The organism is Plectonema cf. radiosum LEGE 06105 (assembly GCF_015207665.1).
GTDB classification, from domain to species: domain Bacteria; phylum Cyanobacteriota; class Cyanobacteriia; order Cyanobacteriales; family Nostocaceae; genus Rivularia; species Rivularia radiosa_A.
Window position 1 is genome coordinate 1 of record NZ_JADEWL010000047.1, and the last position, 47,608, is coordinate 47,608.

Below are 47,608 nucleotides of genomic sequence, written 5' to 3' on the forward strand. Positions count from 1 at the left end.
CTCTTCCCCTCTCCCCCTCCTCTTTAATCTGTGCCGCTGCTTGCTTTCCGTTACGTACTAATTCCTTTACCAAATCATTGCTAACTTTGGTTAGTTGACGTAGCGCTGATACGCTCCATTTCTGAACATTAGCGCGTACTAGACGCTGTAAACGCTTCGGTAGTTTTGAAAACCAATTGTAAATTTCTATTGCGCTATACGCTATGTAGCGGGATGCTCCGAAATCATCGGATGCTAGCCAATTATCGAATACTTTTTTACCTTTTGGGCAATGGGCAAGGCAGTCTTGATAAATTGAGTTTAATGCTTCTCCGTTTTCTAATAACCCATCGAAGGTTCGGCGGACGAAGCCAATGAATTGGTTGAGCGTGGTTTTAGCTTTGCTTTGTAGCTGGGGATTCTCAAACCGAGAATAATCAAAGTTTGTGGCGAATACAAATGGGGGGTAGACGTTTTGGGTATTGTCGCCTGAAGCTATCTTGTGCATAATAGAAGTATCCCTTTGATTTGATTGGGAAACCATACCCTCCGAGCTTGATTGCTAGTCTTCGCGGGGGGTTTTGGCTTTTAAGTTATTTTTGTCCTATCAAGCGCCGCAAGATTATAAAATTGTGGCGCTTGTTTTTAGTATTATAATCTAACAGTAGTAAAATAAGCTAATTATTTGTAACGAATTGATAACTAATCACTACTTAATAGTAGTAAATGGCTCAATCAGCGAAGCTTAATTGTACTATGGAAGGGAAAACGAGACTTGATGTAAAACACCGTGAGTAAAAGGGTTTTTGTGACTTTACCTGATTCAGTATTTGAAGACCTAGAGCAGTGGGCTGATTCCCAAGGAAGACCAACTGCAAATCTTGCTGCTTTCTTGATAGAGACTTCTATAAGACAAGCCAAGGAAAATGGAGAAATATCGCCGCAAAAAAATAAGGAAAAGTAAAAGCAGGTGAACCCATCTACAATTAATATTTCTGAATTACCTTCAGTAGAATTGGAAATGCGAGCGCAACTCCCTAAAACGCCTTGTATTTATTTTGCTATAGACTCTACTGGAGAAATTCAGTATATCGGGCAATCAATTAACCCTCTTATAACGATGGCTTCGACACCATCGTTATAAGAAGTTATCTAGGATAGAAGGTATCAGAATTGCTTGGCTGAAAGTTTCTTGTCGTGATTTACTCCCAGAAGTGGAGAAGGCTTTAATTGATTGGTTCAAGCCACCATTGAATAGACTTGTTGCTTCTACAAGTAGAAGCAAATCCGATGTCAGCGCTTATCGCTTAGAGTTGCCAGATGCACTAAGAACGCAGTTCAAGGGAATGACTGCGATGAATGGCACGAACATGAAAGATGCCTTGATTCACTTTATTGAGTGGTATGTAGGAAAACAACAGCTTCCGCCAGAAAACAAGCTGTTAAACGTTGGGATTGGTCAAAAAGAAATAATGCAATCGGGAATACACAAGGATTCGCCAACCATACCCGAACTCATGAATGCTTATATTCTGCTGAATTACAAAGGCATGGGAGAAAAGCAACTAGTTGAAATGGCAAATGATTGTCAGGTTACTCCGGCACAAGTACAGGCTGTTTTAGGAGGGCAACCTGTAAATGACCAAGCTGCGCGTATATTTTCTGTTAAATTAAAGATGCCTGTTGAAGATTTTGTTGCTCAGTATCCCGTAGTCAAGCCGTAGCAGCAATCAACCAATAAAAAGCTTCATTGTTATTTTGAAAATATTTAGCCAAACTATTTCCTAACTTCTACATTACCGAACGGAAACTGTTTCCTTTCGGTAAATTATCCTAGTACAAGATAGCGTAAATTTAGCACCCATATCAAAAGCTTTAAATCCGTATCTTATAATACTTTTGACTTTTAACTTTTGACTTTTGACTTCCGCGCAGCGGTACTAGGCTTTGAATACAAATAAACCAGAATAGCGGTAGTGACGCACAGCCGCACTATGTGAACCCGTATCGCACTTTTTTGAGATGGGCGAACATTATAAATAAATACCAAATAATGGTAAATAATAACAATAATGTAAAAATATTAGCTGACAACTGACGCAGTTATGCCGCAGGACTTCTCCGGTCAAAATCTCCAAGGACGCTCTTTCAAAGGTTTAGACCTTACAGGTGCTGACTTTAGCTACGCAGATATCCGCAGTACAAATTTTACTGGTGCAATTCTTCGGGAGACAAAGTTTATTTATGCAAAAGCTGGACTGCAAAGACGTTGGGCTATTGTGATTGTCATAGCTTCGTGTTTACTGGCGGGATTATCGGGGTTTTTCTCTGGTTTTACTGGTGCTATGGTATCGTCGTTGATACTTAATAATGACCATTTCTTATATAAAATCGCTGGCTGGGCAAGTTTATTTGTACTAATTGTCTATCTTAGAGTTATTATTCGTTTTGGAATAGAAGTAAATACCGCAACAGTTGCTGGAGCATTCGCTGTGGCTATTGGTGGAATCGCAGCTTTCGCTATTGCCTATTTTATCGATGAAGCATTAACTATTGCTATTGCTGGAGTATTTTCCATTGCTGCAACGTTAACTATTGCTGCAACCTTTGCTGTGACTATAGCTGTAGCCTACTTGTGTAAACATCGCACTCCTTGGTACTCTCAAGAAAATCGCTTAATTTTCAGTTATCAATGCTATCACAAGAACCCTTTTTTTCATCTTTGAAACTAGCATTGGACCTATTTTTTTTCTGTGATGACATCATCCCGCACACAACCCTCTTTATTGTCGTGTATTACGCGATACCAGCTATATCCATCATTTTGCTTTAGGGGTTTACTTGTTATCTTAACTTCAGTGCCTGAAGGTGGTGAGACGATTACTTTACTTTTTCGCGTGCATTGTTCACGAATATTAACGTTTTCGCCATCTGAATTGGTCCGTAATATGCCGATCTTAGGCAATTGTTCAGGATATGTACAAATATTAAACTCGTAATTATTGTTATTCTTCCTAACAACACACACAAGTTGTACTGGAGAATTCTTACGATCGCCTGACGGTTCAAACTCAATCTTACCAAAAGCCCCAGAAGCATAAAATGCTCCTAAGTTGAGTTCCTCTTTTACTCCACTTCGAGTTTGTTGTCTATCGATTGCAGCAATCAAAGCCTGTGTTGCGTCATAAGCAAGGGCAGTTCGCCAGTTTACGTCAGCACCACCCCATAGTTCTTTAGATTTATTGACGAATTTTGATGACTCATTATTAGTATTAGAGCGATCGATATGCCAAAAAGCTGCGACTACCATGCCAATTGCCTCGTCTCCAATATTTAAAATATCTGGGGTATAAACATCATCTCCTGCTATAATTTTGAGTTCATGTTGTGCAGATGCTTTAACTACCTTTTTTGTTTGTTCAAGAGTATTGGTACTGGATGCCAACATCAGTACTTCTGCACCATCTTCAACCGCTTCTTCTACGCTCTGAGCAGGATTAAAATTCTGCTCATACAAGTTAAACTCTTCTGTTATGCTTCCTCCTGCTTCTTCAAAAGCTTTCTTGAACTCAAACTTAAGGGATTTACTGTAGTCACTATTAGAATCGAAAAAAACTGCTACTTTCTTTTCATTCCAATTTTGCTTTATATAATTTTCTAATTTATTTGCAGTTTGAGTATCACTAGGAACTGTCCGGAAAACATAAGTCTTTGAGCCGTTTGAACGATCGTAATTTTGGTTCTTACAAATAGGAGACTTGATAGAAAGCGGTGTTTTTGTAAGACAAATAGAAGTACTGATGGGAGTAATGGCTACAAGTTCTCTGGATTCATAAATACTTTTTGCTGCTATGGTGACATCGCTCGCATAATGACCGACTACACCTAATACTTCAGAATCCTTAGCTAAGGCTGTAGCAATCTGTTTAGCGTCTTCAGGATTGTTTTTGTCAGAAGCGATTTTTACTTTCAATAAAAATCTATTACTTGACTCATTGGAATTATTTTCATCTTGAGCTTGAGCAACACCACGTAAAATTTCTAATGCATTATTTTGATCGTTGTTATTTTTGGTAATCGGTACAGATACGGCAATAGTATATTTGGGTAATGCTTTATTTAATTGAACTTTAGCATTGTTAAGAAAAATTCGTGTCTCTGGATCATTTGGAGCTTTTTTAAGCGATTCTTTAAAAGAGTTAGCTGCCTGTTGCCATTTTTTCTCTTTTACATACTTCATTCCTTCTTCTTTTGTTGAAAGTGGTTCTCCAGGAATTAAAGTTTTTTCACCGAAAGTAATAGGAAAATTATCTTTGTAATTAAGCGAAGCAATAATACCTACTAATGTCAATGGTAGTAACGTAATGGACAAGAATAACAATATCGAGATTGCTAAACTGAATTGATTGTTTCCATTAGAACTCATATATAATAGTATATTTTTTATTTGTATTTTAATATATAAAATACAACAACTTCCAATTTATTTGTATGTATTATGATTAATTATTTTTTATAAAAATTAGACCTCTTACAAAAGTCCCAGATATATCTGACTTTTGACGCTATGTGCAAAATTAGACTGGTAAGTCAGCAACAATTATAGCTTGTTTTTTGTCTAATCTCACAAAATCGCGCTGCTCCCCGACTTACTTATGTAGCTTAAGCGATCTACCTCGCCAAGTCCAACCCCAGCCTGTTTCAGTTTTAACCACTGATGCAATGGCAATAACTGCAACTAACAAACCTGCCAAGCTATTGAGCCACCAATATTTTGTAGAAGAATGAAGTGCTTTTGCTACTATTTTTCGCAAATTGTATTGGAAGAAAATAGCACTTAAAGCCAAACAAATCGTAAAAAAATCAATAATTTTCCATCCAATCAATATATTTTTACCAAATACAATCGCTAATACTAGCCAAGGAACTGAGTAAATATTCAGCATTAACACAGCTAACAATATCATTAACCACAAGTTCCGTTGAGAACCGGAGTATAAAACTTTAGTCCAACCCTCCCATAGTGTTGCCCAAGAGCGATACATTCTTAATTCGGCTAAATATCCTCCTAGCATATGTTGTAATTTTAGACCACTTTGTTTAATACATCGAGCTAAAGCTACATCTTCAGCAACATAATTGGCTACTGCTTGGTGTCCACCTACTCGATCGTAAGCAGAGCGCCGAAATAGCATAAAAGATCCTATTGCAAAAGCTGCGTTTTTTTTGGGGTCTTTTAGTGCCTTGGAATTCAAAGAAACAAGCAGGTTAATAAACATTAGTGGCTGAACTAGCCATTCTGCTAAAGACTTACAAACTAATGCTGATACACAATTCAACAAGTCTATTTGACTCGATCTTGCTACTTGAACAACTGTTTCAATTGCTTTTGGCTTTAGCATGACATCAGCATCAATAAAAAGCAAAAACTCTCCCTTCGCTCGTAGGGCAGCTTGAGCACAAGCCCAATTTTTACCTGTCCATATTTCTTCAGCTGGTCGATCTAGCCCTGGCAAAATCTTCAAACGTGAATCATTAAGACTTTGCTCAAGCAGATTGAGAATAGTTAAAGTATTATCAGTAGATCGATCGTCTACAACCCAGACTTCAAGCTTATCAACCGATAAATCCGTACTATTTAAAATAGATAAAATGCAATTTTTTATATTATCCGCTTCATTATATGCCGGAACAATCACTGAAACTTTGGGAAATTCATAATTAAGAAGATAATCTGTTTCATTTTTTGATGGATCTAGTTGAGGTATGTCCCTTATTGCTTGTCGCAAAGAAATTAAATAATTAATCAAATTGAGCAAAGAAATCAAAATAAATAAGAGCAGGATCAAGTTTTAATTACCCCATATCTACTAATAATCTATCAAACAATTAGTTTTTACTCAATAATTAGTTTAGATTTATTTTTCTAAACTATTCATCATCGCATCTTTATTACTAAATTCATAACTACCGCCAATGTACTCTAATAAACCTTTCTTAGCACAATAGTCCAGAAAACCAACATAATCACAGGGAATACAGCCGTATAATACAAGAATAAGACGTAAAACAAAATGTTTTATGCAAACCAAACCTGAATTTTCTCCATTAAGCAATCCACTGAGAATGCCAACCATTAAACCAACTATTATGCCAAACCAAACTCCACCATAAACATCTTCTGGTCTATAATAAATCCACCAAATAAAATCAGATATATGATAATAGATATACCAAACAAATATATTTATTATAAAAGAAGTTAAAGCAGTATAAACTGATATATTAATAGCATTTCTAGCTGCTTTTTTTATATCATGATTAGGTTCTATTTTTTGATACTTGTTATTATCTGTTTGAACTCCTAATGCTATCGCAATTTGCACCCCAACAAATATCTCTAAAGTTAGTAATCCCCATATTGTAGTGTTAAGAATGCCAAAATGGTTAATAAGTAAAGGCAATAACTCTTTTGTATTATTTAATGGCTCTTTAATAAACATATTAATAGTAATAGCAAATAAAAAACTACTCAAAACAGTAATTATTAAGCCTAAGTATTTTCGATTTATTAAGAAAAAACTAGATAGATTTTGAACTCTATTATTTATTCTCGAAATGTAATCTCTAAGTATTAACAATTGTAAAACAGAATAGAGCAATAATCCTAATATGCTTGAAAATATAGTAATATCTGTACCCAAAGATTGTTGATTGTCAGAATAAAAAACTTTTTCTAAAAAATTATTTAACCAATAACTTTGAAAATTTTCTGGATTCAAACCTATTACTTTAGATATTATTGCAATTATTATCATAGATATTGCAGATAACGCTCCACATATCATTCCAACACGTAATTTTTCTCCCGCTTTTGTCCATGACCATTCAACACTTTCTACAGCTTTTATGTGTTTAGGATCTAGCCTATAAAATACAATTGCAATTATTATTCCAAAGATTATTAAATCTAAAGGTTGAACTTGATCTATTTCTATTAATTTACTACTTAGCCAACGTATCAGTCCAGATATCAATCCGATCGTTGCAACTATAAATGTAGATTTTGAATTGATAGTAGACACATATTCTATTTTAGATGCTAATACTCCAGCTATCATTCCAGATATCATTCCAGATATTGAACCAAAAAAGATATAATTAATTAGATTTACATTAGCTCTAGGAGCATAATTGAGTATATCGGATAGTAACCCAGTAGAGAAACCACATATAAGTCCTACTATCAATCCAAGTCCTACAAAATAAATATTTTTTTTAAACAATTCTGTTTCAAACCATTTAAAATCATCTACTTGAGGATTTGCTGCAAACAACCATTTAGGCTGTATATCCTCAATATAAAAAATATAAAAAGCTGATGTTTTTTCACGAGTTAATTGTTTTAATAGCCAATGTAACCATTTTTCAGCTTTTTTTTGTGGATACTTATCTTTGTTCCAATTCTCATCTTTAAATGTAGTTTTAATTTTAGAAACTACTAGAGTCTTTTGTCTCTCTGGATTGGATAAATATTGTCTTATAAATTGATCTTTATCTGGTGCATCTTTATATTCTTCAGTGAAAAAAATTAGATCGGGAGGTAATTTTAGGTATTCTGTTAATGAAAGTTCACCTTGTATATACCTTTGCAATTCATTAAGAGACTGGTCATTTTTCTGAAAATGTTCCTGCCAATATGTTATAATTTGCTCTTGATCAAGAGGTTTCAACTCAAGCGCAAATGTATCAGTAAAAGAGACTAATTCTGGATCGAGTAATTTTTCTTTTTCTCGACTGGTAATAACAAACTTAATATCATATTTACCATCTCCAGTAATTTTTTTTAACTCTTTCACAAAATAACCCTGTTCTTTTTCATTTACTTTTTCAAAGCCAGAAAATAAAAATATTACTTTTTTATAGCCATCAGAATCTAGTGTGTCAAAAGTATATTTGTTGAGATTGTAACGTTTAGGTAAGTAATATTTCATCCACTCAACAAATGTCCCTTTGTCTGAGTTAAAACTGGAAATATCTAAGTGTACAGGAATTCTTGTTTCGTTCGGTTTATATTTACTAATTAACTCTTCGTTTAGTTTTCGCAAAAACTTTTTTTTATTTATGCCTTGTTCACCTAATAAAATTACGTTTTTTTGTTCCTTAATAATCTGATTAATAATGATGTTTATTGTGTAAACACTTTGATAACTTTTGATATCTCTACGTTGTATGTCATTTTGGGCTTCATTCCCTGGTACTATTACCTCCTTAGAACTCAGTTCAATGAATTCGTTAACGGAAGAATCCTCCCAAATTTTCTTAACCATTGTAAATAAAAATTTACTAGCCGCAGAAAAATTTTGTTCATTGGAAATAGCAACTTTGCCTCTGATAACTTCCAAAACTTGCATATGTTCTGTTCCACTGAACGTAGATTTCAGCTTACTGCAAAGTTCATAAATAGAATCTATTTTAGCTATCTCATTTAAATAATTAATCAGTGCTGAGGCGAATAGATCGTCCTCCCTCACGTTAATAAATCGAAGTTTACCTGGCTGCTCAATGCCAATATCTTGACAAAATGCGTGTCGATCATCATACGCAATATTCCTTAATCTTAAGAGTTCTATAAGTTTGTCTTTATCTGATTTGTTTAATTTAAAAGCCATATCAATCTAGAAAGTATTTTACTTAACTAATTAGCCTAATTATAGTTTGGCTATAACATCTTCCAAAACTTGCATATGTTCTGTTCCACTGAACGTAGATTTCAGCTTACTGCAAAGTTCACAAATAGAATCTATTTTAGCTATCTCATTTAAATGATTAATCAGTGCTGAGGCGAATAGATTGTCCTCCCTCCCGTTAATAAATGGAAGTTGACCTGGCTGCTCAATGCCAATACTTCGACAAAATGCTTTTCGATCATCATACGCAATATCCCTTAATATTAAGAGTTTTATAAGTTCGTCTTTGTCTGATTTGTTAAGCATCTTAGAATCTTTCTGCTTTTTCAAGATTACGGGATTTAAATGTTCGAGAATAATTGCTGATTTTGGTGTAGAAGAATTTGTGCGATTAATTTCTATTTGAATGCGATTTTTACCAAATTCGTAGGCAGATTCAATCGTTCTTCCAGAAGCCAGTGATTCATAAAAGCCCACTGCAAAAGCAATTGCAGTATCATCTCGAATTGGTTGCTGCATACCAATAACATAATCAACATACGGGCTAATTGCTTCAGCTTGTTCGTTGGAATTACAAGCATTAAGCAGTACGCATTTTACTTTATCCTTTGTATTCTCTTTATTAATAAGTCTAAATAAATCTTTAAGAGCTTTGGTACTCACCAACTGTTGCTCTGCTACATCATTCAGCAAAACTAGTCCCTGGCTTCCGCTACCATGTCCGCAGAAGTGAACCATTTCGGGCTTTACTTCAGATAGTAGGCGTTGCAAGTCGCTAAGACGCACTGCTTCTCTTACTTCCAATTCATATTGCTCGCGGTTTTGAGGATGTTGTAATGCTTCTCGAATCTTTTCTATTTCTTGGGATAGGTCTAAATCGCGATGGGGATTGGCTGCCAAAATTAAGATTTTTCTAAGCATCATATTTGAGGAGTGATTGATTGGTGTATCTTCTGTTTGGTTATTTTGATAATTATCACCTTTGACTTTCACTCCGAATTGTACCGTTGTCCACTCACGACTAGGAAAAGCCACTGGGTTTGCTTTACGAATTGGTGGCTGTTCGGCAGCAAACGCCATCAAAAGTTCATCTAAAGCGCTGCCACTTCTTGCTGCTCCTAGTTGTGGAAGTGGTTCATCTAGGGATGGTAATTGCAAACAACGAAAATTAGCCGTACCAATGGTGGCAAAAACTTTTAAAATATCCTCAACTCGATCTTCCCCTTCTAAATTCATTTGTAGTGAAATCAACTCCTCTTGTTGGGGATCGAGGCAAATATAATCTTCTTTTGAGGGATATACTTGGTCGATCGCCCAATCATGCTGCAAATCCAAGACAACAACATTAACTACCCTCGAATAGTTATTGCGAATTTTAAAGAACAAGTATTCACCCGTCTGTAATTCTGGATCGCTAGGGTTAGTAAATGGTTCCGGTTGCGGTTTATCTGATGACTCGTAATCTTTTTGCTTACCTAGCAATTCTACTAATACTTTCCCTCTTAAAGGAGAACTAGTATCATGATTATCCATTTCCTGTATTGCCTGGTACTTAGACAGGTGTACCAATCGCTGCACTACCTTCTGAGCAGAAGTACTGCCATTTACTTTTAAAGCAGGTCGAAGAATAATGGGGGCACCAGCGCGATCGCATATCTCATAAATCACTTCATCTACTTTATTTTTTTTGATATCTACTTGATAATCGGCAGCTTCTTCTTCCCCAACCAACTCCACCCAACCGTTAGAACTTAATTCCATTTCCACGGCTTGCAAGGCTTGATTATTTTCTTGGGATAAATCATTCTCTTTGAGCAACCGCACTTTCCGCACTAGCTTCACGGGTGCAGAGGTTAATACTGCTTGCGCTCCTTGTTCGATAGCTGGTGAAGGGCGAAGTATAGTTTTTACTTCTGCCCAAGAATCCGTCGCTCCCAGTTCTGTAATTTCTGCTACTGCTATTCTTTCTTCTACTTGACCGAAATTAACTACACCGCGAGGATAAATTGCAAACTCTGCCCCTTTACGTAAGCCCTGTGCTTGACCAGCTTCAAGTTGTAATCTAGTGGTGTTTCCCCTCACCACCTGTAAAACATTAACTGCATACTCGGTGAGAACGTATTCGCTACCTAACACCAGCCGCGTACCTTCACCCATCAACATCGGTGTTTGTTCGAGAAACTGAGTTTTGATTTTGCCCTTGATGCGATCGTGTACCATTTTATAGGTCATTCCCGGCATCGGTTGATTCAAAGTATCTAGCAACCAATAAGTCAGCGCACCATTACGTTTACTAACATTAAAAGCATATTCTTTAGCCAATTCCGAAGGATGGCAAGCAGCTAATAATACATAACCTTTGACTTCTGGTAAGATATTAGCAACGGCAGTTGCTTTACGAGTTACTCCTGATTCTCCTGCTTGTTCTCGTGTTAAAGATAACCAATTTTCAGTTAATTCTGACACAGAAGCCACCAGATTTGATAGTGGTCTGGAAGTCATATCAATCGTATCTAAACCGCGAATATCTGTATCTCCTCCTCGCACTGCACCACCGGAGTGACAGCAATCCAGCACAATTGTGACGACTAACCCCTTATCCACCATTTTTTTTAGGAGTATAGCTAGTTCCAAATCGCGGAGATATTGCCCTTCTTTAGTACCAATGTCAGTGGGAACAAGTCCTTCATCAAGCCCCTTTTTTCCCTTGATTTGGGGATAGTTGGTTGTTGCTCGTCCCCCATGACCTGAATATTGGATATATACCAAATCTCCTGGTGCTGCTGTTTCTGTAAGTTCCTGGAACTGTGCGACAATGTTTTTGTAGGTGGGTGGCTTGGAACTTTGACGAATTTCAGAAATATTCGATTCTGGATTAGAAGCAGTTAATTTAAAAATCTTTGTCGGTGTTTGGGGTTGACGCAGAAGAAATTGTTCTACATCGTTAATATCGTTGACACACCCTTTCAAGCTTGTGTAAGATATCCCACTTGATAAGAGATTGGGTAAATAGTAGTCAATTCCAATTAGTAAAGCGTATAAATTGGGATTTAATTTTTTTTGTTCGCTCATTTTCTGTTCTTTCAACTCGTAATTACTTTACATACAATTCCTAACTATTCACACCAGTAACTTCAAACAAATCATGAACGGGAGTAGGAAATTGTTCCCCGGATTTTTCCGTTTCTACTTTCAATAGGTAAAGTCCTGGTTTTAAAGCATCAATAGCTAATGTCCATTCTTTTTCTTGCTCTTTAAAATCGAGATTAAGTGCAGTTTCTGAATGAGAAACAGATGTGATTATTGCTTTCAATTTCTCATTAGCTGGAGAGGAACTAATTACTCTTCCACGTATTTCGATGGGTTCGGAGGGTAAATAAAGGTCATCAAGGGAAAGACTAATCGCTGGTTGTTGCGCTCTTACCCCTGCTAAATCAAATTGACTAAATTTAAGACAATTAAATAAATTTTCTAAAATTTGACTTTGATTTTGTAGCGAACCGTGGGTTTCGGCAATAAAATTGTTGTTTAAACTATTAGATAATTCAATGGGTATGGCAGATACTTGTGGTACTGTCCCATCACCATCACTTAAATCTGGTCTACTTTGCAATTTTATTGGTAATTTTTCACTTACACTAAGCTTTCCATTTGCTAGCAATGCTGATTGGAAAGTAGGTTGTTTTATGCCGACTATAGGAATAGTTGTAAAATCCTTTTTGTAGTTTTCATCTTTTATATTTATCTTAACAGCAGCTTCAATTTTTCGATGAAATTTCAAAGCATCTGCAGCTCTTGTTTTATCTATATTAGGAAGATTATCAGTTTCTCCAATTCTATAATACTCATTACCTATTTGTAGCGTTTCATAAATAGGTAATAATTGATAAATAGAAGTCAAAGAACGCATAACTTCTGTTAATTCAAGAAATAGTTGTTTGTATCCATTCGCGAGGAAATTAACTGCTTTAACTGACCCTCTGTGGGGAGTACCAAAGGTAAACAAAGCTTTACAATCTCGCCATCCTTCTAATACTTCTACGTAATAACGGCAGACTAACCCACCCATACTGTGTGCCAAAAGAATTACCTTGGCATCTTTAATACCTGTGTATTCCCGCCATTGCTTTAACCGTTCATCCAGCAAGCGTTTGAGTAATCGAGCAGTTACACGATTATCGCGTCGCCAATCATAGTAAAACTTAAAAAAATTGGCTGGCTTGTCGTTGTTATAAATATCACCTTTTATTACATTAAACTTATTAGTTATTAGACCTGAGAGTTCGGAGTAACCAATACTCTTAGCTAATCCTGGAATTAAATGAGGTATCTCTATTATTCGAGAAGCCTTTATACCATCTCCTAAATCGTTTGCTTTTGGATCATCATTACCATTGAGCTTGAGTTGTTCAATCCAATCATTACGATTAAATAATGCCGATCCTACAACCCTTCCCGAAACACCCCAGATATCTTTGCCATCCTTCCGGAGAACACTACCTGTGATTCCAGGAATAACAACTACAATATCTCTCATCGGCGTTTTTGGCATACTCTTTCTCCTAATCTTTAAAAAAGATAATGGTAGTAATGCAAGTCGTTTGCGCTGTGTTGATTAGTAATAGATGTAAATGATTTATACATATGCAGTAAGACTCATAAGTGCTTATCTGCCAGCTTTGTAATTCTAAAACCAAAAACTATAACCTTCAGATGAATTAAATAACAGAGTTTTAGTGATAATGTTTTATCTTTGTGTATTTTACGTAACCAAGCTAATTATCACATAGTTTTGTCAAGAAATGTACTACAAGTAAAGTTTTTCTCTAAAAAATATCTCTTTAGATAGATTCCCTAAATCTTTATTTAAAGTAAGCAAATAATATATATAGGTGCAATCAAAAGTAACTTATGCAGTTTTGAGTCAATTTTGTAATCAAAGTTCATAAGAGAGTTGCTTGAAGTAGATGAAAATACCTTTCCCGTGGGTAAATAAGTACTAAGTCTATCTGCAAAAAACTTTTCTTCTAAGCATCAGTCCGATGATTTAGGAACCCATCCAAGTCCGCAGCCACTCTACAATCATCTGAGCTTGTTTTGAGAGAATCTCCTTCCTTAATGACAGACACGTTACCGTCAATAACGCCTGAAACATTCATTACCCTCCTTTCAATCGCTTTGTTAAATATCATTCGTCCAAGTTCAAGGTTTCCAAGACGAAGATAATTTTTTATGGTGAGTGCGATCGCACAAGTTCCTTTACCAAATCATGGCTAACTAAGATGAGTTGTCGTAACGCTGATACGCCGATGCCTGCCGCTCCGCTAACCGCCACTTCGGCATACCTAATCTTTATCTCAGCAGTATCGGGCTACGGGTTACGTGCAGTATCGCGCCATAACTTACTTCCCCAAGGTTAATTCAAACCTTAACATCCGGAATCAATGAACTAGGTTCCCCATAATAACTAACCGTAACGCATCGTTTAGCACGAGTCGCTGACACATGAATTAAGGAACGCTCCGCATTAACTATGGCGTTATATGCTGCTTTGTCGGAAGCATTTTTTAAAGCGGATTGTAAAGGTAAATAATTATCATTAATTCCAGCTAAAACAACATATTCAAACTGCAATCCCTTAACTCGATGCATTGTGGCAACTCTTACTCCCGGTTGAGATAAGTTGTCTGGTTGGCTGCGTTTGATTTGTTGGGTTTTTATTCCTAATTCGTTCAGAACTGATATATATTGATTAACTAATTTATTTGTACGGACAACTATACAGCTATTAGAAAGGGGATTACCTTCTTCTTCTAGTTTTTGGAGGTATGTTTTAATAAATGCAATTTCTTCACTAAAGCTAGAAAATCCGCGTATAATTGGCTCATCTCCGTGGAGTAATGAACGGTATCCTTTCAAATCATCTTGATTCCCATCTAAATCGTCAACTGTGACCCCTTCAAGTACATTAGTTGCCCATTTTCTGGTTTCATCAGTAGTACGATAGTTAATTCTGAGCTTGTGCGATCGCCCTCGAATATCTATACCGCATCGACTAAGAACCAGTTTGCGACCGTAAATACGCTGATGGGGGTCGCCAACAATAAAGATATCATTACCAGTATCTTTAGGTGGAACTATTTCTCGAATCAGTGAAAAAGTTGCTTGGCTCATATCTTGGGCTTCGTCTACGATTACGGCTTTGAAGGGTAAAGTTTCACCGGGTTTATTTTTTAGTAGACTGCAAACGTCGCTCATTGCGTCTTCGCTTTCTTTCCAGCCTTTTTGTTGCAGTAAGGAGCGATATTCTTCAAATACTTGCCAAATAGCTGCTCTTTCGGCGCGATTTAATCTGGTACCTCGTCCGGTTCTGGTAATCTTGAGATATTGCTTGAGGGAGTTTATTTTATTAGCTTGAATTACTTCGCGCCATTCATCTTTGTAAAATTCTAAACTAAGTGACGGAGCTTCTGGTTGACAGGTGTAAGCTTTTTCCCACAGTTCTGCAACTTGCTCGTCATAGACTATTTTGGCAGTAATTCCTTCACTTTTTAGAAAAGATGCTACCCAAGCGTCGATATTTTCAACTTTAATACGTCGCATGGTTTCAGTGGAGCAGATTTTACGTAAGTTCGCTTCAATATCCACCGCTAGGTTACGGGTGAAAGTTGTGAACAAAATGCGATCGCGCTAATTATTTACGCACTTAAATGAATCATGCGATCGCACTTTCAATCCAACTACTTAAATCAATTATGCGATCGCACTTCTAATCCAACCACTGAGAACTATATGATCGCTCTCCCAATCTAACTACTAAAAACTATGCGATCGCACTGCAATGCCTTTAGAAAAATAACCTATTTAAAAAAGCTAGGTTGAGCCTCAAATTTGGGACAATACTAATAGCTGTAATTACGATTAAAATTAAATGCATGTTATTAGCCGCAGGATTTTGCGGGAGTTTTGTGAAGCACATGCAGATTCCTGTGATGCGCTTTATGATTGGTATAGGGTTGCAACTAAAGCAGAATGGAAAAACTTGATTGATGTTCAGGCTATTTATGCTAAAGCAGAAGCTGTTGGAAACTTTACTGTGTTTAACATCAAAGGTAATAACTACCGCTTGATTGTTGATATTGTTTACGAAGCCCAAAGAATCTATATAAAATACATCCTAACTCACGCAGAATATGATAAGGAAAAATGACCCGTACTTTTAATCCTGAATCTTACGGTAAATTACTAGCTAAATATCAACCAAAAATAATTACTACTGAAGAAGAAAACGAACAAGCTCTTAAATTAGCCCAAAACTTAGAGCATCGTCCCCATCGTACACCAGAAGAGGATGTACTTTTGGAATTATTAGTAACATTAATTGAAAAATTTGAAGAAACTCATTACCCAATTCCCCAGGGAACACCTCATTCAATGCTAATATACCTGATGGATGCACGCGATATAACAGCCGAAGCATTAATAGATGTAATTGGCTCCTTGGAAATTGTACAGGAAATTATCGATGGTATTCGCACTATGAACAAAACAGAAGCAGAAGCACTTGCAAACTATTTTCACGTAGATGTTAGCTTGTTTATATAACTGACTTTAGAAATTAGCCAAGGTGAGTAAATTCACTGTTTTATTGTCTAAAATAAAACAAAAAGCTCCTAGACGATGCCAAACCCCAGAAACCTCAACAACATAATCCAACGCATCCTCAACGGAACTCAAACCGATGATGATCTGGAAGCTTTGCGTCAGTGGTTAAATTCTGGTGCCTTTCAAAATCTGCAAGTTGGTAAGTACAACGTCAACATCGGACAAGGACAAAATATTCATATTGGGGATAAAACCTACCAAGGACTTGACGCACAAGCAATTCGAGAAGTTGCTAATGCCATACTTCGAGGTGACAATGCGACCGACATCCGCGAAATTATTCGTTCTACCCTCAAAAAAGAGTTCCCAAATGTGACACCATCAGAAAATTCTCAAAATTCTTCCCGTAAAACTATTTTAGTCCTAGCTTCTAGCCCTACAAATGAAGCAAGATTGCGTTTAGATAAAGAAGTACGGGAAATTGATGAGGGTTTGCGAAGGTCACAACATAGAGAAAAATTTACTTTACAGCCAAAATTCGCTGTTCGTCCCGATGATTTACGTCGTGCTTTGCTGGATTTTAACCCCCAAATTGTTCACTTTTGCGGTCACGGTTCGGGTGAAAATGGCTTAATTTTGGAAGATGATGCTGGATTAGCACAACTTGTCCCCACCCAAGCTTTAGCAAACTTATTTAAACGATTTGCAACGCGAGGACTTGAATGTGTGGTTCTCAATGCTTGCTATTCGGAAGTTCAAGCCAACGCGATCGCAGAATATATCGATTACGTAGTCGGAATGAGTAGTACGATTGGTGACAATGCCGCGATTCAGTTTGCAATCGGTTTTTATGACGAATTAGGTGCTGGTTGGTCGTTTGAAGATGCCTATCACGGTGGTTGTGATGCCATTGCGCTACAAGGAATCCCCGAAGAAAATACCCCTATCTTCAAAAATCTAAAAAAAAAGTCCCAGTAACGGCAATAAATCGGGTTGATGAGTTGGTGCAACAGGTGCGTATCCGCATCCACGATACCATCCAAAGTTTACACGGAATAATGCCCTTATGGGGAATCGATAATTGGGTTCCCTTGGGAGATTTGTTTGTAGATGTCAATATTTTAGAAAAAACTAGCAGTAGCCGTAGGTCAGAAGTAGGTGATTTGTGGCAAGATTTTACCAAGGGTGAATCCAATTACCGCAGTTTGGATCGGATTGGTTTGGGTAATCAACAGCAGCGCGTTTCCGGGTTATCTGTGCTGGAGCGAGATACAAACTTGATGGTGGTGGGGAAACCGGGTTCAGGGAAAACCACCTATCTGCAAAGGATTGTCACCGAATGCAATAATGGAAAATTGCAAGCGCAGCGAATTCCCGTGTTGATAAAGCTGCGGGAGTTTGTAGACGATGGACGCAAGTATGGCTATAACTTGGAGCAGTTTTTGGGACAACTTTGGCGCTTAAGTAATGCAGACATGGAACTGGTGTTAAGCCAGGGTAAAGCTTTGGTTTTGTTTGATGGGTTGGATGAGGTAACGGGGGAAGCGGGAAAGCAAATTACCAGGGAAATCAAGCGGTTTGCTCGTGCTTATCCTCAAGTGTTGGTAGTGGTGACTTGTCGGACGCAAAGCCAGGAGTCGCGGTTTGAAAGGTTCGATGATGTGGAGGTGGCTGATTTTAATGAGCAGCAGGTGAGAGCGTTTGCAGAACATTGGTTTGGGACTGTGTGTGTGGATGCGGGGGAGGACAAAGCACGGGATTTTTTGGAACAGTTGTTTCGGGAGGAGAACAAACCGATTCGGGAATTGGCGATTACACCGATTTTGTTGAGCTTGACTTGTGCGGTATTCCAGCAAACGGAGAAATTTTACTCGAAGCGTTCCAAGCTATATGAGGAGGGATTGGAATTATTGTTGGTGCAGTGGGACAAATCGCGGGAAGTCGAGCGGAATGAGGTTTATCGGGATTTATCGGTGGAGCGGAAGTTGGAATTATTGAGTTATGTTGCAGTGAAAAAGTTCGAGCAAGAACAGTATGTGTTGTTCGAGCAGGAGGAATTGGAAGGGTATATTGGGGAGTTTTTGGGGATCGAACGACGGGAAAGTCAAGGGGTATTGAGAGCGATCGCATCTGTGCATGGGTTATTGATTGAGCGATCGCACAAGGTTTGGTCGTTTTCGCATTTGACTTTTCAAGAGTATTTAGTGGCGAAATTATACTTTATATTTCTTAATAATCCTGAACTGACTTTTGCACAGCTAAGAATGATAGCACAACAATTTCCAAAATATTACTGGGCAGAGGTATTTTCACTTTTATGTGACATGACTTGGGATGATAAATTGCTACGCCAGCTTTACGAAAAAATTAATACTTTGATAGTTCACGATAAAAAAATACAAAATTTTCTTTGTTGGGTCAAGAAAAAGTGTATATACAATAAAGATTTTTACAAGCCTGCTGCTATACGAGCTTTTTACTTTATCTGTTCAGAATTACTAGAAATAGATATGATGTTTCATCTTTCAAGAGATATAGGAATTGGATTTGGTGTAGATTTTGATATAGACTTAGATCGCTTTATTATATTTTTTTTGCAATGCAACAAGTTGGAAATTGAAAATATAAGAAATATTTTTGGTATGTTGATTCGATTTATCTCAATACCCAATTACAAACATCTAAAAATAATCAAATGCTTGAAAGAGATACTATTACCTTTATATGATTCATATATTAATATGTCATTAGAAGAATTTAAAAATATCAATAATATTGAGAATATAGCTATTAATGAAAGAGATATAGGTCACAAGTGGGAGTTTAGCCAAGCTCAACTACAATTATTAAATGATTACTATAATGCTAATAGACTAATAGTATTTATCTCAGAACGAAGTGACAACCTTACTAATAATGTAAAAGAAGGAATTGAACTAACACTCTTATTGCCAAGTGCAGAAATTGAAAAATACAAACTTAAATCGAAGGCTGAGTAATTATTAATAAAATCATTCAATTTGTTTTGGTAATTAGATTATAGCCAGCTTAATTTATAATGCGATCGCAGTCTCAAAGTCCTTATCATCAGCATTACGAGGACGAAGATATAAAGTAATTTCCATATCGAGACGCTTGAGAAAAATCAGCAATTTACCTTCACTAAACCGTTGAAATTCTCCTTTCATCAAATGGGATACCTCTGGTTGGGGAATACCGAGAAGTTCGCTAATTTCTCTTTGTTTTAAATTGCGTTGTTTTAGCAATCTAATTACCTGAATTCCAATTTTACCTCGTGTAAAAAGTTCGTCAGCATCTTCTAAACCCAAATCAGCGAATACATTACCGCTACTTTCTTCAAAAATAGCCTCTTGCGTCATTTTAGTTCTTCCCTTGCTACTGCATCTTTATAACGTTGTTTAATTAAATCAATATCAGCCTGTGGGGTTTTTATACCACTTTTTGATTTTTTCTGAAAAGCGTGTAGAACATAAATTTTTTCTGCAATTTTTACAGCATAAACTGCTCTATAGGTATCAGTATCATAACGCTTAACAATTTCATACACCCCACTCCCAATACCCTTAAAAGGTTTAGCCTCTAAAGGTGTTTCCCCTGCTTGCACCAGTTGCAACGCATATCCAACCGATGCGCGTACATCTTCTGGGAACTCGCGGATATTTTTACGAGAGTCTCCTATCCAAACTAAAGGGCGTAAAGAAATTTCTGCATTCTCCTCACTGTTTGTCATTTTATATGAAATTTCCTATAAAAACAAGTAAGAGAATACCATAAAATATAATTAGAAAATTTATTGACTGTGGCGACAAATGGTGAGTTAGCCTAGCTTTCCGCAGGAATCGCTTCCTTACGTTGCAATGACAGTTAGGACATTCAAAATAGTTTAAATAAAAGTTATTTTATCCGGTCAGAGCATTATTTTTACAGTTATCATGTATCAAATCATATTGTGCTGCTACTTTACTTAGTCAGTAGTACTGATGAATCGGCTAAATTTTAGTTAGAAATTTCATTGCTTGTGCTGCTTGTACTTATATTGCGGGCGGCAAGTTTTTGATGCAAATATTACATCTTGAATTGATAGCGATGGAATTATAAATGAACATATATTAAGCGCGAGGTATGGGTGACTGACATCAAGGTTGGACAGATAGTTCGAGTTCGCTCTCGTCAATATTTGATTGAGGATGTTGTGATTTCGACATCCGATATTGGTGACAATAGGGTGCGGCTTGCCTGTTTGGAAGATGATGCTCAAGGACAGCAATTAGAGGTTTTTTGGGAACGTGAGGTGGATGCTCAAGTTATGGGGGCTTCGTCTTGGGAGTCGGTTGCCAAAAAAGGTTTTGATAAGCCCAATTTTTTTAGTGCTTATTTTCATGCTCTGCGGTGGAATTGCGTTACTTCTACTAATCCCAAGTTGTTTCAGGCTCCCTATCGTGCGGGAATTGAGGTGAAGGCTTATCAGCTTGAACCTTTGAGAAAGGCTTTATTAATGCCGAGGGTTTCGCTATTTATTGCTGACGATGTGGGTTTGGGAAAGACTATTGAAGCTGGTTTAATTTTGCGCGAGATGTTGATGCGTCAAAAAATTAAGCGGGTGGTGATTTCTTGTCCTCCTTCGGTTGTTAGACAGTGGCAGGAGGAAATGGAAAGTCGGTTTGGTTTGATTTTTAAGATTTTTGATAGAAATTTTATTGCTATGCAGCGTCGGGAGCGCGGTTATAGTATCAATCCTTGGACTACTCACAATCGGTTTATTATTTCTCATGCATTGCTTAGGGATGAGACTTACGGGGCTTTGTTAAGGGATTGGTTGGGAAATTTTGCTGCTAGCTCAATGTTGATTTTGGATGAAGCTCATAATGCTGCACCTGCTAGTAGTTCAAAATATGCTGTGGATTCCCAATTGACAAAAACCGTTCGCGATATTGCTCCTCGTTTTGAACACAAGTTATTTCTTTCGGCTACTCCACACAACGGACATTCTAATAGTTTCGCTGCATTGTTAGAAATTCTCGATCCACAACGGTTTTGTCGGGGAGTTACCGTTAATCAAAAGCTGCTGGATGCTGTGATGGTACGGCGACTTAAGCAGGATTTGCGAGATATTGGGGACAGAGATTTCCCAGAACGTAAAGTTATCCCAATGGTAGTTGACAATTTACCGGAAGATGCTCCGGAATTAAGGCTATCTATTTTATTGCAGGAATATCGCAGTTTGCGGGAGGAGCGTCTTCAGGACGTTTCTAAGTCAGCCCAAAATACTGCGATGTTGGTAATTACTTCTTTGCAGAAACGCTTGCTTTCTTGTATTGAAGCCTTTGCTCGCACTTTGAAAGTGCATCAAAATGCAATTGAAAAAGCTAGAAAGCAGGAAAGGGAAGTTGCAAATAAAGAGAATTTGAGGAATTATCCCTTACTTTTACAAACTCCCGGTTCTGATGACGAGCGTGCTGAGATTTCGGAAGCCGAGGTGGAAGCTGAGGAAGATTCTCAAATGACAGCTGCAACCAAAAATGCTGTTTCGGGGATTACTCAACGGGAATTGGAGTTGCTTGAAGAAATGAGTCAAATTGCTGCAATGGCTCGCTATCAAGCAGATGGCAGAATTGATCTGTTGGTAGATTGGATTCGTCAAAATCTTTGTCCCGATTTGGGTAAAGCTGGTGCAGCTTGGAACCATCGCCGCGTTTTGATATTTACTGAATATACGGATACGAAACGCTACTTAGTGCAGCAGTTATCAAGTGCGATCGCTAATTCCCATCTTGAAAATCAACGCATCGATACTTTTCATGGGGGAATGGGAGATGATAGGCGGGAAGCTATCAAAGCTGCATTTAATACGGAACCATCAGAGCATCCTTTGAGAATTTTGATTGCGACAGATGCAGCTCGCGAAGGGGTGAATTTACAAAATCACTGCGCCGATTTATTCCACTTTGATGTACCGTGGAACCCCAGCAGAATGGAGCAGCGCAACGGTAGAATTGACCGAAAATTACAGAGGGAAGCAGTAGTAAGGTGTCATTATTTTGTCTTCCCCCAACGTTCTGAAGACCGAGTGTTAGATGTGTTGGTGCGGAAAACGGCGACTATTCAGCAAGAGTTGGGTAGTCTTTCTCCGGTGGTGGAAAAGAATATTTCTAAGTTACTCGATCAAGGGATTCGGGCTGAACAAGAGCAGGATTTAACTGAAGCGATTAATGTTGCTGAGTGTAGTAGTGAAGAGTTGGTAATTAAAGGTTCCGCAATTAAGGAAGAATTGGAAGCCGTTCGAGTCCGCAATCAAAAACTATATCAGCAACAGGTAGAACTTGAAGATATGTTGCGAGATTCTCGGAGGTGGTTGGGTTTGGACGAGCGACACTTCCGTAATGCTTTATGTGCTTCTTTGGAAATTATGGGAGCGAAACCTTTAGAACCGTTGAACTCGCAAGAAGCGGTAAAAGACCCAAATAGTGCGAGATGGGTATTACCTGCATTGGATGAAAAAGCGGGAACGGACCCGACATGGGCTAATACTTTGGATACATTAAGACCTCCCCGTCAGAAAAAACAAAAGTTGTGGGATTGGAGGAAAGAAACGGAAATTCGTCCGGTAGTGTTCCGTGACCCCGGTACTTTAGACGGTAAAGTTGTACACCTGCATTTAGAACACCGGATGGTGCAACGATTGTTGGGACGCTTTTTATCACAAGGTTTTCTTTATGATGAATTGACCCGCGCTTGCGTATGTTTGACGGATGACCCGGTGCCGAAAGTTATCGCTTTGGGAAGGTTGTCGTTGTACGGAGAAGGAGCTGCGAGACTTCACGATGAAATTATTGCAGTAGCAGCAGAATGGATTGCTCCAGAAGCGCGGGGGAGAGGGAAGTTACGACCTTTGACTGAAACTGAGAAGAAAGACGTTTTACAAGAATTGGAAGATTGTTTAGCAACCCCAGCTTTAACAAAGGTTTCTGAATCAATCAAACAACGCTTTAAAGAATATGCAGCCAGGGATGTCGAAGACTTAATTCCTCATTTAGAAAAACGCGCTGATACCTTAACCGAGAGAGCTAAGAAAAAACTCGCAGAACGCGGTATCAAAGAAGCCAAAGAAATGAAAAAGCTGCTAGAAGAACAGCGCGATCGCATTCTCAAGCAAGAAAAGCAATATCAAGTGCATCAGCTTTCTTTATTCAATACAGATGAATTGCGCCAATTGGAAGCAGATAGGCGACATTGGCGAATTCGAGTAGGGGAACTAGAGAAGGAAATCATTGACGAGCCGGAACGAATTGAGAAGGGTTATCGGGTGAAAGCTGACAGGGTAGAACCCGTGGGATTGGTTTATTTGTATCCGGTTTCGAGTTGAGGAGAGAATGCAATCCCCGGTTTCAAGCACAAGTTTTAGCCGGGGAATAAAATTCCCCGTCTCAAAGCAAAAGTCTTCTAAAGAAGACTAAAAAGCTTACCTAGTCCTCTTCAGAGGACTTTAGCTATTAGACAGGGATTTTCAATCCCTGGCGGTGGCGGATGTGGGGACAAAACCGGCGGTTATGGGGATAAAACCGGCGATTGTGGGGGACAAAACGAGCGGATGTGGAAACAAAATCCTAATTCCAATCCAAACCGCTATCAACAAAACCCAAAATCCCAATTCCAACCCAAACCGCTATCAACAAAACCCAAAATCCCAATTCCAACCCAAACCACTATCAACAAAACCCAAAATCCAATTCCCAACCCAAACCGTTAAAAACCCAACATCCCAATTCCCAACCCAAACCCCTAAAAACAAAACCCGAAATCCCAATTACCCATTAGCAAAACCATGACAAACGACATCGAAACTTGGCGACATAAAGAATGGTTGGGACTTCTACAACCAGTTGGATTAGTAGTATCCCCTCCGGCTTTAATTAAGGCGCAAGCTGTGGTTAACCGAGGTAAGGCTGTAGAATTACAAACTAGGCTTACTGAGATTATTTGTTATGACCCAATTCCCAATTTAAATTCTAAGGAAGTCCTATGGATTAAGGATTTTGCGGCTTTTACTGAGCAGGTTTTGGAGTGGATGCCGGAAGATTTGCTTGGCACAATGTCAGGTGGTGCGTTACCGCAAAAGTTAGAAGTTGTACTCACTGATTACGGAGAAACACTGAAGCCAAGTTATGCAGTACCCGACCCAGATAGCGATGGTTGGTTGATGCTGGTTAAGGAAGTTGCACCGGGTTTGGATTTGGATGGGGTAGAACCAAGGTTAGAAAAGGGAAGCGGTTGGAAAGCGACAGTACAGGAAAAATTTGAGCGTTTGTTGCGGGAGACGAATATTCCTATCGGGATTTTGTTTAACGGTACTCGTTTGCGGCTGGTTTATGCTCCTTCAGGTGAATCTTCGGGACATTTGACTTTTCCGGTACAAGCGATGTGCGAGGTGTCGGGACGGTCAATATTGGCGGCTTTGGATATGCTTTTGGGACAGGATAGGTTATTTAATGTCCCTACTCAGCGTCGTTTACCAAAGTTACTTAGCGATAGTCGCGAATATCAAGCTGAGGTTTCTAATAAACTGGCAAATCAGGTACTTGATGCACTTTGGGAATTATTGCGGGGATTTCAAATTGCTGATGCTGGTGTTAACGGTAAGTTGTTGGGAGAAATTGCTCGTAGCGAACCGCAACATATTTATGGGGGATTAATTACAACTTTGATGCGGTTGGTATTTTTGCTTTATGCAGAAGACCAAGGATTAATGCCAGGAGATGATATTTATCAAAGAAACTATTCTGTTACTGGATTATATGAAAGATTGCGGGAAGATGAAAGCAGCTATCCCGATACGATGAATCAAAGATATGGTGCTTGGGCTTGGCTATTAAGTTTGGTCAGATTAGTTTACGATGGTGGTGGTAGTACGGAAGCTTATTTACCCGCACGTCACGGACAGTTATTTGACCCCGATGAATATCCGTTTTTAGAAGGAAGAAGTAAGAACAGTCATTACAGTGAATTTGGTTGGATTGAACCACCACGGATTCCCGACGGCGTAATTTATCGGGTATTGCAAAATCTTTTGGTTTTGGATGGGGAACGTTTATCTTATCGTTCCTTAGACGTAGAACAAATCGGTTCCGTGTACGAAGCGATTATGGGTTATGAGGTGGAAATTGCTCGCGGAACTTCCATTGCTGTACGTCCGAAAGATGTTGTGGTCAACGTTGATGAAATTTTAGCAGCAAAACCGGGTGACAGGGCAAAAATATTACAAGACGCAGATTGTAAGGTTGCGGGTAAAGTCGCTATAGAGATAAAAACAGCGAAAACACCGGAAGAATTTGTAGCAGCATTAGATAGAAAAGTTTCTGCTAGAACTTCCAATTTATTATTAAAAGGTTCGCTGTATTTGCAACCGGGGGAAGAAAGAAGAAGAACGGGTTCTCACTACACACCCCGTAAATTAACCCAACCAATTGTAGAAAAAACTTTGCGTCCGGTATTAGAAGGTTTGGGAGAACATCCGACATCGGAACAGATATTATCGTTGAAAATTTGCGATTTAGCGATGGGTTCCGGTGCTTTTTTGGTGGAAACCTGTCGTCAACTGGCTGAGAAGCTGGTGGAAGCTTGGAATCGGGAATCGGAATTAGATGGGGAATCAAATTCGGGGTTTGATAACGAAATTCATCTTGTGGAATCAAATTCGGGGTTTGAAAACCATACATCAGCCAGGGAATGGAATTCGGGGTTAGACAGCGATATTAAAGCCGGGGAATCGAATTCGGGGTTTGACAGCGATATTAAAACCGGGGAATCGAATTCGGGGTTTGACAGCGATATTAAAACCGGGGAATCAAATTTGGGGTTTGACAGCCACCCATCAGCTGGGGAATCAAATTCGGGGTTTAAGAACCAATCTTCAGCCGGGGAATCGAATTCGGGGTTTGACAGCCACCCATCAGCTGGGGAATCAAATTCGGGGTTTAAGAACCAATCTTCAGCCGGGGAATGGAATTCGGGGTTTGACAGCCATCCATCAGCCGGGGAATCGAATTCGGGGTTTGACAGCCAATCTTCAGCCGGGGAATCGAATTCGGGGTTTGACAGCCATCCATCAGCCGGGGAATCGAATTCCCCGTCTAAAAGCAAAAGTCCTCTAAAGAGGACTGATAATGATCAAAATATTACCCAAAATCTCTTCCAGTCTTCTTCAGAAGACGAAAGCTATGAGACAGGGATTTCCAATCCCTGGCTACCGGGGACTAATAATATTACCCAAAATCTCTCCCAGTCTTCTTCAGAAGACTTATGCTATGAGACAGGGATTTCTAATCCCTGGCTAAATCCCTGGCTACAGAAGACGACTGATAATATTTCCGAAAATTCTTCTCAACAAAACCAATCAATTACCAACGGTGATGTCGAACCAATATTATTAGCCCGTCGTCTTGTCGCTCAACGTTGTTTGTATGGTGTTGATAAAAATCCGTTTGCGGTGAATTTGGCGAAGTTATCTTTATGGTTGGTGACTTTAGCGAAGGATTATCCGTTTACGTTTCTCGATCATGCGTTGAAGTGTGGGGATTCTTTGGTAGGGTTAACTAAGGCGCAAATCGGTTCTTTTGGTAAGGATGCTAGTTACGATTTACCTTTATTAACTTTATTGAAAGAGAAAATTGATAAAGCGCGGAATTTAAGAACCCAAATTCAAGCCAACGATAACCGCAGCGATGCTGATTACGATCAAAAACGTTTGCGTCTGCTTGATGTGGAACAAGAATTACGGGAAGCTCGATTAACTGGTGATGTCAAAATTGCTGCGTTTTTTGCAGGGAGTAATAAGAAGGAGCGGGAAGAGAAGGAAAGGGAGTTTGCAGAGTTAGTGAGAAAATGGCGATATCAAACAACGGATGTAGAAACGCAGAATTTATCGTCAATACAGGGGATTTCTCAAAAACTACGTCGCAGCAATCAATGTATTATTCCCTTTAACTGGGATATTGAATATCCAGAGGTTTTTGATGTTGGGAAATCTGGATTTGATGCTATTGTCGGAAATCCGCCGTTTGCAGGGAAAAATACCACAATTAGCGCTAATGCACCCGGTTATCTGGATTGGTTAAAAGAAGTTTTCCCCGAATCTCACGGTAATTCGGATTTGGTAGCATTTTTCTTTCGTCGTGCTTTTGATTTATTGCGTGAAGGTGGAGCATTTGGGTTAATTGCTACAAATACTATTGCTCAAGGTGATACTCGCAGCACTGGTTTGAGGTGGATTTGTCAGCATGGGGGAACGATTTATCATGCTCAAAAACGCATGAAATGGGTGGGACAAGCTGCGGTTGTTGTCAGCGTTGTGAATGTATTGAAGGGAATTTATCCAGGAATAAAGATTTTAGATGGAAGGGAAGTTGATTTAATTTCGGCTTTTCTATTTCATGCTGGGGGAAATGAAAATCCCCAGGTGCTTTTAGAAAATGCAAATAAAAGTTTTATCGGAAGCTATGTTTTGGGAATGGGTTTTACCTTTGATGATTCCAAACCAGAAGCAACTTCTATTGAGGAAATGCATCGTTTAATTGAGAAAGATGCAAAAAATGCCGAGAGAATTTTTCCTTATATTGGTGGGGAAGAAGTAAATAGCAGTCCAACTCATGCTCATCATCGTTATGTAATTAATTTTGGGGAGATGAGCGAAGATGAAGCGCGAGAATATTCCGATTTGATGGGGATTGTAGAAGAGAAGGTTAAGCCTGAACGTGATAAGCTAGGTAATAATGCTGATGCTAAACGACGTAAAAATAATTGGTGGCTTTGGGGCAGATATACGTCAGGTTTATTTAAGGCGATCGCACCTCTCGAACGTGTGTTAGTTAATTCTCAAGTAAGCACACATTTAGCATTTGCTTTTTTACCTTCAAACTGGGTATATGCACACTATATTAATGTTTTTGCAGAAACAAGATATAGCTTTTTCTATATAATGCAATCCCGTGTTCATGAAATTTGGGCTAGATTTTTCTGCTCAACATTAGGAGATGGTTTACGCTATACTCCCAGCGATGGCTTTCAAACCTTCCCCTTCCCGGAAAATTGGGAAACCAACCCCAAACTAGAAGCAGCAGGAAAAGAATACTACGAATACCGCGCCGAATTAATGGTTCGTAACAACCAAGGATTAACCGAAACCTACAACCGCTTCCACAACCCCGAAGAAAACCACCCCGAAATCATCAAACTCCGGGAACTCCATACCCAAATGGATAAAGCAGTACTCGAAGCTTACGGTTGGACGGATATTCCTACAGAATGCGAATTCTTGCTTGATTACGAAGATGAAGACGATAACTTCACCCCCAATCAAACAGAGGGGGGAAGGAAACAAAAGAAAAAACCCTATCGCTACCGTTGGAATGAAGAAACACACGACGATGTTTTAGCACGTCTGCTCGTACTTAATAAAGAAAGAGCTATTGCGGAAGAACTTGGTGGTAAAGAGAAGGGGAAGGGGAAGAAGAAAGCGGGTAAAGGGAAGGGGAAGAAAACGGGTAAAGGGAAAGAGAAGAAAGATGAGCCGATGATTGCGGGATTTGATGAGGTGATGGAGTGATTTTTGGTTGGGATGTTTTGATTTAGTCGTCTTTGAGTAGCCAGGGATTAGAAATCCCCGTCTAATAGCAGAAGTCCTTTAAAAAGGACTAGGAAAGAGTTTTGTTAAACCGCAACATTTTAATTTAGTCGTCTTAAGACGACTTTCGCTTTGAGACGGGGAATTTGATTCCCCGGCTACGATAGGTTTCGTGTCAAATTATAGCCGGAGAATGGAATTTCGGGTTTTCCGTCGCAATTGTAGTCGGGGAATGGAATTTCGGGTTTTACAGCGAATTGTATCCGGGGAATGGAATTCCCCGTCTAATAGCAAAAGTCCTCTGAAAGAGGACTAAAAAACAATTCAATTAAACCGTGAGATTTTTTTATTCAGTCGTCTGAAGACGACTTTCGCTTTAAGACAGGGAATTCTATTCCCTGGCTATTCCCTGGCTATTCTAGCTATTCTGGCTATTCTGGCTATTTTTAAAATTTTGACGATTCCCTAGCTATTTTCCCCACCAATCTGGGAACCATATATATGTAAATAGATTAAAAAAAAATTCAAACAACTATATGTCTCTGTGGCGGCTTTATTATCATATCGTTTGGGCAACGAAACAACGCCAAGATTTAATTAAACCAGAACACGAAATAGAACTTTATAACTATATTATCGGTAAATCAACGGCTTTGAATTGTATAGTTCATGGAATCGGTGGTACTGAAAATCATATTCATTTAATTGCTTCCATACCTCCTACTCTTGCCATTTCCGAATATGTCAAAAAAATTAAAGGTAGTAGTTCTCGTTATTTGAATCAAGATTTGAATCCAAATTTGACTAAATTCTCTTGGCAAGAAGGATATGGTATTTTTTCTTTAGGTAGCAAACAACTTGAACAAGCTTTAGCTTATGTTAAAAATCAAAAACAACATCACGCACAAGGAACTACAAACGTGCATTTAGAAAAAGTTACTTTTAGCAATTAATTACTTTAAGAAATGACTAATGCTCCTAAAAAACTACTGTGGAGTATTATTTTCTTCCAACCAAGTTATCAAATCATCAATTTCAGAAATATTTAACAAAGCTACACCTAAAGCTTCTAATTTTTCAACAGGTAAAACATTGACTTTCTCAACAATGGATGATTCCAAATCCCCAAAACGCTGATTAAGTAAGCGCATACAGAACGAAAGCGCTTCTTTCTGCTTTCCTTTTTGTTCTATATCTTGGTAAATAACTGACTCTCGCATAATTTCCTCGCTTAAAAACTGACGAATTAAATCTTTCTTAAATTTTAACCCGGCTAAAATCTCTGTATACCCAGCTATCTCTTGTCTTGACTCTCTACTAGGAATTTTAGCAACATTTTGGGCTACCTGGGATAGTAGCTGTTCGGGGGAATCTGTTCGGGTTAAAGGTGCTAAAGGTAACAATGCTGGGTTATCAAGAAACATGGTAGAATCTTGCTCCCACATTCGTATGACTCGGTAGCGATGGGATGTCATTTCGTTGACATATTCTTCAGTGAAAGCGATTTCGTTATTTGTTTCTTGCAAGAAGATGACTACTTGTGTGATTGGAACATTATATTGTCGGACTAATCTCACAAAATAATCCAACATCCGAAAGGGAACTGGAGGGGTAGATTTAGTTAAAGTTTGAAATTCAATATGCAAAATTCTGCTTATTGTTTGTAGAAACGTCACAGAATCTGCGCGTATTGGTTCAATACTCAATTCTGTTTTCAATACTTTAGCTGATGATTCTGCCTCTATTAGCCACCGAGCAAAATCATCAGGATATTTTTCTGCTAATATTTTGCAGACATTATCTATACTCACTATTACACCCGGATTGTTCTTCTTTAAATTATAGTTTTTTTTGAGCTACAGATATCCCCTATTTATTAAATTATTGTTTTATAAGCTTTTAATTATTACGAATAAAACTAACACATGGGGCTTATTTTACTCATGACTATAAACAAATTATTTATGTTTATTATATTATAAATAGTCAGGGAATTTGGTTTCCCATTTAATCAAAGCTGCGGAATTTGATTTCCATTTAATCGCAACCGAAAAAAAATGATTTACCCATCCAACCCAAGCCGGGGAATCGAATTCCCCGTCTAATAGTAAAAGTCCTCTGAAAGAGGACTGAAAAAGAATTTATTAAAGCACAACATTTGAATTCAGTCGTCTTAAGACGACTTTCGCTTTGAGACGGGGAATTTTATTCCCCGGCTAACTTGTGGTTAAAACCTGGAATTTTATTCCCCATCTAATTCCCAGCTTAATTCCGGCTAATCCCTGGCTAAATTCTCCATCTAATCCCCAACTATTCCATAACTGAAACATAATTCAATTAAACCGTTACATCAAAAAAAATACCAAAAGTATTATTTGACACTTTCACTCACTTCCGGCAACATGATATAGACTGTTAATTGCTCGTTAAGTTTACGTAAAGGAGTTAAAAGCAATACGCTATGACCGCTACTACTCCTGCTGATATCAGAAGGTGTCTTATTGATGCTTTGCAAATTGATTTAGTCGGGCCAAAACCATCGGATTTTGAACGAGTGGAGGAAATTCTCTACCAACCTCCTTCAATGTGGTATCTCACGGGTTTTTTGGTTCCTTATGAAGCTTCGATAGAACAACGTTCGGATGATGCAGGAAATGAGGAGTTAGATCGAGATGGTAGTAGGAGTGCGACGGGAGATGATGAAAATACCCCGGAAGCTGCTTCGGCTCGTAAAGCTTTCTTTCCTTCTTCAATGGGATTAAGTTTCTTAGTTAATCAAAATACGTCAAAGTTAAATGTCACCGTACAGTGGGGAGATTATTCCCCAATCCCGGAAGAGAAAGAAGAGAAAGCTGAAACCGTTTTACAAAGCCGTACTTCTGGTAGTTGGAAAAGAACTCCCTGTGAAGCTGAATTAGAAATTCCTTTAGATACTTCTCTAACTGTTAAAAATCAAACTAAATATAAAACTTATAAATACGAAATTCCCCGCAGTAATGGACTGTATTTAATTATCACCAACCGTTCGGTAAATTCTTCTAGCTGCTTACCACCGGGTAGTCGTTCGATCGCTTTATTTTTAGTCAATAATCGTCGTCCTGTAAAAGATAATAAAGAACGAGATATTGGTTATATATTCCAAGCTCAACTTACTGTTGATAGTAGCGAATCTTTTGTCCCTCGTCCCAATCCCAGAGGACAAAGCGGTGATGATTGGGATGAAAGTGTTGCGGAATTACAATACCGGGATGTCTATGAATATGTTGTCGGACATAATGTATCGGCTGTTGCTCATTTGAACCCGGATAATAGCTGCAATCAAATTTGTACTGCTTGGATACCCACTGCTGATGTGGAAAAAGTTGTTGCAGCTAAAGTTGAAAATGTCGAGTTGGGTATGGAAGCGATCGCCAAAGCTCCCGATGCGGAAACGGTACGCAATATGTTGGGCAATATGGTTAATAATTATACTGTTTGGATTGCCGAACAAAGAAGTCACATCCCTACCGCATCTCCTCACCGAGAAAAAATTGCCAAAGAACTACTAAACCGAGCCGAGATTGCTTCATATAGAATTGCATCGGGATTACAAGCCCTGGATGACTCCAAAGTATTAGAAGCATTTCAAATTGCTAACCGGGCGATCGCCACTTCTATTCGTCAGCGTTCTACTCACGATACGGATAAGTCTCCTGATGAATTATCACCACCGAAATGGCGACCGTTTCAACTTGCTTTTTTATTAATGAATATCGCCGGAATCGCCAATCCTTTGCATTCCGATAGAGAATTAGTTGACTTGCTGTTTTTCCCTACAGGTGGAGGTAAAACAGAAGCATATTTAGGACTTGCGGCTTTTACCTTAGTTCTACGCCGTCTGACAAATCCGGGAATCAACTCTGCTGGTTTAAGCGTATTGATGCGCTACACCCTCAGATTGTTAACCCTTGACCAGTTAGGAAGAGCTGCAACGCTGGTTTGTGCTTTAGAATTAGAACGGCAAAACAATCCCGAAAAACTTGGCTATCATCCCTTTGAAATCGGTTTATGGGTGGGAATGACCGCTACACCCAATAAAATGGGTAAAAAAGGCGACGGCGACCAAAATTCCGCTCGCGCTCGGACAATCGCATTTCAAAACGATAGCAAAAGCAAACCCTCACCGATTCCTTTAGAAAATTGTCCTTGGTGTGGAGAAAGATTTAATGCCAATTCGTTTCAACTCCTGCCCAATTCCGACCAACCCGCGAACCTCCGCGTTAGCTGCTGCAACCGCAAGCGTCACAAAAATGGTCAACAGCAATGTGTATTTAGAGGAAATGCGTCCTTACCCATCGTAGCGGTTGATGAAGCAATTTATCGCCGCTTACCTTGCTTTATCATCGCTACCATTGACAAATTCGCCAACCTTCCTTGGATTGGTCAAACTGCTGCTTTATTCGGTCGAGTTACTCATTACAGCAACGGAGATGGTTTTTATGGTGCTGCCGATAGTACTTTGCAAGGACATCCTTTAGATAAAGGTAAACTTCTGCCACCAGATTTAATTATTCAAGACGAATTACATTTAATATCGGGACCATTAGGAACAATGGCAGGATTATATGAAACCGCTATTGATGCTTTGAGCAGTAGAGAAATTGATCGTAAGACGATTCGTCCTAAAATCATCGCTTCCACCGCAACCGTCAGAAGAGCAACCAAACAAATACGGGGACTTTTCGGACGCGATCGAGTTGATGTTTTTCCACCTCCAGGACCAAATCGTCGCGATTCATTCTTTGCTAAAACCGCTACCGTAGAAGAACGCAATCCCCGCACTTACGTAGGAGTTGCAGCCCAAGGACGTAGTTTGAAAGTTGTTTTACTCAGGACATATTTAGCACTTCTAGGTGCATCACAAAAAGCCTGGGAAGCAGCAGGAGGAAAGAAAAATCTTGATAATCCAGCCGACCCTTACATGACCCTTTTAGGATACTTTAATTCGCTGCGAGAATTGGGAGGAAGCCGCCGCATCGTTGAAGATGAGGTCAATTCTCGTTTATACGGTTACGGTGCTAGAAAACGCGAAAACGAAGCATCGGGATTGTTCGCGAACCGTAAAATTGATGACGAACCCTGCGAACTTACTTCTCGCGTCAGTACGAGTAAAGTCGCAGAAACCAAAAGACGCTTGCAACAACCTTTCCATGAAAGCGAACGAGTAGACGTAGTACTTGCCACCAACATGATTTCCGTGGGTTTAGATATTACCCGTTTGGGTTTGATGGTTGTATTGGGACAACCCAAAACTGCATCCGAATATATTCAAGCTACCAGTCGCGTCGGAAGAGATGAAAACAAACCGGGTTTAGTCGTAACATTACTCAACATTCATCGACCCCGCGATCGCTCGCATTACGAACGCTTTCAAACCTGGCACGCTGCATTTTACCGCGATGTGGAAGCTACCAGCGTTACCCCATTTTCTCCTCGTGCTGTAGACAGAGGAATTGCTGGTATTACCGTTGCCTTAGCTAGGTTAGGAAATCAACAGATGACGGCACCAATAAGGGCAGCCGATATTGCCCAACATCGTCAGCAATTAGATATTGTTGCCGATATTATCGCCCAACGAGCCGAAATGCATGACGCAGAATTAGATGCGATCGCAGCCCAAAACCTACGGAATCAAATTAGAAGTCGCGTCATCGACCTTTTAAATGCTTGGGAGTCAATTGCCACTGAGAAAGGACAACTACAATACCAACAGGAAGTAGGTTCCGCTCCTCCGTTGCTTTACAACTTTCTCGACCCAGAATTAAAAAATCAAAAACCCGAAGCCCAAAAATTCAAAGCTCAACGTAGTTTGCGAGATGTCGAACCAGTAGTCAATCTTTGGGTAGTTAATCCTAATAATATCGAGGAAGAGGAATAATGGCACAGAAGAAACAACCTTCCGGAGAAATCCGCAGTTCGCAAGTTTTATCTACTTTTGGTCCCGGTTCAATGGTAGATTTACCGAATTATTCCGTATTAATTAGCGGTTTAAATCACTGGCAGGGATACCGCAACCAACCAATTTACGAAGACCGTCTTGCTGCCAGAGTATCCCAGCTTTTGGGTGTTGCTAGAATTGATATGTACGCACCACCTGCCGCCGAACAAGACCCCGCAGCACCGCGCACGGGTGTTAAAGCATTTACATTTCCGACTTGGTTCGTCGCCCAAATTGCCGATGAAAAGTGGATATCTGCGAATAGTAAAGAGTATCAAACAAGACCGATGATACCTTGGGTACGTTTAGTACAGGGAAAATATTTGAGTCAACTGAGGAAAAAACATTCCGTTGTTCCAGTACGTTTCGTCCAAGCTTGTTTAAACGGCCATATAAGTGACATTGACTGGTATCTTTTCGCCAATCCCGATTGCCGTAGTAATTGTCCTGCTCAATTATGGTTAGATGAAGGAGGAACCGGAAACGACTTCGCCGATATTTTTGTGAGGTGCGAGCAATGCAAAAAACGTCGTCCTCTTTCCGATGCTACCATTCCTGGAATTCTTGGTTTTTGTAAAGGAGAGCGTCCTTGGTTAGGACAAGCTGCTTCAGAAATTTGTACCGTTATTGATGGTAAAGGGCGCGAGAAGAATCGCTTACTGGTTCGCTCTGCAAGTAACGCATATTTTGCTCAAGCATTGAGCGTTATTTCAATTCCCGATTCCGACCAAAAACTCAAAGATGCCGTAAGCTTAGTTTACGAAGACTTTTTACAATATTGCCAAGATGCCTCGGAAATAGGTAAAGAACGTCGCAAGCATAAAGTAGCAAATGCATTAGAAGGATTTAGCGATCAAGTTGTTTGGGCAGAAGTGCAACGACGTTTGCAAGGAGAAACATCCCAGATCAAAAGCATTAAACAAGTAGAAATCGAAGCTTTATTATCAAGTCCCACAGAAATCGGTGAAGATGTTCCTGAAGGCGATTTTTATGCTCGCGTTCGTAAACTTGATAACTTAAAGCCAAGCCTTAGCTCCCGTATTGAACGAATAGTATTAGTGCATCGGCTGCGCGAAGTTATTGCTCAAATTGGTTTTACAAGATTTGAAGCAGAAATGCCAGATATTGATGGCGAATTATCCTTAGAAGTACGTCGCGCTACCTTAGATATCGAATCGAACTGGGTTCCTGCGATCGAAAATAAAGGAGAAGGAGTTTTTATTGCTTTTCAAAAGTCAGCCATTGATAGTTGGAGACAACAGGAATCTGTAAAAAATAGAGGAATTGAATTACTCAACGGCTTTAAACAATGGTGTCAGCGTCGGGGAATTACAGAAGATGATGCAAAATTTCCCGGTTTACCTTATATAATGCTGCATTCGCTTTCCCATCTCCTCATTACAACAGTTTCCCTCGAATGCGGATATGCAGCAAGTTCCATCCGCGAACGCATATATGCAGGTGATTCCGGCTACGGTATTTTACTCTATACCGGAACTTCAGGTTCCGAAGGTACTTTAGGGGGATTAGTAGAAGTAGGAAAGCGCATCGAACACCATTTAGCAGCAGCCATCGAATTCGGACGTTTATGTTCAAATGACCCCGTTTGCGCTCAACACAAGCCCGATGATACTCAAGAAGAACGCTTCCTTCATGGTTCAGCTTGTCACGGCTGCTTGTTGATAGCTGAAACATCTTGCGAACGTCGTAACGAATTCCTTGATAGAGCCTTAGTTGTGAATACAGTTGAAGCAGCAGATGCAGCGTTTTTTCCAGATGAGCTTGAGTAATATAAATTTAGGTACGTGTAAGATTTATCTTGTTTTCCATTGCTCATACAAATGTTTGACTCGAAAGCAGAAATTTACCATTTTAGAATCTTTCTCGCTGATATCTTGATAGGCATTATGGAGAAGAGCAAATTTTGTCACAGAGTGTGCGATCGCTTTCGCTAACATTAGAGTTTGTTTTGAGATAATTCCTAATCCAATTACAACTTTTTTGTAGTAAATTATTTAACTTAGCATCAAGGTTTAAAATTAAATCTTCGGGGTCAATACGCCATAGTCTAACTGTTTTATCATCACTAGCAGAAACAATTATCTTACTATCAGGGCTAAAACTTACTCCTAAAATCCGATTAGTGTGTCCTTCAAAAGTTCTCAAGAGAATGCCATCTCGATTCCATAGCTTAACTGTTTTATCATCACTCGCGGAAGCAATCATTTGACCATCAGGGCTAAAACTTATCCCATTGACTCGATCTCTATGCCCTGCTAGGGTTTGCGATGCCCCATCTTGATTCCATAGCTTAATTGTTTTGTCATCGCTAGCAGAAGCAATTATCATACCATCAGGGCTAAAACTTACTCCCCTAACTCGATCTGTGTGTCCTTCAAAAGTTCTCAAAATGCCATCTCGATTCCATAGCTTAATTGTTTTGTCATCGCTAGCAGAAGCGATAGTTTTACCATCAGGACTAAAACTTACTCCCCAAACGCGATCGCTATGTCCTTCTAAGGTCTTCAAAAGCCTTCCATCCTGAGTCCATAATTTTATAGTTTTGTCTGCGCTAGCAGAAGCAACAATTGCTTCTTTGGGACTAAAACTTACTTCGTAAACCCAATCAAGATGTCCTTCTAGGGTTCTCAAAAACGTCCCATCTAAAGCCCATAATTTCACTGTATTGTCAAAGCTGCCAGAAGCAATAGTTTTACCATCAGAACTAAAACTTATCCCCCAAACCCGATCGCTATGTCCTTCTAAGGTCTTCAAAAGCCTTCCATCCTGAGTCCATAATTTTACAGTTTGGTCGGCGCTGGTGGAAGCAATAATTTGACCATTAGAACTAAAATTGACTTCATGCACCCGATCGGTATGTCCTTCTAAGATTCTCAAAAGTGTTCCACTTAAAGTCCATAATCTCAAGGTTTCGTCAGAACTACTAGAAGCAATAGTTTTACCATCCGGACTAATACTCACTCCATAAACCCGATCGCTGTGTCCTTGTAGGGTTCTCAAACACTTTCCATCTACAGTCCACAATTTCACGGTTTTGTCAGAGCTACTAGAAGCAATAATTTTACCATCACGACTAAAACTCACTCCATAAACCCGATCGCTGTGTCCTTGTAGGGTCTTCAAACACTTTCCATCTAAAGTCCACAATTTCACGGTTTTGTCAGAGCTAGTCGAAGCAACAATTTGACCATTGGGGCTAAAATTTACTTCATAAACTAGATCGGTATGTCCTTCTAAGGTTGTCAAAAGCTCCCCATCTAAAGTCCACAATTTTACGGTTTTATCAAAACTAGCAGAAGCAACAATTGCTTCTGTGGGACTAAAACTTACCCCATGCACCCGATCGCTATGTCCTTCTGAACCTTCTAAGGTTGTCAAAAGCTCGCCATCTAAAGTCCACAATTTTACGGTTTTATCAGAACTAGCAGAAGCAACTATCTCACAATTAGGACTAAAACTTACTCCCCATACCCAATCACTATGTCCTTCTAAGTTTGCCAAAAGCTCCCCATATAAAGTCCATAATTTTACAGTTGCATCAGCACTAGCAGAAGCGATCATTTGACTATTGGAACTAAAAGTAACTTTATAAATCCGATCCGTATGTCCTCTACAGGTATTCAATAGTTTACCATCTAAGCTCCAAAGCTTGATAGTACAGTCGTCACTGACTGAAGCAATTATTAGACCATCAGGGCTAAAAGCAACATCGCTAATTTCTCCTTGATGACCTACAAATTGATTATGCTCGTTAATTTCATAACTTGCTTGCTGTAGCCTTTCAATAATATTTCTCTTTAAATTATCAGTTGGTTCTTGAATATTGCCTAACTTGACACCAGCTTTAACAGCAATAACCAAAGAACTTAACTGTTGTTTTAACTGTAATTCTTTTTGAGATAAAGTTAGTAATTCTTCGATTCGCTCAATTTCTTGTTGTTCTTGATGCTGACGGCAGGCTAAGATAAATTCAATTTCTTGTTGGCTAGTAACACCATCACTTTTTTCTTGCAACCATTTCTCTGCTTCTACCAGTAAAGCCCCTCGTAACAAAGCACCATTATCTCGACCACTATTTTCCCAGATATCTTTTTCGCTACGTAACCGATCTTGCCATTTTCTAAATTCCCGGTCTTCCTCCATCCATTCTCGTAAGCGTTCCCATCCTTTAATTAAAGCTTCATGAACTACCTCAACAGTTGGTTGTTCTTTAGAATCTTTTCCTGTAATCACCAAACGAGCTTTTAAATCACGTTCTACACCAGTTAATTTAGTTACTAAACCCCAGTTCTCCGAGCCAATTTCATCAAGGGTAGCTAGACGACGAGTATCATCTGTATTTTCTCCAAAGCGCACCAATTGAGTAAAGATATGTTGAGCTTGCTTCTTTTCTGTGTCATTTAGTTGGTTATAGACAGTTTCAGCATGATTAGCTAAGGCTTGCTTAACTCCGCCAATTTCATGGTACGCGGAAATTGTTAATTGACCATCGCTACGTTTTTCCCATAATTTTTCTAAGGTAAACTCTAACGAGGGCAATTCACCTTGATTATTTTTAACAGCTTCTAGGATAATTTGCGTTAGCCCATCTTGAATTTTTAATTTCGCTATTTGTGCTGGTTCTTCAATAGCTTCTTTTAATTCATCTGGATTCATTTTTAGTAGAGTCTCTGGCTTCCAATCTTGCAAAGCTTTACCTAAAACTGGATGAGATAGAGCATATGTATGGAAATCCGCTCTCAAGGTAATAACTAAAACAACATCTAGTTTTGGATTTTCATTTTTTATCTCTATTGCTCCTAATAATTGATCTAGGAAAATATTTATTTCATCTTCTAAACAAAGCGTGTAAAGTTCTTCAAACTGATCGACAACTATTAAAATTTTTTCTTTAGCTGAAATTTCTTGTAATTTAGATTCTAAAATTTTTTTTAATATTAAACTTCCATTTTTAAAATCATTTGCATATCTTTTAGCATTAATTTCTCGTCCTAATGTATCCATCTCTGGATCAAATAATTCGAGTAATGCTTTAGCAAGTCCGAAAAAAGGATTATTTGTTGGTCTGAAAATAGCTATCTTCCATGCTCCTGATGACTCTAACTCAGGAATCAGTCCGGCACGAATTACCGAAGATTTACCAATTCCAGAATTACCAATAACTGCTACTAAAGGTTGTTTTTGTACTGCATTTACTAAAGTCCGAATAAATTTTTTACGTCCAAAGAAAAAAGGTACGTCCTCTTTGTCAAAAGCAAACAAGCCTTTATATGGGCATTTATCTGAAATTAAATTATATGAAGAGCTAACATATTCGCTATTTTTATGCTGTTTTCCTTCTTCCCATGCCCTTTTAAATTCAAGCTCATTATCCTTTAGCACTGTACTCCATAGAGCCAGTTTAAATTGGTACAGATTTGCTTTAGAACCACGCTTAATTTTTCTTAAATCTTTAAGAATATTAAGCGGCTTCCCTTTTGCAAGCCAAACATTATATATAGCAGAAAAGTGTTCGTTAGAGAATTTGAGGTTGCCTAAAATTTTTTTCTGCTTTTGAATGACTTCAAGTAATTCTTTTTTATTAGCACTGACAACTAATGTCGGATATCCATTTTTACGTCCATCGCTCCAATTCTCTCGCACGATCCTTATTTCCCCATCGTCTGGATTACCTTCGCAGTTTTCAGGAGAAATAAGTAGAGCATAGATAAAAGCCCATGCTCGTTTTTGAGTATCTGCACCTAGTGAATTTCCATCAGCCATGTATTTTTAATGCCTATATTTTTAACAATTATAACTCAGATGTAATGGGGATGTCCCCATATCCCCATTGCTGTCCCCATTAAAAAAAGCTTATTTAGCAAGGATTACAGGAATTTTATATCCCTATTGAGGATAGTTATTTGTCCCGATTTATAAGTATGTCATCGCAAAGCACAACTCAGTGTTGAGCGATAAATCAAAACCGTCCTGGCGATCAAGCCAAGACAACCAGTAAACACATCTACCCACCAAATATTTGGAGAGCCAGTATGCAAGTTTCACTTGAAAAATTTATCTTTGGGACTTTAATCACCGCCGCGCTGCTTCCAATAAATGTTAGTGCTGCCCCAGTAAATACTCTTGGTAAACTTCCTTGGCAAGGAGGAATCTCCGCTAAAGTATCCCAGACATTACACACTGATGGTTTAGGCAAATCAGCATTTGATATTGCCCTTCCAGCAGGGACTCCAGTCCTTGCACCTGTTGATTCAACAGTCGTCTGGTCTTGTATTGCAAAAGGAACAACAGACCACCATGCAATTATGCTTCAACAAGCAAATAGTGACAGGAAATACACATTATTTCATGTTCAAGGCAATTCCAGCAATATCTATAAGAACCGTAATTTTCGTGCAGGTGAACAAATTGGTGTTGTTGCTGCTGATATGCCCAAAGACCGTAATTGTGCAGTAAGCTACGGTGTTCACCTTCACTTCGGTTTACCTACCCAGAACGAAGTCGTTGATGGTGTAAGTTTTACTAAAACATCTCCTGCTTTAAATACTGTGCTTACTTCTAGCAACGGTACAGCTACGTCACCACAACCGCCACAAGCTACTACTTTCCAATCTCCTGTTAGTAAATTGAGTGTTTCTGTACCCTCTGTTGACTTAACCATTCAAGCAAAAAAGGTGTCTGGTCAAAAAGTCTATTGGCGTATGTATCGCACTGCTGTTGGTAATTTACCCGCTAGATACTGGCAAGGAGAACAAGTGGCATCGAGCAATTCGTTAACCTTGCCTGACCTTGATGGCTCAGGGGATACCCTCAAAGGCGTTAACTATTATACCGTTGCTTCTCTATCGCCGATTCCCAAGGAAGATGTGGCGAAAATGCGAACATCGTGCTTTGCTTCAACAGGCGGTACTCAATTGTGCGATCGCGCATCGCGCTAAATCTTGAAGTAAAAGCCGTAGCGAAACTTTTGCTGCGGCTTTTACTTAACAAAGACAATAAATTTATCACATAGTTAAAAATTTGTCTAACTCTCTTTTCTCAAGAGGTGCAGCCATGAATCAGCATATCTTTGGAAAATTTGCATCAATAATCATAATTTGCCTATGTTATTTTGCGGGAATCGGTACTGCGATCGCGGACACTGAAACTAACTCTGCACCAACGGAGACTGATGGTTCCAATACTATACCCCAGGATACAACATCTATCCAGCAAAACGGAGTACAGGTTAATGGTTTTGATGGCTTTAATGGTTTTACTACTCCTCTAACACCACCTTCATGTAATAAGCAATTATGTGGTTTTATAATGCTTAGAAATACTCCCTATGGAAATGAGAGTAATGCTGGAATTGTTTTTCAATTAGGAGGCTCTTCTGAAGATACACAAGCGGAATCTCAAAGACTTTTCGCTATAGCTCAAAAAGAAAAGCTCGATCAAGAATCTACTGTAATCCTAACCGAAAAGCTAGCAGAAGCAATCGAAAATAAGAAACCCGAGAGAGCCAAACTTTATGCAATTAGTCTTGCGAAGAGATTGGGATACGCTGACTATCGCCAACTTCTTAACGATATAAATAACCCAGCAGGGTTAATAAAATACTGAATAAGCCGATCGCCTCCATTCTTATTCCTCCACACGTAGCAATATTGCAGCAAGGAAAATTTTTAAGCTGGTGGGTTTGATGCCATCTCCACTGAGAAGATTGAGTTTATCGGTTTCGTCTATTAAGTAAGTACAAATAAATCTACTTATGTAACAAAATCTGCAACTCTCTAAACTCTTATACTGTTGGTTATAAACATAAAGCCAGCACAAGATACTTAGGAATAGCCCTGCCCTTTCAAAGTAGTGAAATTCAGAACGAAGACTGGTTATTTTGATCTTCAAAAAACCCAAAATATGAGCATAGGATTCAAGATGGTAGCACTGAAATAACGTATATTCGTTACTCACCTTAAGAGGGCTAGTCCTAGAATCATAAGAAAATATTGTTCGGTTCTCCAAATCTCTGATAACTAATAAAAATTTACAACTGCTGGTATCTATTATCAGCAGTTCTTGTTTTACGGCTCACGCCGATTAAGAAGTGAAGTCTGTAAAATCAAAGATTTTAAAACATGAAAACATCACGAGAAATAACCAGCGAGCTAAATCAATTTTATGGTTCAACTACTCTCTACAAACACTGGCTCGGTTTGAAATATACCGATGGTATAAAATACTTAGCTCACGAAGCCAATTGTTACTGGCTATTGGATGCGATCGCCTCACATCAAACAAAGAATTTACTGTCCAATCCAAGACTAAGAGAATTCCAAATCTGGCATTTACAAGTTCAAGACAATTCCGCTGTTTTGATATGCGAGTGGGACACCAATCAAGAAGTATTACGCCAAGAGATTGAATATACAGATTTCCCATTAAGCCATATCAAACTCTACTTGGTTGAAAAAGTCTTAATGCTTCCAAACGAATACTAACGCGCATCACACACTTTTAGCTATCAGGAGAAAATCATGATTCAAGCGATTGGTTCAGAACAGATATTCGTCACAAATTTAGAAGAATTCATGAGTAAGGCTGACAAATTTATCAAAATTTACTACTCAGGTATCAGCGACGAAAATCAAGTGAGAGAAATGATGCAAGAACTGAAAAATCTAGTATTAGACACAGACTTACAACAGTTAGAAATTGATTACCAACATAGCTGCGAAATTAACGATTTAATGGCAGATTACCATGATTCATCTTGGTGGTAATTCTATTACTTAACGTACTGAAATACTCCAACAGAAAGTGGGCTTACGCCCAATAGAGCAATGAAAATTTAGGAGATATCTATCTTATGGCTACACGTAAATCCCCTACATCCAACTTTCAAGCAATTGATGATTCCGTTCTCGGCGAGTATTCTGTTAGTAATTATTCAGAACGCTTGTACTCAAAAGTATACTACTCTATTCGTTCTTTGTGTGGAATCCTTGCCAAACGTAGTTTTCAAGATTTCAATTGGGATGTATTCAAAGAACGTTTCGCCTCGGACTTTGGAAAAGTTGAAGAACAGCGTTACTCCCTAGAGCAATTGCTTGAATTTGCTAATCGTAAATTTAGTAAAACTTTGGAAGATTTAGTAGTGCTAAATCAATTATCCTGGCAGCGCAGAAGAGAATATGCAGAACGTGTAAATGCGAGCGTTAGTCCTCAAGTAGAAGCTGAGAATTAATCCTGGCATTTCAAACAATATAAAAGTGGGAATAAAGAAGATTTTATTCCCCTTTTTGTTGTCAAAAATTATTTGGGTGATATCTATGGCAGAAGTTTTAAGTGAACCGCAATTCCAAATATTTATTCATCCGAAAACTGGAGTTAAAACCGGAAGAATTTATTTTCCTGCGCTATTTTTGGCTGATTATCACGAAATCATTGTTCAATGGCTACAAAGACGAGAGTTAATCTTTGATGAACGACATTTGAAGCAATATCCAGATGGCTCGTTTCGACTATATTTCAGGACGACGAATTCTTTAGAAATTGAATATTTACAGCTAATAAAACCCCTCACGGGGAGTAAACAGTAGTAACTTTCCGTAATAGCGGTGAAACAACTTATGAAATCAAAATATCGCAACTTTCTAGCTGATGCGAGCAATCAAGATTTAGCTATTCCTCATTCCCAAATGATAATATCCCAATTCCCGGAACCAGATAAAATTAAGCATACTCTGACTGGCTCAAGCAAAGCTGTAATTGCAACAATTAGGGTTTTGCATCAACTTGGTTATGCCAATATACGCGATTGGACTCCGTTGTTACCAACTTCTAATTCGGGAGAGGTAATGAGTATTTTGATTCGTACAATTACCGTGCAGTAGTGTTTGCTACAAATAGCGTTTCCCCTCGAAGGGGAATTTTTTCTTGCTTTCCTCAAACCTCTGGATTATCGCACTTACCAAAAAAAGCCCACCACAAGGTAGGCTTCGCTTTGATATGTAGTATATTTCTACCTACACAACCTGAAAACTAGCTTTGACAATCACGTCATTAAAGTCATTATCGCCACCACCTGCTAAGTCTTCAAAACCCCATGTGTTATCCCCAAGTAAGCGGATGTGGTCTACTTTATCCGAGTTACCTGCAATATAGGATGTATAAACCTTACTAAAATCACCGTTGATATTAGCGGGATTTGCATCAGCGATGATGAAAGTTGCAAATAATGAACCACCTTCCAAGGTATCTTCGATAGTCACCGATTGATTGTTACCTACAGTTAAATCAACTCCTGGTATACGTTGTTTAACGACTAATTCGTTGTAACCTGCATCACCTGGTTTTAACGACTTTCCGGTTAATTCATCGGTAATGGTTCCTTGAGCGTCATCAACTTTGTAGAAACCAACGAAGTTGTTATAAGCGGCTTCGCGGTATAGGGTAAAGGTAGCTTTGACTTGTCTACCTGTTAAGGATTCGAGGTTAATTAATTCACCTTCTTGTTCTCCTTGATAATTAGCGATGAGGTTTTGTGTAGTTAGAGGTGTTTTTTCTAACCCAAAATTCATTACCAAGTCGTTGAAGGAATTATCGTTTCCTTGCTCCCAGTTTAAGGTGTAGATACCGTTGCTTTCGGTAACTTGCAGGTAATCTTTACTATTAGCATTGGCTTCGTTGATTGAGAAAACAACGTTACCAAAGTTATTTTTACTCAGCGCAGCATCGGCAGTACCGTTAGAAACGTTGTAAAACGCTAATCTTTCTCCTGCACCTACTTGCAGTTTGCGAGTTAAATCAACACCTTTTAACAAGTCGTCGGTTAAAGCGCTGAAAATCACTGAACCTTGTTGCAATGCTGCTTGAGCAAAACCAGCTTCACCTGCTGCAATACCGTTAACTCGGTTAAAAGCATCAACTTTAAATACTCCGACTTCGTTGACTTGAGCGCTATTTTTGCCAGTCAAGGAGAATTTTGCAACAGAGACACCTGCATCACCTTCTATATTCCAAATGTCTTGATTAGTAGATTTACTCAAGCTTAAAGAAGTATTAGTTACTCCAGGTGCGCCTGGGTCAACTATAATGCCGTTGGCTGTTAAGTCAGCATCACCTCGTTTTCCGTCCACAAAGTGCAGTGCTATTTGGTCAGCTTTTCCATCATCGTTGGTATCAAAGAATTGAGCGCCAGTTTCACCGTCGTAGAGGAATTCATACCAACCGTCTTGGTTGCTTTCTGGGGTTTTACCGTATTTCCAGAACGTGTTGTAATTTTGGTCTTGGGGAAGTAATAGGTTGACGGTGGTAGCTGAACCGGGGGTTAAGCCTTCTAATTTGAAATCAAGCACACCGACGGGGAAAGTTATGCCTTGGTTCTCTGGTTCGCCGTTTGTAGTGATTTTGACATCACGCAGAGTAGTGTTAGGAGCAGAGATGATAGTAATTTTTTCGCCCGAAGCTACGTTAGCTTGTTGGCTATCAAGAATACCGTCTTTGTTTGCGTCTCCTTTTATCGCTTCGATATTATCGGGGATGCCATCTTTATCTGTATCGTTGATAACTTCTTGTTCAACGGTAAACTCAAAGTTTTCGCTGACGCTTGCACCTGCGTTGTCGGTAGCGGTGATGGTGACGTTATTTGTCCCAACTGCATCTTGACTGGGTGTACCGCTAATGATTCCGGTTTGACTATCGATATTTAAGCCGTTGGGTAAGTCTATAGCAGTGAAGGTGAGAGTGTCGTCTGCATCGATATCGTTAAATTTACTGCTGATATCTAAGCTGAAAGGTTGGTTTGCTTTAGCGGTTTGGTTTTCAATCTCAGTTACGGTAGGTGCGTCGTTGGTATTTTCTACCGTTAAGGTAAAGGTGTCGCTAATTGTTGCACCGGCTTTATCTGTTGCACTAACTTTAACGTTAAGCGTACCAACATTATCATTTGTTGCTGTACCTGAGAAAGTACGAGTTTCTGGATTGAAGTTTAACCAATTAGGTAAAGCACTATCCGAATCCAAGGTTACAGAATAAGTTAACTCGTCTTCTGCATCCACATCGTTAAATGTGTTTTCTGGGATGGTAAAGGTAAATGCTGCGTCTTCCGTTGCGATCGCATCTGAAATTTCTTGATTGAGGGTAGGAGGATTATTGGTAGATGTATCGTTGTTCTTTATCTCCAAAGTAAAGCTATCGCTAACTATTGCACCTTGTTTATCGGTTGCGACAACTTTAATACTGACTGTACCAACATCCCCATTACCAGGAGTACCGCTAAAGCTGCGAGTTGAAGCATCAAAGCTTAACCAGCTTGGTAATTCGCTACCCGAATCCAAGGTTACAGAATAAGTTAACTCGTCTTCTGCATCCACATCGTTAAATGTGTTATCTGGGATAGTAAAGTTGAAAGCGCTATCTTCAGTTGCTATTTGGTTGGCGATCGCACTTTCTAAAGTCGGTACATCATTAGTATTTTCTACCGTAAGGGTAAAGGTATCGCTGACGGTTTCTCCAAAGCTATCGGTTGCGACAACTTTAATATTGAGCGTACCAACATCCCTATTAATAGGAGTACCGCTAAAGCTGCGAGTTGAAGCATCAAAAGTTAACCAGCTTGGTAATTCGCTACCATCTTCTAGAGTTACAGAATAAGTTAACTCGTCTTCTGCATCCACATCGTTAAATGTGTTATCTGGGATGGTAAAGTTGAAA

33 protein-coding genes are annotated in these 47,608 nt (G+C 38.9%); 21 read left to right on the plus strand and 12 right to left on the minus strand.

From position 1 onward, the window contains the following. On the minus strand, positions 1–523 hold a 523-nt coding region (locus IQ247_RS15225; RefSeq protein WP_228059763.1), incomplete at its 3' end, for a hypothetical protein. A 246-nt stretch (positions 524–769) separates the two neighbouring features. On the opposite strand from IQ247_RS15225, the gene IQ247_RS15230 reads away from it, so the two are divergent. From IQ247_RS15230 to IQ247_RS15245, 4 genes are all read left to right on the plus strand, one after another. Continuing rightward, complete coding sequence (locus IQ247_RS15230; protein ID WP_193921354.1) at positions 770–943, plus strand: ribbon-helix-helix domain-containing protein; 174 nt, start codon at positions 770–772, stop codon at positions 941–943. Between the two features lie 6 nt (positions 944–949). After that, positions 950–1,123 (plus strand): hypothetical protein, encoded by a 174-nt coding sequence (locus IQ247_RS15235; RefSeq protein WP_193921356.1) that lies wholly within the window; start codon positions 950–952, stop codon positions 1,121–1,123. A 70-nt stretch (positions 1,124–1,193) separates the two neighbouring features. Then, positions 1,194–1,703, plus strand: coding sequence for a hypothetical protein (locus IQ247_RS15240; RefSeq protein WP_193921358.1), 510 nt, complete (start codon positions 1,194–1,196; stop codon positions 1,701–1,703). A gap of 381 nt (positions 1,704–2,084) precedes the next feature. Continuing rightward, positions 2,085–2,705: a pentapeptide repeat-containing protein gene (locus tag IQ247_RS15245; protein ID WP_193921360.1), complete on the plus strand. Its 621-nt coding sequence runs from the start codon at positions 2,085–2,087 to the stop codon at positions 2,703–2,705. A 14-nt stretch (positions 2,706–2,719) separates the two neighbouring features. Here IQ247_RS15245 and IQ247_RS15250 read toward each other — a convergent pair whose 3' ends face one another. The 5 genes from IQ247_RS15250 to IQ247_RS15270 form a co-directional block, all read right to left on the minus strand. Beyond that, a complete protein-coding gene (locus IQ247_RS15250) occupies positions 2,720–4,330 on the minus strand; it encodes an ABC transporter substrate-binding protein (RefSeq protein ID WP_228059764.1) in 1,611 nt (536 codons plus the stop codon). A 298-nt stretch (positions 4,331–4,628) separates the two neighbouring features. Further along, positions 4,629–5,807, minus strand: a complete 1,179-nt coding sequence (locus IQ247_RS15255; RefSeq protein WP_228059765.1) for a glycosyltransferase family 2 protein — start codon at positions 5,805–5,807, stop codon at positions 4,629–4,631. Positions 5,808–5,897: 90 nt separating this feature from the next. Further along, positions 5,898–8,651, minus strand: coding sequence for an NACHT domain-containing protein (locus tag IQ247_RS15260; RefSeq protein WP_193921366.1), 2,754 nt, complete (start codon positions 8,649–8,651; stop codon positions 5,898–5,900). A gap of 39 nt (positions 8,652–8,690) precedes the next feature. Continuing rightward, positions 8,691–11,741, minus strand: a complete 3,051-nt coding sequence (locus IQ247_RS15265; protein WP_193921368.1) for a caspase family protein — start codon at positions 11,739–11,741, stop codon at positions 8,691–8,693. 40 nt (positions 11,742–11,781) lie between these two features. After that, positions 11,782–13,221: an esterase/lipase family protein gene (locus tag IQ247_RS15270; RefSeq protein WP_228059766.1), complete on the minus strand. Its 1,440-nt coding sequence runs from the start codon at positions 13,219–13,221 to the stop codon at positions 11,782–11,784. Positions 13,222–13,951: 730 nt separating this feature from the next. On the opposite strand from IQ247_RS15270, the gene IQ247_RS32605 reads away from it, so the two are divergent. Continuing rightward, complete coding sequence (locus IQ247_RS32605) at positions 13,952–14,089, plus strand: hypothetical protein (RefSeq protein ID WP_228059767.1); 138 nt, start codon at positions 13,952–13,954, stop codon at positions 14,087–14,089. A gap of 1 nt (position 14,090) precedes the next feature. Here the strand turns inward: IQ247_RS32605 and IQ247_RS15275 are convergent, their stop codons facing one another. Further along, positions 14,091–15,347, minus strand: coding sequence for a 3'-5' exonuclease (locus IQ247_RS15275; RefSeq protein ID WP_228059768.1), 1,257 nt, complete (start codon positions 15,345–15,347; stop codon positions 14,091–14,093). Between the two features lie 253 nt (positions 15,348–15,600). Between IQ247_RS15275 and IQ247_RS15280 the strand changes: the two genes are divergently transcribed. The 4 genes from IQ247_RS15280 (at position 15,601) to IQ247_RS15295 (ending at position 19,273) form a co-directional block, all read left to right on the plus strand. Then, positions 15,601–15,879 (plus strand): type II toxin-antitoxin system HigB family toxin, encoded by a 279-nt coding sequence (locus IQ247_RS15280; protein WP_193921370.1) that lies wholly within the window; start codon positions 15,601–15,603, stop codon positions 15,877–15,879. Beyond that, positions 15,876–16,274 (plus strand): helix-turn-helix domain-containing protein, encoded by a 399-nt coding sequence (locus IQ247_RS15285; protein WP_193921372.1) that lies wholly within the window; start codon positions 15,876–15,878, stop codon positions 16,272–16,274. Before IQ247_RS15280 ends, IQ247_RS15285 begins: the two co-directional genes overlap by 4 nt. Before the next feature lie 75 nt (positions 16,275–16,349). Further along, positions 16,350–17,252, plus strand: a complete 903-nt coding sequence (locus IQ247_RS15290; RefSeq protein ID WP_193921374.1) for a CHAT domain-containing protein — start codon at positions 16,350–16,352, stop codon at positions 17,250–17,252. A 26-nt stretch (positions 17,253–17,278) separates the two neighbouring features. Then, entirely contained in the window at positions 17,279–19,273 is a 1,995-nt protein-coding gene (locus IQ247_RS15295) for an NACHT domain-containing protein (protein WP_193921376.1), read from the plus strand. 54 nt (positions 19,274–19,327) lie between these two features. Here the strand turns inward: IQ247_RS15295 and IQ247_RS15300 are convergent, their stop codons facing one another. Both IQ247_RS15300 and IQ247_RS15305 read right to left on the minus strand, forming a co-directional pair. Then, entirely contained in the window at positions 19,328–19,654 is a 327-nt protein-coding gene (locus IQ247_RS15300; protein WP_193921378.1) for a helix-turn-helix domain-containing protein, read from the minus strand. Next, positions 19,651–20,025 carry a type II toxin-antitoxin system RelE/ParE family toxin gene (locus tag IQ247_RS15305; protein WP_193921380.1) on the minus strand — a complete coding sequence of 125 codons (375 nt, stop codon included), beginning with the start codon at positions 20,023–20,025 and terminating at the stop codon, positions 19,651–19,653. The genes IQ247_RS15300 and IQ247_RS15305 overlap by 4 nt, the downstream gene beginning before the upstream one ends. Positions 20,026–20,421: 396 nt before the next feature. Between IQ247_RS15305 and drmD the strand changes: the two genes are divergently transcribed. The 3 genes from drmD to tnpA all read left to right on the plus strand — a co-directional run bounded on the left by drmD (position 20,422) and on the right by tnpA (position 29,864). Beyond that, a complete protein-coding gene (gene drmD / locus IQ247_RS15310; protein ID WP_322745509.1) occupies positions 20,422–23,658 on the plus strand; it encodes a DISARM system SNF2-like helicase DrmD in 3,237 nt (1,078 codons plus the stop codon). Between the two features lie 459 nt (positions 23,659–24,117). Next, the gene (locus IQ247_RS32610; RefSeq protein ID WP_228059769.1) at positions 24,118–28,893 is read left to right on the plus strand and encodes an Eco57I restriction-modification methylase domain-containing protein; all 4,776 of its coding nucleotides are present in this window, start codon (positions 24,118–24,120) and stop codon (positions 28,891–28,893) included. Between the two features lie 554 nt (positions 28,894–29,447). Beyond that, positions 29,448–29,864 (plus strand): IS200/IS605 family transposase, encoded by a 417-nt coding sequence (tnpA, locus tag IQ247_RS15320; protein ID WP_193921382.1) that lies wholly within the window; start codon positions 29,448–29,450, stop codon positions 29,862–29,864. A gap of 33 nt (positions 29,865–29,897) precedes the next feature. Here tnpA and IQ247_RS15325 read toward each other — a convergent pair whose 3' ends face one another. Further along, positions 29,898–30,722, minus strand: a complete 825-nt coding sequence (locus IQ247_RS15325) for a DUF4351 domain-containing protein (RefSeq protein WP_193921384.1) — start codon at positions 30,720–30,722, stop codon at positions 29,898–29,900. Positions 30,723–31,372: 650 nt separating this feature from the next. Here IQ247_RS15325 and drmA point away from each other — a divergent pair. Both drmA and drmB read left to right on the plus strand, forming a co-directional pair. Continuing rightward, positions 31,373–34,828: a DISARM system helicase DrmA gene (gene drmA, locus IQ247_RS15330; RefSeq protein WP_193921386.1), complete on the plus strand. Its 3,456-nt coding sequence runs from the start codon at positions 31,373–31,375 to the stop codon at positions 34,826–34,828. After that, the gene (gene drmB, locus IQ247_RS15335) at positions 34,828–36,678 is read left to right on the plus strand and encodes an MrfA Zn-binding domain-containing protein (RefSeq protein ID WP_193921388.1); all 1,851 of its coding nucleotides are present in this window, start codon (positions 34,828–34,830) and stop codon (positions 36,676–36,678) included. The genes drmA and drmB overlap by 1 nt, the downstream gene beginning before the upstream one ends. Positions 36,679–36,793: 115 nt before the next feature. Here the strand turns inward: drmB and IQ247_RS15340 are convergent, their stop codons facing one another. Continuing rightward, on the minus strand, positions 36,794–40,672 hold the full coding sequence (locus IQ247_RS15340) for an nSTAND1 domain-containing NTPase (protein WP_193921390.1): 3,879 nt from the start codon (positions 40,670–40,672) through the stop codon (positions 36,794–36,796). 269 nt (positions 40,673–40,941) lie between these two features. On the opposite strand from IQ247_RS15340, the gene IQ247_RS15345 reads away from it, so the two are divergent. The 7 genes from IQ247_RS15345 (at position 40,942) to IQ247_RS15375 (ending at position 44,787) form a co-directional block, all read left to right on the plus strand. Next, entirely contained in the window at positions 40,942–41,847 is a 906-nt protein-coding gene (locus IQ247_RS15345) for a M23 family metallopeptidase (RefSeq protein WP_193921392.1), read from the plus strand. Between the two features lie 115 nt (positions 41,848–41,962). After that, on the plus strand, positions 41,963–42,514 hold the full coding sequence (locus IQ247_RS15350) for a hypothetical protein (RefSeq protein ID WP_193921394.1): 552 nt from the start codon (positions 41,963–41,965) through the stop codon (positions 42,512–42,514). Between the two features lie 515 nt (positions 42,515–43,029). Continuing rightward, entirely contained in the window at positions 43,030–43,392 is a 363-nt protein-coding gene (locus IQ247_RS15355) for a DUF6876 family protein (protein ID WP_193921396.1), read from the plus strand. A 36-nt stretch (positions 43,393–43,428) separates the two neighbouring features. After that, complete coding sequence (locus IQ247_RS15360) at positions 43,429–43,674, plus strand: Pb-reticulocyte-binding protein (RefSeq protein WP_193921398.1); 246 nt, start codon at positions 43,429–43,431, stop codon at positions 43,672–43,674. 86 nt (positions 43,675–43,760) lie between these two features. Further along, positions 43,761–44,138, plus strand: coding sequence for a hypothetical protein (locus tag IQ247_RS15365; protein WP_193921400.1), 378 nt, complete (start codon positions 43,761–43,763; stop codon positions 44,136–44,138). A gap of 85 nt (positions 44,139–44,223) precedes the next feature. Then, positions 44,224–44,493: a hypothetical protein gene (locus IQ247_RS15370; protein ID WP_193921402.1), complete on the plus strand. Its 270-nt coding sequence runs from the start codon at positions 44,224–44,226 to the stop codon at positions 44,491–44,493. A 30-nt stretch (positions 44,494–44,523) separates the two neighbouring features. After that, complete coding sequence (locus IQ247_RS15375; RefSeq protein ID WP_193921404.1) at positions 44,524–44,787, plus strand: hypothetical protein; 264 nt, start codon at positions 44,524–44,526, stop codon at positions 44,785–44,787. Positions 44,788–44,919: 132 nt separating this feature from the next. Here the strand turns inward: IQ247_RS15375 and IQ247_RS15380 are convergent. Further along, positions 44,920–47,608 (minus strand): putative Ig domain-containing protein (locus IQ247_RS15380; protein WP_193921413.1); only part of this gene is annotated, 2,689 nt, incomplete at its 5' end.

Bases quoted from the DNA above. Each gene is read 5' to 3' on its own strand.
- IQ247_RS15245 (WP_193921360.1), top strand. From the start codon at position 2,085: ATGCCGCAGGACTTCTCCGGTCAAAATCTCCAAGGACGCTCTTTCAAA.
- IQ247_RS15260 (WP_193921366.1), bottom strand. From the start codon at position 8,651: ATGGCTTTTAAATTAAACAAATCAGATAAAGACAAACTTATAGAACTC.
- IQ247_RS15265 (WP_193921368.1), bottom strand. From the start codon at position 11,741: ATGAGCGAACAAAAAAAATTAAATCCCAATTTATACGCTTTACTAATT.
- IQ247_RS15270 (WP_228059766.1), bottom strand. From the start codon at position 13,221: ATGCCAAAAACGCCGATGAGAGATATTGTAGTTGTTATTCCTGGAATC.
- IQ247_RS32605 (WP_228059767.1), top strand. From the start codon at position 13,952: ATGAGTTGTCGTAACGCTGATACGCCGATGCCTGCCGCTCCGCTAACC.
- IQ247_RS15280 (WP_193921370.1), top strand. From the start codon at position 15,601: ATGCATGTTATTAGCCGCAGGATTTTGCGGGAGTTTTGTGAAGCACAT.
- IQ247_RS15285 (WP_193921372.1), top strand. From the start codon at position 15,876: ATGACCCGTACTTTTAATCCTGAATCTTACGGTAAATTACTAGCTAAA.
- IQ247_RS15290 (WP_193921374.1), top strand. From the start codon at position 16,350: ATGCCAAACCCCAGAAACCTCAACAACATAATCCAACGCATCCTCAAC.
- IQ247_RS15300 (WP_193921378.1), bottom strand. From the start codon at position 19,654: ATGACGCAAGAGGCTATTTTTGAAGAAAGTAGCGGTAATGTATTCGCT.
- IQ247_RS15305 (WP_193921380.1), bottom strand. From the start codon at position 20,025: ATGACAAACAGTGAGGAGAATGCAGAAATTTCTTTACGCCCTTTAGTT.
- IQ247_RS32610 (WP_228059769.1), top strand. From the start codon at position 24,118: ATGACAAACGACATCGAAACTTGGCGACATAAAGAATGGTTGGGACTT.
- tnpA (WP_193921382.1), top strand. From the start codon at position 29,448: ATGTCTCTGTGGCGGCTTTATTATCATATCGTTTGGGCAACGAAACAA.
- drmA (WP_193921386.1), top strand. From the start codon at position 31,373: ATGACCGCTACTACTCCTGCTGATATCAGAAGGTGTCTTATTGATGCT.
- drmB (WP_193921388.1), top strand. From the start codon at position 34,828: ATGGCACAGAAGAAACAACCTTCCGGAGAAATCCGCAGTTCGCAAGTT.
- IQ247_RS15340 (WP_193921390.1), bottom strand. From the start codon at position 40,672: ATGGCTGATGGAAATTCACTAGGTGCAGATACTCAAAAACGAGCATGG.
- IQ247_RS15345 (WP_193921392.1), top strand. From the start codon at position 40,942: ATGCAAGTTTCACTTGAAAAATTTATCTTTGGGACTTTAATCACCGCC.
- IQ247_RS15350 (WP_193921394.1), top strand. From the start codon at position 41,963: ATGAATCAGCATATCTTTGGAAAATTTGCATCAATAATCATAATTTGC.
- IQ247_RS15355 (WP_193921396.1), top strand. From the start codon at position 43,030: ATGAAAACATCACGAGAAATAACCAGCGAGCTAAATCAATTTTATGGT.
- IQ247_RS15360 (WP_193921398.1), top strand. From the start codon at position 43,429: ATGATTCAAGCGATTGGTTCAGAACAGATATTCGTCACAAATTTAGAA.
- IQ247_RS15365 (WP_193921400.1), top strand. From the start codon at position 43,761: ATGGCTACACGTAAATCCCCTACATCCAACTTTCAAGCAATTGATGAT.
- IQ247_RS15370 (WP_193921402.1), top strand. From the start codon at position 44,224: ATGGCAGAAGTTTTAAGTGAACCGCAATTCCAAATATTTATTCATCCG.
- IQ247_RS15375 (WP_193921404.1), top strand. From the start codon at position 44,524: ATGAAATCAAAATATCGCAACTTTCTAGCTGATGCGAGCAATCAAGAT.